The organism is Kribbella sp. NPDC050459 (assembly GCF_040655315.1).
GTDB lineage: Bacteria > Actinomycetota > Actinomycetes > Propionibacteriales > Kribbellaceae > Kribbella.
On the sequence record NZ_JBFAJQ010000015.1, the window covers coordinates 1 to 57,671 of the forward strand.

52 protein-coding genes (1 of these 52 running past the window's edge) are annotated in these 57,671 nt (G+C 67.3%); 26 read left to right on the forward strand and 26 right to left on the reverse strand.

Annotated elements, in window-relative coordinates; translation table 11 throughout:
- Positions 1–75: 75 nt before the first annotated feature.
- From AB0I12_RS34945 to AB0I12_RS34975, 7 genes are all read right to left on the reverse strand, one after another.
- On the reverse strand, positions 76–534 hold the full coding sequence (locus AB0I12_RS34945) for a hypothetical protein (RefSeq protein WP_359938177.1): 459 nt from the start codon (positions 532–534) through the stop codon (positions 76–78).
- Between the two features lie 143 nt (positions 535–677).
- Positions 678–884 carry a hypothetical protein gene (locus tag AB0I12_RS34950; RefSeq protein ID WP_359938180.1) on the reverse strand — a complete coding sequence of 69 codons (207 nt, stop codon included), beginning with the start codon at positions 882–884 and terminating at the stop codon, positions 678–680.
- A 1,063-nt stretch (positions 885–1,947) separates the two neighbouring features.
- Positions 1,948–4,035, reverse strand: coding sequence for a hypothetical protein (locus AB0I12_RS34955; protein WP_359938183.1), 2,088 nt, complete (start codon positions 4,033–4,035; stop codon positions 1,948–1,950).
- Positions 4,036–4,115: 80 nt separating this feature from the next.
- Positions 4,116–6,761, reverse strand: a complete 2,646-nt coding sequence (locus AB0I12_RS34960) for an RICIN domain-containing protein (RefSeq protein ID WP_359938186.1) — start codon at positions 6,759–6,761, stop codon at positions 4,116–4,118.
- Positions 6,762–6,908: 147 nt separating this feature from the next.
- Positions 6,909–7,289: a hypothetical protein gene (locus tag AB0I12_RS34965; protein ID WP_359938189.1), complete on the reverse strand. Its 381-nt coding sequence runs from the start codon at positions 7,287–7,289 to the stop codon at positions 6,909–6,911.
- A 404-nt stretch (positions 7,290–7,693) separates the two neighbouring features.
- Positions 7,694–8,224, reverse strand: coding sequence for a SigE family RNA polymerase sigma factor (locus AB0I12_RS34970; RefSeq protein ID WP_359938192.1), 531 nt, complete (start codon positions 8,222–8,224; stop codon positions 7,694–7,696).
- Between the two features lie 59 nt (positions 8,225–8,283).
- The gene (locus AB0I12_RS34975) at positions 8,284–9,231 is read right to left on the reverse strand and encodes an expansin EXLX1 family cellulose-binding protein (RefSeq protein WP_359938195.1); all 948 of its coding nucleotides are present in this window, start codon (positions 9,229–9,231) and stop codon (positions 8,284–8,286) included.
- Between the two features lie 180 nt (positions 9,232–9,411).
- Here AB0I12_RS34975 and AB0I12_RS34980 point away from each other — a divergent pair, with 180 nt between their 5' ends.
- Positions 9,412–10,356: a glycoside hydrolase family 43 protein gene (locus AB0I12_RS34980; RefSeq protein ID WP_359938198.1), complete on the forward strand. Its 945-nt coding sequence runs from the start codon at positions 9,412–9,414 to the stop codon at positions 10,354–10,356.
- Positions 10,357–10,380: 24 nt separating this feature from the next.
- Here the strand turns inward: AB0I12_RS34980 and AB0I12_RS34985 are convergent, their stop codons facing one another.
- The 5 genes from AB0I12_RS34985 to AB0I12_RS35005 all read right to left on the reverse strand — a co-directional run bounded on the left by AB0I12_RS34985 (position 10,381) and on the right by AB0I12_RS35005 (position 15,787).
- Positions 10,381–11,481 carry a LacI family DNA-binding transcriptional regulator gene (locus tag AB0I12_RS34985; protein ID WP_359938201.1) on the reverse strand — a complete coding sequence of 367 codons (1,101 nt, stop codon included), beginning with the start codon at positions 11,479–11,481 and terminating at the stop codon, positions 10,381–10,383.
- 42 nt (positions 11,482–11,523) lie between these two features.
- Positions 11,524–12,531: a hydroxyacid dehydrogenase gene (locus AB0I12_RS34990; protein WP_359938204.1), complete on the reverse strand. Its 1,008-nt coding sequence runs from the start codon at positions 12,529–12,531 to the stop codon at positions 11,524–11,526.
- Between the two features lie 64 nt (positions 12,532–12,595).
- Positions 12,596–13,492 (reverse strand): carbohydrate ABC transporter permease, encoded by an 897-nt coding sequence (locus AB0I12_RS34995; protein ID WP_359938207.1) that lies wholly within the window; start codon positions 13,490–13,492, stop codon positions 12,596–12,598.
- A complete protein-coding gene (locus AB0I12_RS35000) occupies positions 13,489–14,454 on the reverse strand; it encodes a sugar ABC transporter permease (protein WP_359938210.1) in 966 nt (321 codons plus the stop codon). The genes AB0I12_RS34995 and AB0I12_RS35000 overlap by 4 nt, the downstream gene beginning before the upstream one ends.
- A gap of 28 nt (positions 14,455–14,482) precedes the next feature.
- Positions 14,483–15,787: an extracellular solute-binding protein gene (locus AB0I12_RS35005; protein ID WP_359938213.1), complete on the reverse strand. Its 1,305-nt coding sequence runs from the start codon at positions 15,785–15,787 to the stop codon at positions 14,483–14,485.
- Between the two features lie 249 nt (positions 15,788–16,036).
- On the opposite strand from AB0I12_RS35005, the gene AB0I12_RS35010 reads away from it, so the two are divergent.
- The 3 genes from AB0I12_RS35010 (at position 16,037) to AB0I12_RS35020 (ending at position 20,072) form a co-directional block, all read left to right on the forward strand.
- Positions 16,037–19,480 carry a putative Ig domain-containing protein gene (locus tag AB0I12_RS35010; RefSeq protein WP_359938216.1) on the forward strand — a complete coding sequence of 1,148 codons (3,444 nt, stop codon included), beginning with the start codon at positions 16,037–16,039 and terminating at the stop codon, positions 19,478–19,480.
- A 117-nt stretch (positions 19,481–19,597) separates the two neighbouring features.
- Positions 19,598–19,918, forward strand: a complete 321-nt coding sequence (locus tag AB0I12_RS35015; protein WP_359938219.1) for a hypothetical protein — start codon at positions 19,598–19,600, stop codon at positions 19,916–19,918.
- Between the two features lie 4 nt (positions 19,919–19,922).
- A complete protein-coding gene (locus AB0I12_RS35020) occupies positions 19,923–20,072 on the forward strand; it encodes a hypothetical protein (RefSeq protein WP_359938222.1) in 150 nt (49 codons plus the stop codon).
- On the opposite strand, the gene AB0I12_RS35025 is transcribed toward AB0I12_RS35020, so the two are convergent.
- Entirely contained in the window at positions 20,034–20,471 is a 438-nt protein-coding gene (locus AB0I12_RS35025; protein ID WP_359938225.1) for a MerR family transcriptional regulator, read from the reverse strand. The two genes, AB0I12_RS35020 and AB0I12_RS35025, sit on opposite strands and share 39 nt — an antisense overlap.
- A gap of 131 nt (positions 20,472–20,602) precedes the next feature.
- Here AB0I12_RS35025 and AB0I12_RS35030 point away from each other — a divergent pair, with 131 nt between their 5' ends.
- From AB0I12_RS35030 to araA, 9 genes are all read left to right on the forward strand, one after another.
- Positions 20,603–21,310 (forward strand): SDR family oxidoreductase, encoded by a 708-nt coding sequence (locus AB0I12_RS35030; RefSeq protein ID WP_359938228.1) that lies wholly within the window; start codon positions 20,603–20,605, stop codon positions 21,308–21,310.
- Positions 21,311–22,047: 737 nt separating this feature from the next.
- The gene (gene chvE / locus AB0I12_RS35035) at positions 22,048–23,187 is read left to right on the forward strand and encodes a multiple monosaccharide ABC transporter substrate-binding protein (RefSeq protein ID WP_359938231.1); all 1,140 of its coding nucleotides are present in this window, start codon (positions 22,048–22,050) and stop codon (positions 23,185–23,187) included.
- Between the two features lie 77 nt (positions 23,188–23,264).
- Positions 23,265–24,803 carry a multiple monosaccharide ABC transporter ATP-binding protein gene (gene mmsA / locus AB0I12_RS35040; RefSeq protein ID WP_359938234.1) on the forward strand — a complete coding sequence of 513 codons (1,539 nt, stop codon included), beginning with the start codon at positions 23,265–23,267 and terminating at the stop codon, positions 24,801–24,803.
- Positions 24,800–26,050: a multiple monosaccharide ABC transporter permease gene (gene mmsB / locus AB0I12_RS35045; protein WP_359938237.1), complete on the forward strand. Its 1,251-nt coding sequence runs from the start codon at positions 24,800–24,802 to the stop codon at positions 26,048–26,050. The genes mmsA and mmsB overlap by 4 nt, the downstream gene beginning before the upstream one ends.
- Positions 26,051–26,062: 12 nt before the next feature.
- Positions 26,063–27,130, forward strand: a complete 1,068-nt coding sequence (locus tag AB0I12_RS35050) for a LacI family DNA-binding transcriptional regulator (protein WP_359938240.1) — start codon at positions 26,063–26,065, stop codon at positions 27,128–27,130.
- 64 nt (positions 27,131–27,194) lie between these two features.
- The gene (locus tag AB0I12_RS35055; protein WP_359938243.1) at positions 27,195–28,178 is read left to right on the forward strand and encodes a LacI family DNA-binding transcriptional regulator; all 984 of its coding nucleotides are present in this window, start codon (positions 27,195–27,197) and stop codon (positions 28,176–28,178) included.
- 118 nt (positions 28,179–28,296) lie between these two features.
- Positions 28,297–29,961, forward strand: a complete 1,665-nt coding sequence (gene araB, locus AB0I12_RS35060; RefSeq protein WP_359938246.1) for a ribulokinase — start codon at positions 28,297–28,299, stop codon at positions 29,959–29,961.
- On the forward strand, positions 29,958–30,635 hold the full coding sequence (locus tag AB0I12_RS35065; protein ID WP_359938249.1) for an L-ribulose-5-phosphate 4-epimerase: 678 nt from the start codon (positions 29,958–29,960) through the stop codon (positions 30,633–30,635). The genes araB and AB0I12_RS35065 overlap by 4 nt, the downstream gene beginning before the upstream one ends.
- A gap of 14 nt (positions 30,636–30,649) precedes the next feature.
- The gene (gene araA / locus AB0I12_RS35070; protein ID WP_359938252.1) at positions 30,650–32,167 is read left to right on the forward strand and encodes an L-arabinose isomerase; all 1,518 of its coding nucleotides are present in this window, start codon (positions 30,650–30,652) and stop codon (positions 32,165–32,167) included.
- 221 nt (positions 32,168–32,388) lie between these two features.
- Here araA and AB0I12_RS35075 read toward each other — a convergent pair whose 3' ends face one another.
- From AB0I12_RS35075 to AB0I12_RS35090, 4 genes are all read right to left on the reverse strand, one after another.
- A complete protein-coding gene (locus tag AB0I12_RS35075; RefSeq protein ID WP_359938255.1) occupies positions 32,389–33,078 on the reverse strand; it encodes a hypothetical protein in 690 nt (229 codons plus the stop codon).
- A 215-nt stretch (positions 33,079–33,293) separates the two neighbouring features.
- Positions 33,294–34,151 (reverse strand): hypothetical protein, encoded by an 858-nt coding sequence (locus tag AB0I12_RS35080; RefSeq protein WP_359938258.1) that lies wholly within the window; start codon positions 34,149–34,151, stop codon positions 33,294–33,296.
- 128 nt (positions 34,152–34,279) lie between these two features.
- Entirely contained in the window at positions 34,280–34,627 is a 348-nt protein-coding gene (locus AB0I12_RS35085; protein ID WP_359938261.1) for a nucleotide pyrophosphohydrolase, read from the reverse strand.
- A gap of 140 nt (positions 34,628–34,767) precedes the next feature.
- On the reverse strand, positions 34,768–35,253 hold the full coding sequence (locus AB0I12_RS35090; protein WP_359938264.1) for a hypothetical protein: 486 nt from the start codon (positions 35,251–35,253) through the stop codon (positions 34,768–34,770).
- A gap of 6 nt (positions 35,254–35,259) precedes the next feature.
- Here AB0I12_RS35090 and AB0I12_RS35095 point away from each other — a divergent pair, with 6 nt between their 5' ends.
- Positions 35,260–36,654 carry a DUF2075 domain-containing protein gene (locus AB0I12_RS35095; protein ID WP_359938266.1) on the forward strand — a complete coding sequence of 465 codons (1,395 nt, stop codon included), beginning with the start codon at positions 35,260–35,262 and terminating at the stop codon, positions 36,652–36,654.
- Here the strand turns inward: AB0I12_RS35095 and AB0I12_RS35100 are convergent.
- The 6 genes from AB0I12_RS35100 to AB0I12_RS35125 are packed head-to-tail and all read right to left on the reverse strand — an operon-like array spanning position 36,640 to position 43,219.
- A complete protein-coding gene (locus tag AB0I12_RS35100; protein ID WP_359938269.1) occupies positions 36,640–37,386 on the reverse strand; it encodes an SDR family NAD(P)-dependent oxidoreductase in 747 nt (248 codons plus the stop codon). The two genes, AB0I12_RS35095 and AB0I12_RS35100, sit on opposite strands and share 15 nt — an antisense overlap.
- Complete coding sequence (locus AB0I12_RS35105; RefSeq protein ID WP_359938272.1) at positions 37,383–38,819, reverse strand: ABC transporter substrate-binding protein; 1,437 nt, start codon at positions 38,817–38,819, stop codon at positions 37,383–37,385. The genes AB0I12_RS35100 and AB0I12_RS35105 overlap by 4 nt, the downstream gene beginning before the upstream one ends.
- A gap of 27 nt (positions 38,820–38,846) precedes the next feature.
- Complete coding sequence (locus tag AB0I12_RS35110; RefSeq protein ID WP_359938275.1) at positions 38,847–39,713, reverse strand: carbohydrate ABC transporter permease; 867 nt, start codon at positions 39,711–39,713, stop codon at positions 38,847–38,849.
- Positions 39,710–40,672, reverse strand: coding sequence for a sugar ABC transporter permease (locus tag AB0I12_RS35115; RefSeq protein WP_359938277.1), 963 nt, complete (start codon positions 40,670–40,672; stop codon positions 39,710–39,712). The genes AB0I12_RS35110 and AB0I12_RS35115 overlap by 4 nt, the downstream gene beginning before the upstream one ends.
- Before the next feature lie 7 nt (positions 40,673–40,679).
- Complete coding sequence (locus tag AB0I12_RS35120; RefSeq protein ID WP_359938280.1) at positions 40,680–41,504, reverse strand: aldo/keto reductase; 825 nt, start codon at positions 41,502–41,504, stop codon at positions 40,680–40,682.
- The gene (locus AB0I12_RS35125; protein ID WP_359938282.1) at positions 41,501–43,219 is read right to left on the reverse strand and encodes a glycoside hydrolase; all 1,719 of its coding nucleotides are present in this window, start codon (positions 43,217–43,219) and stop codon (positions 41,501–41,503) included. The genes AB0I12_RS35120 and AB0I12_RS35125 overlap by 4 nt, the downstream gene beginning before the upstream one ends.
- 196 nt (positions 43,220–43,415) lie before the next feature.
- Between AB0I12_RS35125 and AB0I12_RS35130 the strand changes: the two genes are divergently transcribed.
- From AB0I12_RS35130 to AB0I12_RS35150, 5 genes are all read left to right on the forward strand, one after another.
- Positions 43,416–44,111 (forward strand): GntR family transcriptional regulator, encoded by a 696-nt coding sequence (locus tag AB0I12_RS35130; protein ID WP_359938285.1) that lies wholly within the window; start codon positions 43,416–43,418, stop codon positions 44,109–44,111.
- A 59-nt stretch (positions 44,112–44,170) separates the two neighbouring features.
- Positions 44,171–44,575, forward strand: coding sequence for a hypothetical protein (locus AB0I12_RS35135; RefSeq protein ID WP_359938288.1), 405 nt, complete (start codon positions 44,171–44,173; stop codon positions 44,573–44,575).
- A 2-nt stretch (positions 44,576–44,577) separates the two neighbouring features.
- Positions 44,578–47,484: a tetratricopeptide repeat protein gene (locus AB0I12_RS35140; RefSeq protein WP_359938291.1), complete on the forward strand. Its 2,907-nt coding sequence runs from the start codon at positions 44,578–44,580 to the stop codon at positions 47,482–47,484.
- A 51-nt stretch (positions 47,485–47,535) separates the two neighbouring features.
- Positions 47,536–47,799, forward strand: a complete 264-nt coding sequence (locus AB0I12_RS35145; RefSeq protein WP_359938294.1) for a hypothetical protein — start codon at positions 47,536–47,538, stop codon at positions 47,797–47,799.
- A gap of 75 nt (positions 47,800–47,874) precedes the next feature.
- Complete coding sequence (locus tag AB0I12_RS35150; protein WP_355696001.1) at positions 47,875–48,204, forward strand: cupin domain-containing protein; 330 nt, start codon at positions 47,875–47,877, stop codon at positions 48,202–48,204.
- Here the strand turns inward: AB0I12_RS35150 and AB0I12_RS35155 are convergent.
- Positions 48,187–48,648 carry a YdcF family protein gene (locus tag AB0I12_RS35155; RefSeq protein ID WP_359938297.1) on the reverse strand — a complete coding sequence of 154 codons (462 nt, stop codon included), beginning with the start codon at positions 48,646–48,648 and terminating at the stop codon, positions 48,187–48,189. The genes AB0I12_RS35150 and AB0I12_RS35155 overlap by 18 nt on opposite strands.
- A 9-nt stretch (positions 48,649–48,657) precedes the next feature.
- Positions 48,658–49,110, reverse strand: a complete 453-nt coding sequence (locus tag AB0I12_RS35160; protein ID WP_359938300.1) for a hypothetical protein — start codon at positions 49,108–49,110, stop codon at positions 48,658–48,660.
- Positions 49,111–49,213: 103 nt separating this feature from the next.
- Here AB0I12_RS35160 and AB0I12_RS35165 point away from each other — a divergent pair, with 103 nt between their 5' ends.
- The 3 genes from AB0I12_RS35165 (at position 49,214) to AB0I12_RS35175 (ending at position 53,254) form a co-directional block, all read left to right on the forward strand.
- The gene (locus AB0I12_RS35165; protein ID WP_359938303.1) at positions 49,214–50,182 is read left to right on the forward strand and encodes a hypothetical protein; all 969 of its coding nucleotides are present in this window, start codon (positions 49,214–49,216) and stop codon (positions 50,180–50,182) included.
- 110 nt (positions 50,183–50,292) lie between these two features.
- Positions 50,293–52,488, forward strand: a complete 2,196-nt coding sequence (locus AB0I12_RS35170; RefSeq protein ID WP_359938306.1) for a carbohydrate-binding protein — start codon at positions 50,293–50,295, stop codon at positions 52,486–52,488.
- Positions 52,489–52,615: 127 nt separating this feature from the next.
- Positions 52,616–53,254, forward strand: coding sequence for an aspartate/glutamate racemase family protein (locus tag AB0I12_RS35175; RefSeq protein ID WP_359938309.1), 639 nt, complete (start codon positions 52,616–52,618; stop codon positions 53,252–53,254).
- Here AB0I12_RS35175 and AB0I12_RS35180 read toward each other — a convergent pair whose 3' ends face one another.
- Positions 53,255–53,464 carry a hypothetical protein gene (locus AB0I12_RS35180; RefSeq protein WP_359938311.1) on the reverse strand — a complete coding sequence of 70 codons (210 nt, stop codon included), beginning with the start codon at positions 53,462–53,464 and terminating at the stop codon, positions 53,255–53,257.
- A gap of 113 nt (positions 53,465–53,577) precedes the next feature.
- Here AB0I12_RS35180 and AB0I12_RS35185 point away from each other — a divergent pair, with 113 nt between their 5' ends.
- The 4 genes in view from AB0I12_RS35185 to AB0I12_RS35200 are tightly spaced (each overlapping or abutting the next) and all read left to right on the forward strand, a layout consistent with a single transcriptional unit that may run on beyond the window.
- Positions 53,578–55,056, forward strand: coding sequence for a sulfatase-like hydrolase/transferase (locus AB0I12_RS35185; protein WP_359938314.1), 1,479 nt, complete (start codon positions 53,578–53,580; stop codon positions 55,054–55,056).
- On the forward strand, positions 55,043–56,302 hold the full coding sequence (locus AB0I12_RS35190; RefSeq protein ID WP_359938317.1) for an extracellular solute-binding protein: 1,260 nt from the start codon (positions 55,043–55,045) through the stop codon (positions 56,300–56,302). Before AB0I12_RS35185 ends, AB0I12_RS35190 begins: the two co-directional genes overlap by 14 nt.
- Positions 56,299–57,195, forward strand: a complete 897-nt coding sequence (locus AB0I12_RS35195) for a sugar ABC transporter permease (protein ID WP_359938320.1) — start codon at positions 56,299–56,301, stop codon at positions 57,193–57,195. The genes AB0I12_RS35190 and AB0I12_RS35195 overlap by 4 nt, the downstream gene beginning before the upstream one ends.
- Positions 57,192–57,671: the 5' portion of a carbohydrate ABC transporter permease gene (locus AB0I12_RS35200; RefSeq protein WP_359938323.1), read on the forward strand. 339 nt of this gene lie beyond the right edge of the window; only the first 480 of its 819 coding nucleotides appear in the window; it begins with the start codon at positions 57,192–57,194; its stop codon lies beyond the right edge, outside the window. Before AB0I12_RS35195 ends, AB0I12_RS35200 begins: the two co-directional genes overlap by 4 nt.

Sequence of the window (57,671 nt, forward strand, 5' to 3'; positions counted from 1 at the left end):
TCACCGCCCACAACTCATCAGAAATCACACCCGAACGCAGCACCGAACAAGCATCAACCACCCAACCCCGACGATTTAGCAGACACGCCCTAGTCCGATGAACGCGTAGAAGACGCCGGTTCCGCGCGCATTCGCGGACCAGGTGGATCGTGCCGGGCGTGGAAAGGTTCGCCCGCCGGTCTCGTCTGCCGCCGCAAAGATGCGGCGCCGTCCGATGATCACGGCAAGCACAGAGGCCACGGTGATCCCCGGAGCCCACCAGCCGGCGTAGTCCTCGATCATCGATCCCCCCTTGCCCCGGATGATCGCCGAGACTGCTCCTAGGAGGATTGCTGTAGCGACTATCAGGACGAACCACGAGATCAACAGCGCGATTGGCATCGCGACTATCCGCCGGAACGCCGCCGCGACTTGTTCGTTGTGCGTCGACCTGCGAATGGCGGTCATGACATCTCCGAACGACACCTTCGCCAACTCCGCCTCCACCGTTATGCCAAAACCTGTCGATCTGACGCAGAGATCCTGTCCGCTCACGCGGCCAGACGATCCTCGCATGGGCTCGGAGGATGTGGAGAGGATTCGACCTCGGTTCCGCCGACGCCGTGGGCGAGTTGTGCGAGCTGCGCGATGGCTGTCCGGCTGGTGTGACTTGGTCACCTGCGGGCAATCGGTGGTGCTCAGTGGGAGCACAGGCTGGCGCCGTTGGTGTGGTAGGTGAGAGTGCCGAAGTCGGAGGAGAGGGTCGCGGACACCCAGGCGGTGCTCGACGAGTTCGCAAGGCGGACCGTACGGGTCCAGGCGCTGGTCCCGCCGGTGCCGGTGTAGACGTAGTTGGAGGCGCCGGCGGAGCGGCCCTCGGAGGACACGAACTGCTCGACGGTCACGTGCCTCGAGTACCTGCCACCCCACAACACGACGCGGGCCCAGTTACCGAAGCAGCCCGAGGACCAGCGGAGCTGCAGTTCGCCGATCTGCTTGCCTGCAGTGGAGCCGCAGGAGCCGTAGATGGGTGCGGTCTTGACGGTGATGTTATTCGAGCAGGTGGCGGGGTCGCCGTCGCCGCCCCAGTCGGAGGCGTGCGCCGCAGAGCTGGGGTGGTTGCCGGCCAGTCTGGCGGCGATCGGCGACAGCGTAGCGGACGCTTCGCGAAGCAGCTCCCGCAGCGCCGCGATGTTCGTGAGCCCTTCGGCCTTGAGGGTCAGTGGCAGGATCCGGCTGCGCGCAGAGCCTCACGCCAGATATCTGTCGATGCAGTGCCCGCGGGCGAGGCTGTTACGTCGCAGTTGCCGCAGCGCGTTGTCCGCACGCCTAGACCGTCGCTCCGCGCCCCGTGCGAGGTGCTTGTACGACGAGTCGCTCAGGTCTCTGGGCTGTCTGAAAGGTTTGGTCTGCCGCGAACTGTCGCTTTGGTGCCCGTCGCATCAAGACTCACCGTTTTACTCACTGGAATGAACGACAGATGTTGGGTGACAGCACCGTACTGTGGGAACTCTCCGTTGGAGAGTGACCAGGTCAACGCCAACTCTTGCCCATCGACACGAACCGACGAGAAGTCCGGCCCGGTAAAGCGGTGGTTAGGGGTTCGAGTCCCCTCACCGGCTCTCTGACCTGGACATATAACCCGGAAGTGACGAACTTCCGGGGCCCAACTCACTCTTTACTCATACTTTTGCCTCCGGGGACCGCCGAGATCTGCCGTTACATCTCAGGCCCGGCCGAAGCTTCGCGATCCTTCTCATGGATGTGCCTGAGCGCGTCCTCCAGGTGCTGCGCGGCGCCGGGGTTCCGGCGTCGGCGTGCGTTGCGGAGTGCTTTCTGAACGTTGTGGGTGTCTCGGAACCCACCCTTGCTGTCCGGGAAGATCGGCGCATCCAGCGGAGTGCCCGGTGTCCATCTGGCCAGCACGCTGTACGCGGTACCGAAATGACGTGTCGTGCCGGATTGTCCTCAAGAGGTACGACGTCGGCGGCGGAGGACGATCAGGATGAGGGCGAGGAGGGCGACGGCCGCGGCCGCGAGGGTGGCCGAGAGGCGGAGGGAGGAGCCGTTGGCCGCAGTCGTGGTGGTAGCCGGGGGCGCGGTGGGCTGGTTGAGAGATGCCTTCGCCTTGACGCGTTTCAGCGTGACGTCGTTGCCGTCGCCGCCCTTGTAGGTGAGTTGGTAGCCCGTGACCCGGGTGCCTTCGGGGAGGTTGGTGAAGGCGCCGGTGATCGGGTCGGTGCCGTCGTTGGCGATCAGCAGGGTTTCGTTGGTGAGCTTGGTTCGCGGGGTGACGTCGAGCTGTCCGGCCAGCGATACCCGGCCGAACACGCGGACCGGCGTACCGTCCGCTCGGGTGGACAGTCGACCGTCGGGAGTCTGCTCGAAATCGCCCTTGACGGTGAATGCCCCGCCGGCGGTGCCGACATTGACCAGCCGGCTGCCCTGGAAGGTGCCGAAGAGCTTGGACTGACGGCTCAAGGTGAGTACCGCGCGATCGCCGTACCGGACTGTGGAGCCGGAGGCCTGGCTGAGGTTTCGGAGGGTCTGGTTGCCCGCCTTGGTAAGGTCCAGCATGGCGCCGGACTTGGTGAGCGTAACGGCGCTGCTGGCCGCCAGGCTGCCGCCGGTGAGCGCCAGAACTCCGCGCGAGATCGTGGTGGTGCCGGTGTAGGTCAGTGTCCCGGCGAGGCGAGTCGTCGCCGCGCCGGCCTGGGTCAGTGAACCGGTCCCGCTGATCTTCGACAGCGTGATCGCCTTGTCGGCGTTGCGAACCACCAGCGAACCCTCGTTGACGACCCGGAACAACGCGGCCTTCGTCAACAGGCTGCCGTCACCTCCGGGCCGTCCGCTTCCGAGGCGAAGCGTCGCACCCTTTTCGATCGTCGTCGAGCCGTCGTAGTACTGGTCGGCGGCGAACGTCACATCGTTGCCACGGACCCCCTTGATCACGACGTCACCGGCGCCGGGCGATTTCAGTGTGTCGTGAAACACGCCGCCACCGATCGGGGCGCCGAGCGTGACCGGCCCGTCGTAGGCGAAGGTGAGTTTGGAGCGGGATCGCGCGGCCAGCAGGTTGATGTAGACGGTGTCCGCGGTGCCGGGCATGAAGATGTTGTTCGTGCTGCCGTCACCCCACTGCACGTTGGCGCCCTTGATGTTGGTGCCGCGCTTGTTCAGGTTGTGCGGGATCTTCCGCCAGTTGATCGCGGGGTCGCTCAGTGACGGGTTGCTGTCGCCGCCACGGTCGGAGTAGCTGTACTGGCCGGTCAGGATCACTTTGCTGCCGGGGCGGGTCTGGACGTTGATGTCGCTGCCGTACTCGCGTTGGTAGAAGTTCTGCCGAATGGTGACGGTCTGGTCCAGCGGGGTGTCGATCGTCCAGGTGCCTTGGTTGAGGATGGCGCGGGCGTTCGGCAGCGCGACCGTGGTCTCCGGTTTGCCGGCGGACGCCTGGGTACCGTTGTCGATCACGCCCGAGAACGGGTTGGTACCTGCCAGATCGAGGGTGCCCCAGAGGAACCGTGGCTGGCTGATCAGCCCGGAGCCGCTGATCGTGCCGAGGTTGAAGGACCGGGTCAGCGCCAACCGCAGGGTGCCGTTCACCTCGATGTTGTCCTGGTTGAGCTGGTAGCCGGGCGTGCCGTACGGGAATCTGCCGATCAGCCCGGTGCCGCCGCCGTTGCCGTACTGCAGGGTCGCACCCTGGTCCACGACGATCGCCGGCGGGTCGGGGCGCGTGACCACGACGTACGGATGGTTGCCGCCGAGGATCCGGACCACCTGCCGTTGCCTTGCCTTGGGCAACGAGAAGTCGCTGTCCTTGGTGAGGATCAAGGTGCCGCTGCCCGCGATCCGCAGCGTTCCTTCGCCGCCGATCACCCCGTCGTACGTCGTGGTGCCGGCGGGCGTGTTCACCACCGCGTCACCTGTCAAGGTGACGTTTCGGTTCGCCAGGATGTCGGGCGTGATGTCGCCCTTCCCGGCCGCGACCGCCGGCACCGGGCACAGCCCCACAACGACGAGCACCACCAAAGCCCCGATCAGGCGTCCCACATCGTCCTCCTCGAATCCGGCGCCCACCCTAGTGAGCTCCGGGTCAGCCTGCTGGCCGACCCGGAGCTCACGGGGAGGGGTCAGGACGGGTCGCCGTACAGCAGACCGCGTCCGTTGGTGCCGATGTAGACGCGGCCGTAGGCGTCGGGGTCACCGGTGATGACGCCAGGTCCGCCGATGCTGCCCCACTGGTGCGCGTCGTCGTTGATGCGGACCCAGGTGGCGCCCTTGTCGGTGGAGCGGAAGACTCCGGTGACGTTCTGGACAGTGCCGATCAGGTACAGGGCCTGGTACGTCGTGCCTGGCGCGGCCTTGCCGAAGCCGAGGGCGGAGTCGGCGGACTGCACCGAGACGAGCGCGGTGAAGCTGCGGCCCCCGTCGGTGGAGTGCAGCAGGCCCCTGCCGCCGCCGGAGATCCACAGGTCTCCTGCGACGCCGGGAACGGCAGTGAGCCGGCCGGCAGGCAGTTTGCCTGCGCGGGCGGTGAAGGTTGCGCCGCCATCGGTGCTGGCGTAGAGCGTGCCACCCGTGAGTGAGTAGAAGGTGCTGGCCGAGGAGCGGTCGGCGACAACCACGGCGTCAGTGCCCAGGCCGCTGACCTTCGACCAGCTCGCTCCCTTGTCTGTCGAGCGGTACGGCGTTTGGCCGGCCTCGGTCCATACGATGGTGGAGCCGTCCGCCGCGAGCGCGACACGGCCGCTGTTCGCGTTGCCCACCGGCTCTGCCGTGAAGCCGTTCCAGCTGCTGCCGCCGTCGGTGGAGTAGGCGCCGTCCTGCGCGCCGCCAGTGCCGACGCGGACCATCACCGCGGGGGCCGACTGGGCGAAATCGATGTCGGTGCTGCTGCTCATCAGCGGGTTCTTCAGCCGTCCGGCGGGCACCTCGGTCAGGGAGTCGTGGCGGAAGCCGCCTTGGTCGCCCATGGAGGTGATGACGGTGGCGCCGCCGGGAGGGGCGATCGTGTCCGCCAGCGAGGTCTCTTCCAGCCCCCGGGCGCCGGCGATCCAGTGGCTGGTCCCGCCGCTGTCGGAGGCGGTCGCGTCCTTGCTGCGCCAGATACCGTTGCCGGTGCCGTACAGCACATGCCCGGAGTCGAAAGGATCGATGGCCAGCGCGGTCATCCAGTGCCCGATGCCGGTACCGATGTACGGAGCGGCGGAGGCGTCCCGCACCGACTTGTCGGCCAGCGCCTGCCAGGTTGTACCGCCGTCGGTGGTCCGGTAGACCTCGTCCTGCGGCCACCAGCGGTCGAGGGTGGTGACCATCACCGTGGACGGCTTCTGCGGGTCGACGGCCAGACCGGAGAACCCGTAATTGCCCTGGGACGGGGAGATGTTCTTCCATACGCCGCCGGACGGCGTGTACTTCCACACCGAGCCCGCGGTCACGTCGTTGGGGCCGATGTCGTTGCTGTACGTCAGGTACAGCGAGCCGTCACCGGAGACCACACCGTGCTGCGGCATCTGGCCAGTCGGCCGGCCGGAAACGGCCTGCCAGCTGTTGCCGCCGTCGGTGGAGCGGTACAGGGAGGTGGACTTGTCGTTGACCCCGACGTAGACCGTGTTGCTGCCGGCCGCGCCGTACGTCACGAAGGAGATGCCCGCGCCGCTGCCCGCTCCATCCTTGACGGGGAACGAGGAAACCTGACTCCAGGTGACGCCGTAGTCGGTGCTGCGCCACAGGCCGTTCTTGCGGGTGCCCAGCAGCAGGGTGCCGTGGTTCGCGGGGTCGATCACGAGCCGTTCACCCGCCCCGCGGCCGGGCTCGTTGCTGCCCAGCTTGAAGGGCAGATTGGTGCGTTGGAAGCTGCGGCCCCGGTCGGTGGAGCGCAGGATCGCGCCGTTTCCGGCCCAGTCGTTGGTGTAGGTGCCGGCCGCGAGGTAGAGCCGGTCGGGGTCGACGGGGTCGGTGGCCACCGCATCGATGCCCAGCAGGTTCCAGTCCTGCTCGCCGGCCCAGTCGGTCAGCGGGATCCACTGCTCGGCCGCGGTGTCCCAGCGGTAGGCCCCGCCCATGTCGGTGCGCGCGTACAGCAGGCCCTTCTCGCGCGAGTTGAACACCAGCCCGGTGACGTAACCGCCGCCCACGACCTGGGCGTTCTTCCACACGTACGGTCCGGCCGCGGCCGTCGTCGGAGTGCTGCCGGGCCCGGACGGCTGGATCTCGGCCAGCTTCACCAGCTTCCACTGCTGGTTGGTGCTGCCCCTGCTGGGATACTGGATGATCGGCGCACCCGCTGCCGTGGAGCCGCCGGAGACGTCCAGGACCTGGCCGCTCCTGCGGGAGGTGAAAGTGACGACGTCGGAACCGCTCACCTCGTCGATCCGCCACTCCTGGGAAGTGGACGAGCTGTCGGTCTGCTGCTCGGCGGCGGCCGCCTGGGAGGCCGAACTGCCCGCTATGCCAAGCACTTTGCCGCTGTTGCGGTTCACCAGCTCGTAGTAGCCGTCGCCCGTGGGTCTCAACTTCCACTGCTGGTTGGCGGTATTCTGGTCGGTCCACTGCTGGATGCGGGCGCCGTCGGCGGTGGAGAAGCCGTTGACGTCCATCACCTTGCCACTGCGTACGGAAAACAGCCGGTAGTAGGCGTTGCCGTCGATCGTCGCGGCCTGCGAGTCCGACTGAGCGAACAGGAGGCACGGTACGACGATGGCGGGCACGCCGAGCAGCACGCCGGCGGCGGTCCAGCGGCCGCGGTGACGCCCGCGGCGCGTGGGGTTGTCCATGGGGGGATGTACTCCTTGCGTGTCATTCACCGGAGGAAGACGGATCCAGGCAGCGGGGCGGCCTGATCTGCCCCCTAGTGGTCACAGACACGGCAAAGGTTGCCGCCGGCCAGGATCTTTTTCGCTTCCGGCGGTGCGGGACCGTCCTCACCGGGTGGGGGCGAACCCTCCCCAGACGGCGAAGGAACGGCCTGAGCTCTGTGCGTGGACGTGGTAGCCGTCGCGCTTGACCTCGCGGACGCCGGTGGCGTGGTTGTACTGGACGGCGAACTCATGCTGTCCGGCCGGGACCGTGCGGCCCGGCTTGAGGACCCAGCGGTAGAGCAGCTCACCGCCGGACTCCTGAACGGTGACGGTGAAGTCGTCATTCGGCAGGGTCTGCCAGTTGCCGGTGCTTCGCACGCCGCCGGTCTGGGCGATGCGCACTTCCACGCTGAGTGAGGTGAGCGAGTTGATGGTCTGGAGCGTCAGGTTGCTCTGGGCCCAGTAGATGCTGCTGTGCACGTCCAGCGAGCCTTCGGACCACAACGGCCCGTCCTTGACCTGGCTGTCGGCTGGCGGAGTCGGGTGCGCGGTGCCCGACGTGGTGGCGGGGGCCCGACCGGTAGTGGTGGTGTGGGTTGATGGCGTCGGAGCTGACGTGACGGTCGGGGACGGGACTGTCCGGGACGGGACTGTGTGAGTGGGGGCGGTGGCTGGCGGCGTCGGAGTTCCGCCCATGGCGGCGACAGCGACGGCGATACCACCGGTCGCCACAGTGGCGGCGGTGATCAGACCGACGATTGCCGCCCGGGGCCATGACCTCGCGATCGAAGGTGTGCGGTGCCGGACGCTGGGGTCGGCCGCGCCGCGCTCCACGCGCGCCAGAATCCTTGCGCGGTTGGGCTCGTGAGCCTCGGCGGCCTCTCGCAGCCGTCGGCTGATCTCCTCGTTCACCGGTTCCTCCTTCCTGCCGCCAGTTCGCCGACCGCTTCCGCGCCGAGTAACGACTCCAGTTCGGCCATTCCCTTCGAGGTCTGGCTTTTCACCGTACCGACCGAGATGCCCAGCGCAGCGGCGGTTTCCTTCTCCGACAGGTCGAAGGCATGGCGCAGGACCACGCAGGCCCGCTTGCGGAACGGCAGCCGGTTGAGCGCAGCCCGGACGTCTACCACACCCGCAACGTCCGGCCCGTCCACCGGCTCCGTACCGCGGGACCAGAACAGCGCTACCCGCCGCCGCTCGCGGACCCTGCTCCGGATCCATTCCCGTGCCAGATTGGCCACCACGCCGCGGGCGTAAGCGACCGGATGTTGCGCTGCCCGCAGCCGGTCCCAGCGATGCCACAGAGCGGCCAGCGCATCGGCGGCGAGGTCGTCGGCCACCTCCTTCTCGCCGGTCAGGAGGTGGGCGAGACGCGCCAGTTCGGCGTAGTGGCGTTCGAAGAAGTCGTGGAACTCCGCGGACGCGTCGTCGACCAGCATCTCCCGCGGTTACCCTCTCCTTGCAATGTTCGCGTTAACAATCAGGCCGAGCGTAACGGTCAATGCCGGGCGAACTGGACTCGGGTCGGCTGCGCGATGTCCGGTTCGAGGGCGATCCCGTTGATGGTCACCCGCTCACCGTAGATATCGGTGATCCTGATCGCTGTCCCGCATCCGTTGCCCTCGGGTGCGAGGAAGTAGTTGTAGTCGGTGCGGTGCAGCTTTCGCCAGCCTTCGGCGGTCCGGACCTCGAGCACGGCCACCGGGTTGCGGTGGCCGATCACCTGGATGCCGCACCACCACTGACTGGACCCGGTCTTGTACCGGATCGAGAGAGTGCCGGACGCGGCGGGGCTGAGCAGCGTCCAGGTCATCGGGAGCCTGCCCACGGAGAGGTTGGCGAGTCTGGCGAACGCCTGTTGGCTGAGGTCGAGTTGCCCGGGTGCGCAGGGCAAGGGGCACTCGTTGACAATCCGCACCGTGACGGAAGCCCCATTGGCGGCGCGGACCAGCACGTAGGCTCCGCATGCCTTGGCCGACTCATAATCCGTGTGGTTCATCGCCGCGATCATGAGGTCGCCGGACGGGCCGTAGAGGCAGGCACCATTCCCGTCACCCGCCTCGTAGGCGGTCGCGACGCCCCGGTAACGAATGCCGGGCTTGATCCGCCCGGCCAGAGGCGCTGTCGACGCCGCGGATTCGGGGTGCGGGGTGCTGGAAGGCGAGCGCGGGCTGTTGGCAGGCGTGCGCGGCCTGCGGGCGGCCGACGGCGTCGGTGCCATCGTGGCGAGGGCCGCTGCGGTCGGTGAGCCGGAATCGGGCGGGACGCTCGCCGGGGCATCCACAACGGACTCTTTGGCCGTACGCCGGGTATCAGCGCCGCCATCGATGAGGAGCGCCGCGGCCAAGCAGACCACAACGCCGACGGACACCAGAGCCACTGGAATGCCGATAACCCGCCACCGCTGGCGCAACGGCTCCGCCGCGCCATGCCTCGTTGTCCTCATGTCCATCCGTTCGGTAGATCCGGCCCACGTTCCACACCCCAGTTGCCGCCGAACCCCAAAAGGTTGCCAGCCGTATGAGCAGGGGTGCAGGTACTACCGGTCAGATGGCAGCGGCGGCGATGGGGGACCGGCTGGTGAAACGTGGGACCGCCGGGCCGGCGGATCGCCTAGGGTCGGTACATGCCCGAGTACGCTGGCTATCTGTACGCGCACTTCAAGCGCGAGTCCGTCGATGGTGAGCAGATCTATTTCGCCCTCAGCGAGGGTAACGACCCGCTGCGGTTCACGGATCTCAACGCTGGCAAGCCCGTGTTGTACTCCACCAGCGGGGAGTGCGGAGTCCGTGACCCGCACATCGTCCGTTCTCCGCAGGGTGATCGGTTCTACCTGGTCGCGACCGACCTGCGGCTCTATACGAGCCACGACTGGGATCGGCATCAGCGATGGGGCAGTCGCTCGATCATGGTCTGGGAGTCGACGGATCTGGTGAGCTGGGGACAGGGGCGACTCGTCGAGGTGGCCCCGCCGGAGGCGGGCAACACGTGGGCGCCGGAGGCGGTCTGGGATCCCGAGCAGGACGCGTACCTCGTGCACTGGTCCTCAACGCTGTACGACGACGCCGACCACGCAGGCGAGAGCTACAACCGGATCATGTACGCGACCACCCGCGACTTCCGCGAGTTCTCGGCGCCGCGGGTGTGGATCGACCGCGGGTGGCAGACGATCGACACGACGGTCATCGAGCAAGCGGGCGTCTACTACCGCTTCCTCAAGGACGAGCGCAGCCGCGGCGGCGACGCACCGCACGGCAAGTCCGTCTTCTCCGAGACCGCGACGTCGCTCACGGCCGCCGAGTGGAAGCCGTTGGCCGAGGGCATCGGCCTCGGTGCGATCAGCCAGGGTGAGGGACCGTCGGTGTACAAGTCGAACACCGAGGCGAAGTGGTACCTGTGGATCGACGAGTTCCGGCCGGATCGCCGGTACGTCCCGTTCGAAACCACCGACCTGGCCGGCGGCGCCTGGGTGCCCTCGACGGGTCACCGGCTGCCGGAGCACCCTTGTCACGGAGTCGTCCTACCGGTCACCGCCGAGGAGTACGACCGCCTCAGCACCACCTGGCCCTGAGCAGCGTCGCATCGTGCTGCCCTGTCACGACATGGGCGAGCGGGGGCTCCGGGAACGTGTTCTGCTCGGCTTGGGAGGGGGACCGGCGGAGTCGCGGATGACGACGTGGGTGCCGATGATCGTGTGCTGATTCATGGCGTACCGGTCGCGGTTGAGGGCGTGGCGTACGGCGGTTCGGCCGAGGTCCTCGTGGTCCACGTGGACCGTGGTGAGTTGTGGCGTGAGGTCCCTGGCCAGCGGGATGTCGTCGTATCCGACGACGGAAACGTCCTCGGGTACCCGGAGACCGGCTTCTCGCAGCGCGACCAGCACACCGCCGGCCACGACATCGGTCGCGGCGAAGATCGCGGTGAACCTGTGGCCCTGTGCCAGCAGATCGCGAGTCGCTTGGTAGCCGGACTCGCGGTCGAAGGTGATCGCGCGCGTGGGCTGCGCCGGTGTCGGGAGATCGTGTTCCTCGTGAGCGCGCTCGAACCCGCGGAGACGACCGTCGACGGTGCTGTGACCCGGTTGACCGGCGCGAAGGAAGACGATGTCGCGGTGGCCGAGGGAGATGAGGTAACTGGTGACGGCGTAGGCCCCGCCTTCGTTGTCGTACTCGACCACCGTGGCCGGCACGTCCGGGCCTAGCGGCGCGCGGCCGCAGAGCACGAGGCGGGAGCCGGACTTGTCCAGCGCCCGGGCGGTCTGAGTCATCCGCTCGATGTAGCTCCTGCTGTTGCTTCCGCCGCCGACCAGGACCACAGCTTCGGCCTGTTGCTCGCGCATGAGCTCGACGAGCTCGAGTTCACGTTCGGGGTCGCCGTGGGTTGTGCAGACCAGGCAGAGCCGGCCTTCGGCGGTTGCTTGCTGCTCGACGCCTTGACCGACGTACGCGAACGCGGGGCCGACCAGGTCGTGGACGATGAAGGCCACGGTCTTCGTGCCGCCGCCGCCCAGAGCTCGCGCCTGGGCGTTGATGACGTAGTCCAGTTCGCGCACGGCCTTCATGACTCGCGCGCGAGTCGCGGTCGAGACGGGATAGTTGCCGGCGAGCACCCGGGACACCGTGGTGGCGGACACGCCCGACGAAGCGGCGACGTCCTTGACGGTCGGACGGTCACCCGAGGTCGGTTGTCGTGCCACCGCGGCCCCCTTCTTCGAATGCTGGAATGGGTCAACGATAGGTCAGGCGACCCGGTCCAGATCGGTTGCCACGATGGCGTGGGCGAATGGGCGGCCGTCGAGGACGCGTTCGAGTTCGTCGATGATGCAGTCACCCATGCGGGCGAGTTCGTTGCCGTGTGAGCCCGCGATGTGCGGTGTCAGGAACGTGTTCGGGAGGTTCCAGAGCTCCGAGTCGGCCTGCAGCGGCTCAGGATCTGTCACGTCAAGTACGGCGTACAGGCGTCCGGCCTCGAGGTGTTCGATCAGCGCGTGGGTGTCGACGAGGCTGCCGCGCGCGGTGTTGATCAGGGTCGCTCCGTCCCGCATCAGTGCGAGTTGCGCGGCCCCGACGAGTCGGTCGGTTCGCGGGTTCGCGGGGGCGTGCACGGTGACGATGTCGCAGGTACGCAGCAACGTGTCCAGATCGACGAGCCGCACGCCGAGTTCGGCCGCGGCGCCGGCGTCGACGTACGGATCGAAGAGGTACACCTCGATGTCGAACGGGCGGAGAAGTTCGATGACGCGACGGCCGATCCGCGAGGCGCCGATCACTCCGACCCTGCGGCCGTAGTTACCCACTCCCGTCTGCACTTCGGCCAAGGTGAAATGTCTGTCGGAGTGGTAGCGGTCGCGCAGTCTGAAGACGTCCTTGCCCGCGAAGAGGATCGCCGCGAGCGTGTACTCGGCGACAGGTACGGCGTTGGCCGAGGCGGCCGAGGTGACGGCCAGGCCACGCTCCCAGCATTCCGCGGTGAGGAGCGTCTTGACCGAGCCTGCGGTGTGCAGGATCGCCCGCAGCCGTGGCGCCGCGTCGAGGACCGCGGTGGTGATCGGTGGGCATCCCCATCCGGTGATCAGGTACTCGGTCGAGGCCAGGGCGGCTTGGACGTCATCGGTGTCGAACCGCTCGGCGACGACCGTCTCGTCGACCCGGACGAGTCGCTGAAGGCGGTGCATCGAGCGTGGTGGGTACAGCTCGGGCAGATGGTGCGCACCGAGGGCGAAAAGTGCCGCGGGGCGATCAACCACGGCTCCTCCGTTCTAAGGATAGAAATCGTTACCTGTTCTACGTGGGTGGGTCTTCGGAGGAGCGTTATTTCAGGCTGCCCAGGGTGATACCGGAGCGCCAGTACCGCTGCATGGCCAGCATCAGGGCGACGATCGGGATCAGCGAGACGATCGCTCCGACGATGACCAGTCCGGTCAGGTCGACGGACTGGTCCACCTTGATGTTCAGCCAGGAGTAGAGGCCGAGCATGACGGTCCATTTCTGTTCGCCGCGGAGGAAGACCAGAGGTCCGAAGAACGAGTTCCAGGAGCCGACGAACCCGAGCAGGAAGATGGTCGCCGAGCCGGTGGTCATCAGCCGCGCTCCGATGGTCAGGAAGGCGCGGTACTCGCCGGCGCCGTCCACGCGGGCGGCCTCGAGCAGTTCCGGCGGGACGGCGCCTTCTGCGTAGACCTTCGCCAGGTAGACCGAGAACGCGCTGAAGAAGTGCGGCACGATGATCGCCCAGGGGGTGTCGACGATGTGCATCCGGGTGTACAGCAGGAACGACGGGATGGTCAGCAGCGCGCCAGGGATCAGGAAGGACGCGATGATGCAACTCATCAGGATGCCGCGGCCGCGGAACTGGTACATGGCCAGCGCGTATCCGCAGGCGACGCAGATGACGGTCATGCCGACCGTTCCGACGACGCCGTAGAGGAGGGTGTTCGCCATCCAGCGCAAGAAGATGCTGTCGTTGTAGGTGAAGAGGTCCCGGACGTTGTCGAAGAGGTGGAAGTCCGCGAACCAGAGGCCGTTGGTGGTGTAGAGGTCACGCTGGTTCTTCGTCGCGGAGACGATGAGGAACCACACCGGGGCGATGGAGTAGACGAGGAAGAGGATGAGGCCTGTCCAGACCAGGACCCTGGACAGCTTCGACGGATGGTGGCCGGCCGGCAGGTCGTCGTCGTACCGACGGCCGGCGGTAGCAGTGGTTGTCATGCGGGAGCCTTGTTGGTGAGTTTGTAGAAGATCGCCGAGATCAGGCCGACGACGAGTGCGAGGACGATGGACAGGGCCGCTGCGTAGTTGAAGTCGCCGACGGCGAAGGCCTGGTTGTAGATGGTCATGATCGGGGTGAAGTCCTTGTTCACGGTCTCCGGTGTCATCGAGCGGAACAGCAACGGCTCACTGAAGATCTGCAGGGTCCCGATGATGCCGAGAATGCTGACCAGTACCAGGGAGCGGCGTACGTACGGCACTTTGATCGACCAGGCGATGCGCCACTCGGACGCGCCGTCGACCCGGGCGCTGTCGAAGATGTCGCGGGGCACCGCCTGCAGGGCGCCGTACACGATCAGCATGTTGAAGCCGATGCTGCCCCACGCCATCAGGTTGCCGACCGAGACCCAGATCATCTCGCTGCTGTAGAAGTTCGCGTCGATCCCGAACAGCTTGAAGAACGGTGTGAGCGGGCCGACGTCGGGGCTGTAGAGGTAGATCCAGATCAGCGTCGCGACAATGCCCGGGCTCATGTAGGGCACGAGCATCGCGATCCGGAGCTTTCCGGCCGCGCGTCTGCGGACCGAGTCGAGCAGCAGCGCCAGAGTCAGGCTGGTGAGCTGGATCAGCGGGATGACCACGATCGCGAACAATGCGACCCGCCACAGGCTGCCCCAGAACTTCGCGTCGTGCAGTGCGCGGCCGAAGTTCTCGAGGCCGCTGAACGTGACGGTTTTGTCGCCGAAGCCGAGGCCGGAGCTCTTCGAGCTGTAGAGGCTCTTGCTCAGCGCCATCATCACCGGGACGACCGTGAAGACGACGAAACCGGCGAAGAACGGCGCTGTGAACGACGCGCCTTTGAGAGCGACGGTGCGGCGCCAGCGGCCGCGGGAGACACGGACGTCCCCGGCCCGCTGGGCGGGCGGCTCGGTCAGCGGTTTCGGCTTCAGATCCAGGGACATCCGTCCTCCTCGTGCTCGGTCGTCGTGCTCAGTTGGTGACGCTGATGCCCTTGGCCTTCAGGTCGTCGACGGTGAACTTCTGCATGTTCTCGAGGAGTTGGCCGAAGGTGATCTTCTTGGTGACCGCCTGTGCCCACTGGTCCTGCAGTTCCTTGAAGACGCCGGTGTAGTTGGGTCCGACCAGCCAGTTGTCCACACCGGACTCGGAGGCCTTGCTGATCACGGCCTTGGCCTGTGAGCGGTGGCTGCCGAACAGCTTCTGCGGAACGGCGGCGTCGATCCACGGCGACGGATCGGGCATCGCACCCGGCCAGGCGTAGGACCCGGTGGCCTTGTCGTAGGTGGCGTCGATGCCGTCCTTGCTGGTGTTCATCCAGATGCCTACCTCGGTCGCCTCCTTGGGGTGCTGGCATCCCTTCGGGACGAGCATCGCGTTGCCGTGCGCGGGGGTCGCGAACTTGGTGGCGCCGGCGAACTGCGGCAGGTCGATCGGCTCCCAGTTGCCGATGGTCTTCTTGAAGTGGAGTTCGTAATTGGTCAGCTGCCACGTGGAGGTCGGCAGCGAGACCATCTTGCCCTCGTCGAAGTACGCGATCAGGGCGGGCCGGTCCTGGTAGGTCTGGTTGGCGACGAGACCGTTGTCCACCAGTTGCTGGAGAATGTTGGCGGCGGCAACGGACTCGCGCGACAGGAAGTCGACCTTCCAGGAGTCGTTCTGCACCGAGTACCAGGTCCCGCCGGCCTGGGTGATGAGGTTGACCAGTGTGCTCGGGTCTTCTCCGGCCAGGTTCATCACCTGGACGCCGTGCGGCTTGAGTGCCTTGCCGGCGGCGATCACCTCGTCCCAAGTCTTCGGCACCGGTACGCCGTACTTGTCGTAGACGGCGCGGTTGATCACCATGAACGTCGGCCCGGTACCGGTCGGGATGCCGTAGTACTTGCCCTGGACCTGTGCTCCCACCAGTGACGCAGGCTTGAACTTGCTCTCCGCGGGCTTCATGTAGTCGGTCACATCGGAGAGCAGGCCCTCCGACAGTAGAGCCGGTACGTCTCCGAAGTTCTGCATCAGGCAGGGGATCTTGCTGCCGGCCGCGGCAGCGTTGCGCAGACCGGTCGCGGTGGTGGGAAGGTCCGCTTGCTTGACGAACTTGACCTTGATGTCGGTGTGGGTGGCGTTGAACTTGTCCACCACCGGCTGCGCCGGGGCCCAGGCCCAGTACTCGATCTCGACCGGGCCGGAGGCGGGGTTCGTGTCGCTGCTGCAGGCGACCGTGGCGGCGGCCAGGCAGAGGGCGAGGCCGCTCAGCGTGACGCGACGACGGGTTCTGGGCATGCGAGATCTCCAGGGGTTAGAAGTTCTGCGAAGTGGCGGCGAGTCGTCATAGTTAACGATTTCTATGGACCGTAGGAGCAGAATGTGCCTAGCGTCAAGACCTTGCGGGGTTGCTGTCTGGTCTGGAGAGTGCATAGCGTAGAAACCGTTAACTATGACCGGTGCGCGACCACTACCTGCTGCGCGGCGGTTCTGCTCGTCACCGAACTCCTCCCGTGACCCACCGCCTCAGGGAAGAAGGTGCTCTTCGTGAGTCCACATCCGCCTGCCTCAGGCACTGCCCGACGATTGCCTGCGTTCGCCGCGGCACTCCTGCTCATCACCGGACTTCTGGCCACTGCAGCAGCCCGGCCGGCCGCCGCCAGCGATCTCGGTACCTGTGCGGTCACGTTCCAGTCCACCGTCAGCGAGCAGGGTTTCGTCCATCCCGGCGTCGGCCTGACCGAACCGCTCCTGGAGAACACCCGCCGGCAGATCGGCGCAGGCGCCGAACCCTGGACCTCGTCGTTCCATGCCATGCAGAAGTCGTCAGCGGCCGGGACCAGCGTGACGTCGTCCAACCGGAGCAGTGCCGATCCGACCAAGCCCGCGTCCGACGCATTCGACAGCCAAGGCTTCAACGGCCGCTTCATCGCCGATGGTCTGAAGTCCTATACACAGGCTGTGCTGTACGTGCTCACCGGTGAGGAGGTCTACCGCAAGAACGCGCTCGACATCATCCGCATCTGGGAGCAGATGGACCCGGCGAAGTACAAGTACTTCACCGACTCGCACATCCATACCGGCGTCCCACTGAACCGGATGGTCTCCGCCGCCGAGCTGCTGCGCTACACCTCGTGCGCCGACGAGGCTTACCCCTGGACCGACGCCGACACGCAGGCATTCACCGACAACCTGGTTGTCCCGGTCGTCGAGACCTTCCAGAACGACAACAACCACTTCATGAACCAGCACAGCTACCCGCTCATGGGCGCGATGGCCGGGGCGATCTTCATGAACGACACCGACCTCTACAAGCGATCGGTGGAATGGTTCACCGTCAACGCCACCGCGAAAGACCAGGGCTTCAACGGCTCGATCGCGCGGCTGTTCCGCTGGGTCGACCGCAACGACAAGACCGGCAAGCCGATCAAGGACCCGCATGTCCAGCACACCGAGATGGGTCGCGACCAGGCCCACGGCGGCGGCGACCTCACGAATGCCGCAATCATCTCCCGCATGCTTCTGGCCCAGGGGACCAAGGTCGATCCCGCCGCCGGCACTGTCTCCGCCGCCGCGAACGCAGTCGGGCCCTATGAGTTCCTCAACAACCGGATCCTCGCTGCTGCCGACCACTTCTGGCGATTCATGCTCGGCTACGACACCCCGTGGACTCCGATGGCCTACGCGATCTCGCCTGACGGCACGATCCGCGACACCTACAACCACATCGCCGACGGCTATCGCGGCCGGTACGTCACCGCGAGCTTCTGGGAGATCTATTACTACTACAGGTTCACGCTCGGCAAGGACGTCCAGGCGATCGCTCCCTACTTCGCCGAGGCCTACGCCAAACGCCCCGGACCGTTGTATTCCCGCGGCGGTGTGGTCGGCAACTACTGGGACGGCGTCGACGGCGGCGGTGACTCGTGGCTGTTCGCGCCCGCCGCGGCGGCCGGGGAGTCGACCCGGCCGCTGGGTGCCAACCCCAACATCTACGAGGTCGACGACCGCTACACGCACTTGGCAGGGACAGTCGACACCGGCGACGGCTACCTGCGCATGACCAACGGAGCGAAGATCGCCTACCTCAACGGCGCGACCAACCGCCCGAAGCTCGGGTTCCTCGTCCGCACCGAAGGCGACGCCGTGATGCACCTGCACACCGCCAGAAACGGCCGCAGCATGAGGACCGACTACCCCGTGATCGTGCCGGACACCGGCGGCCGATGGCGCTACATCACGACCGACGGACCCATGGACGACATCCTGTTCATCGAGGTCGAGGGCGCGACCGTCGACATCGATCACATCAACATCAACGCCGCAGCCGAACTCACCGGTCCGGTGTTCGCCGAGAACGCGGCTGATCGGATCGTCGGTTGGCTCGGCGCGGAGGTCAGCGCCAACCTCGCGGCGACCGCCGCGGATGGTACGACCTACACCGCGACCGGGCTCCCCAAGGGGGCCGCGGTCGACCCCACCACCGGCACCCTCACCTGGAAGCCGGCCCGGGCCGGCTCCTGGACGGTCACCGTCGCCGCGGACGACGGCACCAACATGGCCGCCCACCGAGTCACCCTGACCGCAGCCGACGACCGCTCGAGCGCCCTGGCACGCGCGAAAGACGGGTACGAGAACCAGATCGTGTACGAGTCGACGACCGCAGCCGCTTACCGCAACGCCGCCGGAGCAGCCGACGACCTGCGCAAGAGCGGATCCGACGCCGAGTACCTGGCCGCGCTGGCGCAAGTAGTCGCGGCCGTCGACGGACTGCGGCCGCTGTCGCCGAAGACCGCCCTGGACGGCAGCCTCGACTACCCGGGGCTCGTCGCCTCCTCCACTACGGGCGATCGCATCGTCAACATGGTCGACGGCGATGAACAGACCGGCACCGTATACCCGCAGGCCGTCAACCTGTCGCATACCTTCGACTTCGGCCCCGACTTCAGAGTCTCCGCCACCAAGTTCGGCTTCCAGAGCAACATCTTCGCCGATCGACTCGCCAACTCGGCTGTCTTCGGCTCCAACGACGGCATCACCTGGATCCGCCTCACGCCCGGAGCAACGGCGTTCACTCAGGACTACAACACCCTGGACGTCGCCAAGGATCTCCAGGACGACCAGTTCCGATACCTCAAGGTCCAGATGATCAAACAGTTGCCGGACGTCCTTTACGGGATCGTGCGAGGTGTGTTCGAGCTGACCGAGTTCCACATCTACGGCGAACGGCACGAGATCGGCAACCTGGTGAAGTCGACCTCGATCACCTCCGCACAGGCCATCGCGGGCAAGATCATGACGGGCGACACCGTCGACGTATCGGTCACCGCGAAGAAGCCGCTCCAACAGGTCACCGTCACCGTCCAAGGCCTGTCGGCGAAGGCGAACTCGGCGGACGGCATCAACTGGACCGCCGCAATCAAACTCGACAACGTGTCACCGGGCAACATCCAGGTCGCGGTCGACTACCTCGACACCGACGGCAAGGGCGGACCGACCATGTACGGAACCACCGACGGATCGAAGCTCTACATCGCCGGCGACCCCGCACACTTCATCGACGTGGCCAAGATGGCTACCGTCACCGCGTCCGACAAACAGTGGCCGGGCAGCGGACTGAGTGCCGACGAAGTCGGTTACCTGCTCTTCGACCGCAACGCCGACACCTACAGCGACCTGAACAGCGGAACAGGCGCGTACTACGTGCTCGACTTCGGCGCGCACACAACCGTCCACCCGGAGGAAGTGCTGTTCCTTCCGCGGGCCAGCCATCCGCAGCGGGCAAACGGCACTGTCGTGCAGGGATCGAACGACGGTCAGGCCTGGACCGACCTCAGCAAGCCTCTGACCGGAGCAGTCGCGAACACCTGGAGCGAGCAGCAGGCCTCCGGCGAGAACCACTACCGGTATCTGCGCATCTACAACGCCACGAACTGGTTCGGCAACTTGTCCGAGGTCGAGCTCTACGGCGACGGCAAGTCCGAGGCCTGACGCGGACCGAGCCCCGGCAGGCATCGCGTCGTGAGCGGAAGCACTGCGAGCGATCAGCCGGTCGGGGCCTCGAGGCCCAGTGCGGCGAGTAGTTCGTTCGGGCGATCGAGGGGGACGATGTGGCCGCAGTCCGCGATCAGGTGGCCGCGCCGGTTCGGCTCGGTAGTCGCGCTGGCGGCACCGCGCGACACCTTGTCGTTCTGGTCCCAGGCGGCCGGGTTCGGACTGGACGGGCCGGTGACCTCGACGGTGATCGGCGAGGTCCTGGACTACTTCAAGGCGGCCGGCTGTACGACGGCCAAGCTGAACATCGCGCCAAGTCTCCTCCCACCGGACTGGGACGAGATCGCGATGTCGTGCGGAATCACCACCGGCCCGACCGACATCCAGGTCGTGCGCCGCGCCGGGCCTGACGGCGTACGCCGCCTGGGACGGTGACACGATGGTCGGCACCGCCTCGCTGCACGTCGTCGACGGCGTCGGCCGGCTGCGCAGCGGCGCGACCCGGCCGGAGTACCGGGGGCGGGGCACCCAGTCCGCGCTGCTCACCCGGTCAGATGGCGGGGGCCCGCTCCGGGATGGGTGCAGCTGAGTCCATGGCGTGGTACGGCGCCCAGGCCGGCTCCCGGAGGGCGGGGCAGTGTTCGGGGGTGGGGTGGATGGCGATGTCGATCATGCGGTCGAGTGCGTCTCGCGCGGCGGCAAGGTCCGTCATCGCGGTGGTGATGCGGTTGCGTTCGGCTGCCATGAGTTCGAAGGCCTCGGGTGATGCGTGGCCGGTCTCGATGCAGGGCATGAGTTGCACGATGGTCCGGCTGGGCAGGCCGGCGGTGAAGAGCTGCTGAATCAGCCGGACACGCTCAACAGCCGCCTGGGGGTAAGTCCGTTGGCCGCTGGGGGTGCGCTCCGAGGTGAGTAGTTCCTGCTCCTCGTAGTACCGCAGTGCTCTGGTGCTGACCCCGGCTCGACGTGCGAGCTCGCCGATGCGCATCGGCGTCCTCCCTCTGACTCTTCTCGCGTCCTGATCTGGATTTGACCTTGACGTCAACGTGAGGTTTTAGCGTAGCCGGTGCCGGGTGCTGCCCAGCGAACCGAGAGACCTACACAAGAAGCAGGGAAGATATGAACCTCACCGACCAGATCGCCCTCGTGACGGGAGCCAACCGCGGCATCGGGCGTCACTTCGTCCTCGAACTGCTCGAACGCGGGGCGAGCAAGGTGTACGCGACCGCTCGCCGTCCCGAGACGCTCGACTTCGACGATTCCCGGGTGGTGCCGCTGCGACTCGACCTGCTCGACCACGAGACCGTCGACGCGGCCGCGGCCGCCGCAAGGGATGTCAGCCTGCTCGTCAACAACGCCGGCATCACGACCGGCGCCACCCTCGTCACCGGCGACCTCGCCGAGATCCGTCGTGAGCTGGACACGCACTTCTGGGGCACGCTCGACGTGATCCGCGCGTTCAGTCCGGTCCTCGCCGCCAACGGCGGAGGTGCGATCGTAAACATCCTCTCGGCCCTGTCGTGGTTCGCCTACCCGGGTGCCGGAGCGTACGCGGCCGCCAAGGCCGCGGAGTGGAACATGACCAACGGCGTACGCCTCGAGCTCGCCGCTCAGGGCACCCTCGTCCAGGGAGTCCTGCTCGGTGCCGCGGACACGGACATGATGGCCGGGTACGACGGGCCGAAGATCGATCCGCGGGAGGTGCCACGTCGCTCGCTCGACGGCCTGGCGGCGGATTCGATCGAGGTCGTCGTCGACGACTGGACGGCAATGGTGAAGGCCGCACTCGCCGGCGACCCGGCCCTGTTCTACGCACAGCTCACCTAACTGCTCGGGTGCTCGGTCTCGGCAGGCGCAGGGCTGAACAGACATGTCGACGCCGGTTTCAATAGCTGCGCTGCGGTGCGAGCCTCTGATGCTCGCGCCGCACGGGGTGTGGACGTGCTCTGGTGGCTGGGGTTGCTGCGAGTTGGGCGGTTGCTGTCCATACCTGCTGGGCGAGGTGCTCGTCGTACGAGATTGGTGATGAGTGGGTCTTGGTGAAGCGGTCGTAATAGCCGGTTGGTGGCTCCGCGCTCGACTGCGAGCTCGACGACCGGCTCGGCGCCTTTGCGGGCCGGTAGGGCGAAGGCGGAGATCGCCGCGACCGTCCACCACAGCCCGAGAACATCATGCAGTTTTACGGAGCCGAGAATCGCGCCCCTGACCTTCCTGCCCATCCCAGGTCTTCGCGACGAAGGGGCATGCGGCGGCCCGGTGAGTATCTTTCAGTTGTTAACGTGTCCATCGACAGTTGAGGACGTGAAACGGTTCTCCTGATGGCGGTCGCAGGGGCCCGGTTGCCATCAACTCCCCGATGGTGCCGTTGGCGGGAATCCCTGTCAGGTAAGGGTTTTCCTCGATGGATCGACCACGGTCCGGCCGGTTGTTGTTACCGAACCGTGACGCCAAGATGTCCTGTCGATGACTTGACCGATCAGATTGTTAGCGCCAACATGTGAGCGCTAACAGCGCGGTTCGGGGGCCCGCTACGTGGGGACACCAATGCCGAAAGGGAAGAGTCTGTGAAGAAGAGGTTTGTCGCCGCTCTGAGTGGCGCCCTGCTTGTGCTCGGCCTCGCGGCGTGCGGGGGACAAGGAGCCGGCGGGACGACCGACACCGCCAGCCAGCAGCCCAAGGATCTGACCATCGGCGTGTCGATGCCGACGCAGACGTCGGAGCGCTGGATCGCCGACGGCAAGGCGGTGAAGGAGAAGCTCGAGGCGAAGGGATACAAGGTCGATCTGCAGTATGCGAACGACGACATCCCGACCCAGTCGCAGCAGGTCGACCAGATGATCACCCGGGGCGCGAACGTGCTGATCATCGCCGCGATCGACGGCACCGCGCTCAGCAGCCAGTTGCAGGCGGCGGCCGACAAGAAGATCCCGGTAGTCGCCTACGACCGGTTGATCCGCGGCAGCCAGAACGTGAACTTCTACGTCAGCTTCGACAACTACAAGGTCGGCGTCGCCCAGGCCAAGGCGCTCCTGCGGGGGCTCGGCCTGGAGAACAAGGACGGCTCGAAGGGCGCCAAGACCGGGCCGTTCAACATCGAGCTCTTCGCCGGCTCGCTGGACGACAACAACACCCACTTCTTCTTCAACGGCGCCATGGACACCCTGAAGCCGTACCTCGACGGCGGCCAACTGGTCGTCAAGTCGAAGCAGACCAAGATGGAGCAGGTCGCGATTCTGCGGTGGCAGCAGGAGGCTGCGCAGAAGCGAATGGACGACCTCCTCACCTCCAGCTACAACGACGGCAGCAAGGTCGACGGCGTGCTCTCGCCGTACGACGGCATCTCGCGCGGCATCATCACCGCGTTGCAGAACGTGGGCTACGGCACGGCGGCCAAGCCGATGCCGGTGATCAGTGGCCAGGATGCGGAGATCGCGTCGGTCAAGCTCATCAACACCGGTGTCCAGAGCTCCACGATCTTCAAGGACACCCGGCTCCTGGCCGACCAGGCCGTCAACGCGTCGGTGGCGTTCCTGGAGAAGAAGGAGCCGGAGGCCAACGACACCAAGTCGTACGACAACGGTGTGAAGGTCGTCCCGGCGTACCTGCTGCCGATCCAGACCGTCTTCAAGGGCGACATCCAGAAGGAACTCGTCGACTCCGGCTACTACACGGCCGCCGAGGTGGCCGCCGGTCAGGCCAAGTGACGGACGGCCGGGCCCGGCGACACGTTCAGCCGGGCCCGGCCGCTCGACTTCCACGGTCTGATCGCGAAGGAGGATGTATGAACGACGTGCTGCTCGAGATGCGCGGAATCACCAAGAGTTTCCCCGGTGTCAAGGCTCTCGAGGACGTCTCGCTCGCAGTACGGCGTGGGGAGATCCACGCGATCTGTGGAGAGAACGGCGCCGGCAAGTCGACTCTGATGAAGGTGCTGTCCGGCGTCTACCCGACCGGGAGCTACGACGGCGAGATCAGGCTCGACGGCAAGGCTGTCCACTTCGCAGGCATCCGGGACAGCGAAGCCGTCGGCGTCGTCATCATCCATCAGGAACTCGCACTGGTGCCGTACCTGTCGATCGCGGAGAACATCTTTCTCGGCAACGAGCGCCGCGGGCGCGGCGGGCTGATCGACTGGAACCGCACCAACGCCGACGCCCGCGAACTGCTGGCCTCGGTCGGATTGGACGAGAACCCGGTCTCGCCGGTGATCCAGCTCGGCGTCGGCAAGCAGCAGTTGGTCGAGATCGCGAAGGCGTTGTCGAAGGACGTCCGGTTGCTGATTCTCGACGAGCCGACTGCCGCACTCAACGACATCGACTCGGCACACCTGCTCGACCTGCTGCGGCGGCTGCGGGACCGCGGGATCACCTGCATCATGATCTCCCACAAGCTGAGCGAGATCACCGCGATCGCCGACTCGACCACGGTGATCCGCGACGGACGGACGGTCGAGACGCTGGACATGGCGTCGGGGGAGGTCACCCAGGAGCGGATCATCCGCGGGATGGTCGGCCGTGACCTGGAGAGCTTCTACCCGGACCGGGTGTCGGAGCCGGGGGCCGAAGTGCTGCGGATCGAGGACTGGACGGTGTGGCATCCGGTCCAGCCGCGGAAGGTCGTCGACGGCGCTTCGCTGAACGTGCGCGCCGGTGAGGTCGTCGGCATCGCCGGCCTGATGGGTGCGGGACGCACCGAACTCGCGATGAGCGTCTTCGGGCGCTCGTACGGACGCAATATCAGCGGCCGGCTGTTCGTCCACGGCAAGCAGGTGCGGGCCCGGACGGTGGCCGAGGCGATCTCCAACGGCATCGCCTACGCCACCGAGGATCGCAAGCGGTACGGCCTGAACCTGATCGCCGACGTCCGCGCCAACGTCTCGGCCGCCGCGCTCGGCAAACTGGCCCGGGCCGGCTGGGTCAACGGCAACGAGGAGATCAAGGTCGCCGAGCAGGGCCGGCGCGACATGAACATCAAGACGCGCACCGTGCTGGACACGGTCGGCACCCTGTCCGGCGGCAACCAGCAGAAGGTCGTGCTGTCGAAGTGGCTCTTCACAGATCCGGACGTGCTGATCCTGGACGAGCCCACGCGCGGTATCGACGTCGGAGCCAAGTTCGAGATCTACACCATCATCAACCGGCTCGTCGCCCAGGGGAAGGCGGTCGTCGTCATCTCCTCCGAACTGCCCGAACTGCTCGGGATGTGCGACCGGATCTACACCTTGTCGGCCGGACAGATCACCGGCGAGTTGCCGGTGGACCAGGCGACCCAGGAAAACCTCATGGCGCTCATGACGAAGGAGAAGGAGCTCGCCGGATGACCAGCACCAAACCGTCCGTGCCAACGGAACAGGCATCAGCAGAGAGCGCCTCCGCCGCCGCGCTGCACGTCGGCACCAACGATCCGCTCACCCTGATCATGCGCAACCTGCGGCAGAGCGGCATCTACATCGCGTTCGTCGTGATCGTGGCGCTGTTCGCCTCCCTGACTGACGGTGTCCTGCTCAGCCCGGGCAACATCACCAACATCGTGCTGCAGTACTCCTACATCCTGGTGCTGGCGATCGGCATGGTGATCCTGATCATCGCCGGCCACATCGACCTGTCGGTCGGGTCGATCGTCGCGTTGACGGGCGCGGTCTCCGCCGTACTGGTCATCCAGCACGGACAGCCGTGGTGGATCGGCATGGTGGCAGCGATGGCGGTAGGCACCGCGGTCGGTGCCTGGCAGGGCTTCTGGGTGGCCTACGTCGGCATGCCGGCGTTCATCGTGACGCTGGCCGGAATGTTGCTGTTCCGTGGCCTGACGTTGCAGGTGCTGGACAACGTCTCGTTGTCGCCGTTCCCGGCCGAGTACCAGAAGGTCGCGAGCGGTTTCCTGAACGGCCTGATCGGCGGGCAGGGCTATGACGCGTTCACGCTGCTGATCGGTGCGGTCGCCGTCGCCGGGTACGCGGTCGGCGTGTTCCGCACCCGGCTGGCCCGGATCCGCTACGAGCAGCCCGTGGAGTCGTTCCCGCTTTTCGTCACCCGCGTGCTGGTCGTCGCCGCGATCGTCATGTACTTCGCCTGGCAGCTTGCCCACGCGCGCGGACTGCCGATCGTCCTGATCATTCTGGCCGTCCTGGTGATCGCCTACGGGCTGATGACGAAGAACACGGTCTTCGGCCGCCAGGTCTACGCGATCGGCGGCAACCTGTCGGCCGCGATGCTGTCCGGTGTGAAGGTCCGCAAGGTCAACTTCTGGATCTTCGTCAACATGGGCTTCCTGGCCGGTGTCGCCGGCGTCATCTACTCGTCCCGGTCCAACGGCGCCCAGCCCGCTGCCGGCAACATGTTCGAACTCGACGCGATCGCGGCGGCGTTCATCGGCGGCGCAGCCGTCGCGGGTGGCGTCGGCACCGTGGTCGGCGCGATGGTCGGCGGCCTGATCATGGCCGTCATGAGCAACGGTATGCAGTTGATGGGTGTCGACCAGTCGACCCAGTCCGTGGTGAAGGGCCTGGTGCTGCTGCTGGCCGTTGCCTTCGACATCTACAACAAGCGCCGCGCCGGCGCCGCACGCTGACGAAGGAGCCCAATGGATCGCCCCGTAGTGGGAGCAGCGGATCTCGGGGCGACCCGCTCCCTCGGTATGTCGGACGTCGCCGCACGCGCCGGCGTGTCGCACCAGACGGTGTCGAGGGTCGTCAACGGTGCGCCGAACGTGGCGGCGGCGACCCGTCAGCGAGTGCTGGAGGCGATTGCCGAGCTCGGCTACCGCCCCAACAGTGCCGCCCGGGCCCTGGTGACCGGGTCGTCCCGCACGATCGGGCTCGCGATCGCCAACATCAGCCAGTACGGACCCGCGCAAACCCTGCTCGGTCTGGAACACGCTGCCCGCGAGGCCGGCTACTTCCTCACTGTCTCGGTGCTCGACGACGACAGCGCCGGCAACCTGATCGAGGCCGTCGAGCGACTGTCGACGCAGTCCGTCGACGCGATCGTTGCGCTGAGCACCTATGAAGGCGCGGTCCGCGCCCTGCCCGACGTGAGTCCAAGGGTGCCGCTGATCACCGTCCAGGCTGAGCGGGGCGGGCAGGACCTCGCGGTCTGGGTCGACCAGGAGATCGGCGCCGCACTCGCTACCAGGCACTTGCTCGACCTCGGCCACCGCACTGTTCATCACGTGCGAGGCCCGGCCAACGCACTCGAGGCGGACGCCCGGGAGCGCCGCTGGCGGATCGAGCTCGAGTCGGCCGGCGCCACTGTTCCCGTTGTGCTGCATGGTGACTGGTGGCCACCGTCCGGTTACCTCGCCGGTCGCGAGCTCATCGCACGCCGACGTGGGGGAGAGGAGGCGACCGCTGTCTTCGTCGCCAACGACCAGATGGCGCTGGGGCTGCTCAGCGCCTTCGACGAAGCCAAGATCCGGGTGCCCGACGACGTCAGCGTGGTCGGATTCGACGACGTCCCCGAGGCGCCGTACTACGCGCCGCCCTTGACGACGATTCGGCAGGACTTCGCCGAGCTGGGCCGCCGCGTCGTCCAGGCCGCCCTCGCCCGCATCAGCGGTACGTCGTTCCGGCCCGCTCCGGTGCCACCGCACCTGCTGGTCCGCAGTACCACCGCTCCGCCTCCCGAATCACACACGTGCCCCCGGATGTAGGGGGTCCGGCACCTAGTATTTCCCTATGGCGAGAGTGAGCGAGGGGCTTGGACGAGCTCCGAGCATGACGGATGTGGCCGCCGCGGCCGGCGTCTCGCATCAGACCGTGTCCCGGGTGCTGAACGGATCGGAGCTGGTTCGGGACGAGACGCGCGCCCGGGTGCTGGCGGCGATCACCGAGTTGGGCTACCGGCGCAACAACGCGGCCCGGCTCCTTGCGACGAACAAGTCGCACCGTATCGGCATGATCTCCGCGTACCTGGTTCTGCACGGTCCGGGCATGATTGCCGTGTCGGTGCAGGACGCCGGCCACAAGGCGGGGTACGACGTCTCTCTTGTCGCCGTCGACGACTTCTCGGTGCAGTCACTCCGCGAGGCGGTCGATCGCCTGCTCGACGAGGCGGTCGAAGCGATCGTCGTGGCCGTCGCCCATCGCGAGGCACTCAAGCAGGTCAGGTCGCTCGACGTTCCCGTCCCCATGATCGTCGTCCAGGGGGTGAGCGAGGGGCAGCGGATGGCGGTCGGAATCGACCAGGAGGCGGGTGCCCGCCTGGCGGTGGAGCATTTGCTCGATCTCGGCCACCGTCATGTCGCCCATGTCGCCGGACCGCTGGAGTGGGTGGAAGCCGGCCAGCGGCGTGCGGGCTGGCAACGTGCGCACGAGCATCGGCATGTTCTGCCGGGACCGGAGGTGTTCGGCGACTGGTCGCCGGGAAGCGGGTACGAGGCTGGTCTGCGGATCGCCGAGGATCCCGACGTGACGGCGGTCTTCGTGGCCAACGACGGTATGGCCATGGGGCTGGTGTACGCCCTGCACGAGAAGGGTCGCGACGTTCCGGGCGAGATCAGTGTTGTCGGGTTCGACAACGTGCCCGAGGCGCCGTACCTCTGGCCGGCCCTGACGACGGTCAACCAGGAGTTCTCCCTGCTCGGGCGGCGCGCTGTCGAGCTGACCTTGCGGGCGCTGGCCGGGGAGGCCGATCCGTCGACGCAGCTGATCCGGCCGACGTTGGTCCTCCGCAACTCCACGGCCGCTCCGCGGCATTGAGAAGTTAGCGCTAACAGTAGCTGTCCACATCCGCCCGGTCGTCCTTGACAACGTAGAATGTTAGCGTTCACACTCTCGTCACCGATGCTGGCCCTGCACATCGAAGAGGAACATCGCAATGAGCCCTGAAGAGCAGTACGTCGTCGGAGTCGACTTCGGCACGCTGTCGGGTCGTGCCGTCGTCGTCCGCGTGTCCGACGGCGCCGAGCTCGGCACGGCCGTTCACGAGTACGCGCACGGCGTGGTCGACGACCGGTTGCCGGCGAGTGGTGCCGGACTGCCGCCGGAGTGGGCGCTCCAGGTTCCCGCCGACTACCGGGACGTGCTGAAGTCCGCTGTTCCGGCGGCGATCGCGGCGTCCGGGGTCGACCCGGCGCGGGTGATCGGAGTCGCGACGGACTTCACCGCGTGCACGATGGTCCCGTGCCTGGCCGGCGGTACGCCGCTGAACGAGGTCGACGGACTCGCGGACCGCCCGCACGCCTACGTGAAGTTGTGGAAGCATCACGCCGCGCAGCCGCAGGCCGACCGGATCAACGAGCTCGCGCGCGAGCGCGGCGAGGACTGGCTGCCCCGCTACGGCGGGCTGATCTCGTCGGAGTGGGAGTTCGCCAAGGCGCTGCAGCTGTTCGAGGAGGATCGTCCGCTCTACGACCGGATGGATCACTGGGTCGAGGCGGCCGACTGGATCGTGTGGCAGTTGTGCGGGCGTTATGTTCGCAACGCGTGCACCGCGGGTTACAAGGGCATTCTGCAGGACGGCCACTACCCGTCGACGGACTTCCTCGAAGGGCTCGCGGCCGGCTTCGGCGGCTTCGTCGCCGACAAACTGGAACATCCGATCGGTCAGCTGGGCTCCGCGGCCGGCACGTTGACAGCCGAGGCAGCGGCGTGGACCGGGCTGCCGGAGGGTATCGCGGTTGCCGTCGGGAACGTTGACGCGCACGTGACCGCACCGGCGGCGCAGGCCGTGGATCCGGGGCAGATGGTCGCCATCATGGGTACGTCGACCTGCCATGTGATGAACGCGGACACGCTTCGTGAGGTGCCCGGTATGTGCGGCGTCGTCGATGGCGGCATCGTCTCTGGCCTCTGGGGGTACGAGGCCGGCCAGAGCGGCGTCGGCGACATCTTCGGCTGGTACGTCGACAACGCCGTACCGCCGTCGTACCACGAAGCCGCGGCCGCCGCGGGCGAGTCGCTGCACGAGCACCTCACGAGGCTCGCGGCCGGTCAGGCAGTGGCCGAGCACGGACTGGTCGCACTCGACTGGCACAGCGGGAACCGGTCGGTGCTCGTCGACCATGAGCTCTCCGGGTCGATCGTGGGCCAGACGCTCGCGACGCGCCCCGAGGACGGCTACCGGGCGTTGCTCGAGGCAACCGCGTTCGGCACCCGCGTCATCGTCGAGACGTTCGCGAGCAGCGGCGTACCGGTGGAGGAGCTGATCATCGCCGGCGGGCTGGCGAAGAACGCGCTGCTGATGCAGATCTACGCCGACGTGACCAGGCTTCCGCTCTCGATCATCGATTCCGAGCAAGGCCCGGCGCTGGGTTCGGCGATCCACGCGGCGGTTGCCGCGGGCGCCTATCCGGATGTTCCGACGGCGGCCAAGAGCATGGGCAAGGTCCGGCGCGGCGTCTACCTCCCGGACGAGGAGCGGGCCAGGGCCTACGACCAGCTGTTCGAGCTGTATCTCGAGTTGCACGAGTACTTCGGGCGTCATACGCGCCTCATGCGGAAACTGAAGTCCATCCGGCGCGCTGCGGTGGAGTCCCGATGAGCGCGGTCGCGGACGTCGCCGCCACAATCACCCGGCTGCGGGCCGAGGTGTGTCAGTTGCACGCGCACCTGCCGGCCTACGGGCTGGTGGTGTGGACGGCGGGCAACGTCTCGGCGCGGGTTCCCGGTCACGACCTGATGGTGATCAAACCGAGCGGCGTCGCGTACGACGAGCTGACGCCCGAGAACATGGTCGTCTGCGACCTCGACGGCAAGGTCGTCGAGGGTGAGCACGCGCCGTCGTCCGACACCGAGGCGCAGGCGTATGTGTACCGGGAGCTGCCGGACGTCGGCGGTGTGGTGCACACGCATTCGCCGTACGCCGTCGCCTGGGCCGCACGCGGTGAGTCGATCCCGTGCGTCACGACGATGTGCGCCGACGAGTTCGGCGGCCCGATCCCGGTCGGGCCGTTCGCGATCATCGGCGACGACTCGATCGGCCGCGGCATCGTCGAGACGCTGCGCGGCTCGCGTTCGCCCGCCGTCCTGATGCAGAGCCACGGGGTGTTCACCATCGGGCCGACCGCCAAGGCGGCCGTCAAGGCGGCCGTGATGTGCGAGGACGTCGCCCGGTCGGTGCACCTCGCCCGGCAGCTCGGTGACCCGATCCCCATCGAGCAGTCGTACGTCGACCAGCTCTTCGACCGCTACCAGAACGTCTACGGACAGCGATGACTTGGAAGGACCACATGTCTGTGAACACCACCGAGACCGCTCGCGAGGTTTGGTTCCTGACCGGCAGCCAAGGCCTGTACGGCCCGGGTACTCTCGAGCAGGTCGCCGATCAGTCTCAGGCGGTGGCCAAGCGTCTCGCGGACGCCGGCCTGCCGGTGCAGATCGTGTGGAAGCCGGTGCTGCTCGACGCCGGAGCGATCCGCACGCAGATGCTCGAGGCGAACAGCGCGCCGGAGTGCGTCGGCGTGATCGCGTGGATGCATACCTTCTCGCCGGCGAAGATGTGGATCGCCGGCCTCGACGCACTCCGCAAGCCGCTGCTGCACCTGCACACGCAGGCCAATATCGCGTTGCCGTGGGCAACGATTGACATGGACTTCATGAACCTCAACCAGGCCGCGCACGGCGACCGGGAGTTCGGCTACATCCAGTCCCGGCTGCGAGTCCCGCGCAAGACCGTCGCCGGGCACGTCGAGTCGGCGGCCGTGCAGGAGCGGGTCGGGCACTGGGCCCGCGCGGCGCTCGGCGTCGCCGAACTCCGGTCGCTCAAGCTCGCGCGTTTCGGCGACAACATGCGCGACGTCGCCGTGACCGAGGGAGACAAGGTCGAGGCGCAGTTGCGGTTCGGCGTCTCGGTCAACACCTACAGCGTCAACGAGCTCGTCGCCGCGGTCGACAGCGTCGGCGACGACGAAGTCTCCGCCCTGGTGCAGGAGTACGCCGACACGTACGCCGTCGTACCCGAACTGCTTCCGGCCGGGGATCGGCACGAGTCGCTGCGCTACGGCGCGCGGATCGAGCTGGGGATGCGGTCGTTCCTGGCCGGCGGCGGGTTCAAGGCGTTCACCTCGAACTTCGAGGACCTGGGCGGGCTCCGCCAGTTGCCGGGTCTGGCCGTGCAGCGGCTGATGGCCGACGGCTACGGCTTCGGCGGCGAAGGCGACTGGAAGACGTCGGTGCTGCTGCGTGCCAGCAAGGCGATGGCCGCGGGGCTTCCGGGCGGTACGTCGTTCATGGAGGACTACACGTACCACCTGGTGCCGGGGGAGGAGAAGATCCTCGGCGCCCACATGCTCGAGGTGTGCCCGTCACTTACGTCGGCCCGCCCGTCGCTGGAAATCCACCCGCTGTCCATCGGCGGCCGCGAAGACCCGGTCCGGCTGCGCTTCACCTCCGACCCCGGGGACGGCATCGTGGTCGGGATCTCGGATCTGGGCGACCGCTTCCGGCTCACGGCCAACGTCGTCCACGTCGTCGAACCGGACGAGGCGTTGCCGCGGCTGCCGGTCGCCTGTGCGGTCTGGAAGCCCGAGCCGTCCCTGGCCACCTCGGCCGAGTCGTGGCTGACGGCGGGCGGACCTCATCACACCGTCCTGTCGACGGCTCTCGACCGCGAGGTCTACGAAGATTTCGCCGACATGCTGTCCGTCGAGCTGGCCGTCATCGACGCATCGACGACCGTACGGGAGTTCCAGCGTGAGCTGCACTGGAACGACGTCTACCACCGGATCAGCACAGCCGGCTCCCGCTGACGTCCCCTGCACGACACAGATTTGCTGCGACACCAAGGTGGAACCAGCACTCCCTGAGCCACCAGGTGGCTCAGGGAGTCCTGGGTGATCTCGTGGATCCGCGGCCGTCGCACGCACACCGCGGAGCAACTGGATTGCCGAAGGGCTGCGCGCGCTCGCGGCGGGCGGTCCTGAGGCGGTCCGGATCGAGGCGCTCGCGCAGGCTCCCACCCACGCCCGGGCTAGCGGAGTCGGCGTTGGCGGGCGCGTTGGCGCCACTCCTCGGTGTGGTCGTGGGCGCCTCGGCCGATGTGTGTGGTGAGGTCGCCGATCAAGGGTTGGGCGGACAGGCGGAAGGTCTCTCTTGTGCCGAAATGTGCCATGAAGGCATGCGGCTCGGTGCGTAGGTGGCTGCACAGGTCGATGACTTGTTTCTCGGCCCTGGCGACCTTGTCGAAGCGCGCCTCGACGACCTGCACGACGCCGGCGCTGAGTCGTAGATGCCCGTCCAGTCGGTCGAGTCCTGGCGCGGTGAGTCCGATCTTGAGGAAGCGGCGGCCGCGGGCCTGGAATCGCAGCAGGTACAGCAGGGCGGGGGCAGCAGGGTCTCGTACGGGCGACCGTCTCCAGGGTTCTCCGCCGCAGTAGTAGCAGAGGGGCGGTGCGCCCTCGCCCGTCTTCGGGTCGGTTCGGCGGAACTGCCAAGCCGGGACGATCGCGCCGCAGTCGTCATGCCGGTACCAGACAGACGACGCGTACTCGGCTCGCCCACCGGTATTGAGTAGGTGGTGGCGTGCGTAGGCGACGTGCTGGAAGCCCGCGGCTGCTTCCTCTGCACGACGCTGAGCCAGCAGGCCGGCCAGGAAGTGGTCGACAGGAATCTCGCGAATGTCGCACTCGAAGCACGGCCGTCGTTGGGCGCGGTGCACCATGACACGATCGCCGCAGACTGTGCAGGTCAGCAGATCGACCGGAAATCCGTCGATCTGGCGGGCTCGGATGCCGCGCGTGCAGTTTCGGCAGTACGACCTGCAGGGATCGATGCGGCGGCAGCAGGCCACGGACGGTACGCCGCGCCCGCAACCGGGGCACGTCGGCAGCTGTCCTTCGGCCACTCTGCTCCTGTCTGACTGCTACGGCTGCGAGGTCATCCTCGTCCGGTTAGTTGCCTTGTCCCTGCCATTGCCTGGGCGAGAGTCTCCGAGCTTTGGAGTTGGTCGAGCAGGACCCACAGTCTGGAGGCTCGATAGGACGCACCGTTCATGATCGGCTCGAACGGCGGGAGCCGCGGGCCGAGCTCGTACACGGCGTGTGGGCGGACGGTGTCTTCGGTCGCTGGGATGTCCGGCCACCGGTCCAGCAGGCTCGGCACGACGTCTGCCTTGACCACACGGTGGATGCGATGAACGGCACCCTGCCACCGGAAGGCCATGAAGTTGGGCGGCTCGGTCGGCCACCCGCCGATGCCGTACGGGTGGAAATACCGCAGATCCTCTGTTACGTACTGGCTGAAGGTGTACCTTCCTCCACCGCCCGGTCTCTCGTTGTTGAGGACGACGCAGTACGTCCAACTGTCCGACACCGATCGCACGTGTATCACTCCGTGGAGATAGGTCGAGAACTGATCGAGCCAGGCTCGGGCCTGCCCGCGCTCGAGGCGGCGACTCTCGTCGACCTTGTCGAGTACGTCGCGCCATGGCAAGTGCAGCACCGGAACGCCATCCACCTGGGCTGGAAGTTGGGTGGCTGCCAGCGCGTGGCTTGCCTGTGAGAGCGTGACGAGCGCGCCGCCTCCCCGTGCCGTGATCCGTGGTGCGTAACTGGCCAGCTGCTCGAACGACGGTAACAGCCAGCCGCGTTTGGCTTCGATGATCACTGCCGCGCCTGGGAACGTCAGTTCGAGGTCCGTGCGGCCCACGTCGCCGCGAACCTCCAGCGCGGCGGCGATCTCGCTCGGGTCCAGGTCGCCGCTCGACGGCCAGACCTGCCCGAGCAGTGCCTTCATCAAGGCCGGCGAACGGGAGAGTGTGAATCCGAGCGCGGCGGTCAGATCGTTCTCGTCGTAGCCGAGGAGATCGAACACCGCCGCGACCGGGGATCCATGCCGAGTCAGCTCAACCATGTGGTGTGCCTTCAGATCTTTTCCGGGGCCTGGCCGTGGAACTGGGTGGTGGGGAAGCGGGTTGAGGAACTGGTCAGTTTGCGGGAGGCGGCGTCGGCGAGGTCGATGTTCAGGACGTCGGCGAGGCGGATGAGGTAGATGAGGACGTCGGCCAGTTCTTCGCCGGCTCGGGTGTGGAGGGGGTCCTCGTGGGCGCGGGTGGCCGCGGTGTCGGCGGGGAGCCACTGGAAGAGTTCGGAGAGTTCGCCAACCTCGCCGACGAGGGCGAGGATCAGGGACTTGGGGTCGTGGAACTTGGCCCAGTCGCGTTCCTCGGTGAAGACGCGGATGCGGTCTCGGAGCTCGATCAGATCGGACACGCCGCGAGCATGACACGGATCGTGGTGCGTCTGCTCAGTAGGTAAAGTCGGGCGCGCGGCCCGACGGGCTTCCGCTGAGCGACAGCGCTCGCAGGACATGCCCCCACCCGCACGACCTTGATTCGTGCTGCCTGGGGACTTCACTCGTGACGCTGTTCCGCCAATCCGGTGCCGGGTTCGTGATGCTTACGCTCGAGCAGCAGTTCGCCTTGAGGATCGCTGAGCAGATGCACTTCCATACCGGTCGCCGGGCGGCGCCGGCAGAGGTCAGGTCGTGGGAGCGGAGTCTGCCGGTGCTGGCTCAGGACCTCGAGCAGGCCGGGCTCAGCAAGGTCGAGGTGCTCGTCGAACACCACCTCCCGCTGACGTCGAAGCGCGCCGATGTCGTGCTTGCGGGCCGCCATCCACGCACAGGCGGACCGTCGTACGTCGTCGTCGAACTCAAGCAGCGGAGTCGGGCGGCCGCCTGGGACGAGGACCGGGAGCTCGTCCTGATCGACGGGTACCCGAACGCGCCGCGTCTGCACCCGGTCGCGCAGGTGCGGGGGTACTGCGAGTACCTGGCCGACTTCGCCAAGTTCCTCGACGGTCAGCCGGACGCTGTCGCGGGTGCGGCGTATCTGCACAACGCGGTGGCCGACGCAGACGTCCGAGACCTCTACGACTACCCACAGGACAGCAAGGGTCAGCTCTTCACCGGCGCACGCCGTGGCGAGTTCATCGAGTTCCTTCGCGATCGGCTCGACCCGGACGTTCCAGGGAGCCCGTACGCCGATCAGCTGATCAACTCCGCGGTCGCACCGTCGAAGCAATTGCTCGCGGTCGCCGCGGAAGAGGTCCAGCGCAGGGAGCAATTCATCCTGGTCGCCGAACAGAAGCTTGCGCACTCGATCGTGCTGCACGAGGTCGAACGCGCGCGGCGCCGTGACAGCAAGTCGGTCGTCATCGTCACGGGCGGGCCGGGGAGCGGCAAGAGCGTGATCGCGTTGTCCCTGCTCGGCGATCTGGCCCGACGCGGACGGAGCGTCCTCCATGCGACCGGCTCACGGTCGTTCACGCAGACGCTCCGTAAGGTCGCCGGTGAACGGCAGCCGCGGGTGCAGAGGATGTTCAAGTACTTCAATCAGTTCATGGAAGCGGAGCCCAACGACCTGGATGTGCTGATCCTCGACGAAGCTCACCGTATCCGGGAGACCTCTGTCGACCGCTACACCAAGGCAGCTCTCCGCACCGGGCGACGGCAGGTCGACGAACTGATCGCGGCCGCGCGGGTTCCGGTGTTCCTGCTCGATCAGAACCAGGTGGTGAAACCCGGCGAACTCGGGACACCTGAGGAGATCACCAGGTACGCCGCCGCGCTGGGCTTCGACGTACATCGGGTCGACCTCGATGCCCAGTTCCGCTGCGGCGGTAGCGAGGAGTACGTGCAATGGGTCCAACGGCTACTCGGTCTCGCGGAGGGTGGACCGGCACAGTGGCCGGGCGATCCCGCGTTCGAGGTCCGAGTTGCCGACAGCCCTCAGGCTATGGAGGCGTTGCTTCAGGACAAGATCGCGGCCGGCTACGGGGCACGTATCTCAGCAGGCTATTGCTGGCCCTGGAGTGACGCGCGTTCCGACAAGACGTTGGTGGAGGACGTCCGGATCGGGGACTGGGCTCGTCCTTGGAACGTCAAGGGTGATCGGAAGGTCGGGGACGCACCGCCCGCGCCGCTCTGGGCCACCGATTCGAACGGCTTCGGTCAGGTCGGCTGTATCTATACGGCTCAAGGGTTCGAGTACGACTGGAGTGGTGTCATTCTCGGGCCGGACCTTGTCTGGCGGGACGGGCGGTTTGCCGCGGTTCGCGATGCCAACAAGGATCCGGCCTTCAAGAATCGGAAGACGACCGATGACGTGACCTTCGATCGCCTCGTTCGCAATACCTACAAGGTTCTTCTCACTCGCGGGATGGCGGGGACGGTGCTCTACTCGCCGGACCCGGAAACCCGTGATGCGCTCCATGAGTTGGTTTCAGTGCATGTATAGGCCGCCGTCGACATTGAGGGTGTGGCCGGAGATGTAGCCGGCGTCGTCTGACATCAGGAACGCGATGGCGGAGGCTACGTCGTGTGGGTCGCCGATTCGGTTGACGAGGAGGTCGGCGGCCATGGTTGTGCGGCGGTCGGGGGTTAGGGGGCCGCCCATGATGTCGGTGTCTATAGGGCCGGGGGCTACCGCGTTCACCGTGATGCCGTATGGGCCTAGTTCTCGGGCCAGGGCTCGGGTTAGGCCTATGACGCCGGCTTTCGCTACTGAGTAGGGGGTTTTGCTGTAGGTGCCGCCGCCTCGTTGGGCTGAGGTGGAGGAGATGCTGACGATGCGGCCGTAGCCGTGGGTCACCATGCTCTCGGCGACTCGGTGGGTGACGTAGTGGACGCCGTTGAGGTTGATGTTGATGACTCGGTGCCACTCGGCGGAGGGGAGTTCGAGGTAGGGGACAGGGGAGCTGACGCCGGCGATGTTGGCGAGGGCGGCCAGGGGTGGGAGGGTGGATTCGAGGTCGTCGATCGCGGTGCGTACGGCGGTCTCGTCGGAGACGTCGGCGGTGGCGGCGAAGGCCTTCACGTTGTGGGTGGCAACGATCTCGGCGGCGAGGTCGTCGCAGGGGTCGATGTCGAGGAGGCCGATGTTCCAGCCCTGGGAGGCGAGCAGCAGGGCGGTGGTGCGGCCGATGCCGCGGGGTGAGGCTGCGCCGGTGACGATCGCGGTGCGGTTCACTTGGCGGCTCCGTAGTCCTGGCCGGCCTTCCAGTCGCTGAAGACGTAGTCGGATTCGGAGACCTTGGCTCCGGCCGCCTTGGCCTTCTGCAGGGCTTGGGCCCGGTCGGCGGTGGTGGCGTCGCTCAGCTTCTTCAGTTCGGCCTTGAGGTCCTTGATCGATCCGCCCAGGTAGCCCTGGACGATGTTGCCGACGTGCGGCGTCACGGGCTTGCGCAGTGCGTCGACACGGGCGATGGCGGGGTTCTTCACGATCGCCTGCGGCATCAGGAACACGTTGTCCTTGCAGAACTCGACGCCCTTCTTGTAGGCGTCGACGGCCTTCGATGACGCGACGAGGTCGAGGTTCAGCGGCGGCTGGTCCATCGCCTCGATCATGCCGGCCTGGTACTCGTCGGACATGAAGGACGCGATCAGTTTCCCGGCCGCGTCGGGGTTCTTGCTGTCCGCGGAGACGAAGTACGTCGAGGACGGCCGGCCCCGGTAGCACCAGGGGTTCATGCCCGACGTCGGCGTCAAAATGCGCCCGGAAGCAAGCTTGTCGACGATCGTCGGCGCCAGCGCCTTCGACCCGCCGGCGCACCAGATCCCGTCGATGAACGTCCCGACCGCGCCGGACGCGTACCGGGTGCGGGCGTCGACGACGCCGAAGTTGTTCGAGCCCGGCATGATCAGCTTGTCGTCGTTCAGCTGCTTCAGGAACTCGATCACGCCCACATAGGTGTCGTGGTGGTAGGCGTACTCGCCGGTGTCGAACCGCAGCCCCTGGTACCCGGGGAAGCCGGCGGCCTGTGCCATGTCGTCCACCTGGTCACGGATGCGGCCGCCGTCCGCGCCGATCGCCAGCGTGAGCGGCTGGATCCCGGCCGACTTCAACTTGCCCAGTGCATCTTTGAACGCCATGTAGTCCGACGGCACGTTGTCCGGGTCGAGCCCGGCCTTGGACCAGTGGTCCTTGTTCGCCCAGACCAGCGTGGAGCTCTGCCGGAAACTGAGCATCGGGAATCCGTACAGCTTGCCGTCCAGCTGGGTGATGCCCTCGGTGAAGGCGTCCTTCGGCAGCTTGGCCTTGATGTCGGCCGGAATCGCCATCTCGTGCACCCACTTGCCGGTGACCAGCGCGGGGAGCGGCAACCCGATCACGTTGGAGTAGACGTCCGGCATCTTGTTGGCCTGATGTGCCAGCTGGAACGCCTGGGTCGCTTTGGACGCGTCGTAGTACGTGTGCGCGACATTGGTCTTCAACGGCGAGGACTGAGACTTGGCCCAGCCGTCGTTGAGATGCTTGAACGAGCTGAAGTGGTCCCACCAGTCCAGGGTTCCGGTGGCGCCGGCGTTCGCGCTTCCGCTCTGGGAGCTCGAGTTGCTGCTGCATCCGGTCGCGGCGCCGGCGACGGCCAGTACCGAGGCGCCGAGCAGGCTGCGACGTGTCATACCAGGCATGTTTCCGCTCCTTACAAGTTACGACTTGACTGCTCCGGAGATTCCCTCGACGAAGTAGCGCTGCAGGAAGATGAAGAGGACCACCACCGGGACGATCGAGATCACGCCGGCCGCGGCCATACCGGACCAGTCGGTGGCGGTCTCGCCGACGAACGCCTGCATGCCGACGCTCACGGTCCGCAGGTCGGGCCGGCTGAATGTGAACACCAGCGGCAGGAAGAAGGCGTTCCAGGTGGTGATGAAGGTGAGCACGGCGACCGTCGCCGTGACCGGCATCGCCAGCGGCAGCATGACCGAGAAGAACGTCCGGACGAAGCCGGCGCCGTCGACGACAGCGGCCTCCTCGAGCTCCCGCGGGATCTGCCGGAAATAGCCGTAGTAGATGAGGATCGCGGACACGTACGCCCCGCCGCTGAGGGCCAGGATCATCCCGCCCAGCGAGTCGATCAGGCCGAGCTGCATCGAGATCTTGACCACCGGGATGATCGTGTACCCGGTCGGTACGAACAGCGTCGCGACCAGGACGCCGAGGAAGATCTTGGACCCGCGGAACTTGTAGCGGGCCAGGACGTACCCGGCCGTCGCGCAGCGGATCGTGACGAGGACGACGGTGATCAGCGTGACCACGACGGTGTTGATCAGGTACCGGCCGAAGTGCGCGTCGTTCCACGCCCGCGCGTAGTTGTCCCAGACGAACTTCGAGGGCCACAGCTTCAGGCCGCCGGTGAACATCTCCATGTTGTCCTTGAGCGACGCCGACAGCATCCACAGGAACGGGAAGATCCACAGCACCGCAATGCCCACCAGGCAGATCGCGGCGGTCCACCACGGCAGCCGGCGCAGCATCCGCCGTTGCCGGTCCGTGCGTTCGACGACAGCGGTCATCGCTGCTCTCCTCTCAGCCGGCGGCCGGCGTACACGCCCCACAGCTGGAGAGCGCCGACGACCGCGACCAGCAGCCCGAAGAACACCGCGGCTGCGGACGCCTGCCCGGGCTGCGGGATCGACGCGCCGAAGGCCCAGCGGTAGATGTAGATCTCGATGATCTCGGTGTGGAAGTACGGCCCGCCGCCGGTCAGCGTGTACATCAGGTCGAAGTTGTGGAACGTCTCCTCGACCGTCAGTACGGTGATGATGATCAGGAACGGCCGCAGCATCGGTACGGTGATGTGCCGGAAGACCTGCCCCGGGCCGGCCCCGTCGATCCGGGCCGCCTCGTACAACTCGTACGGGATGGTCTGCAGCGCGGCCAGCCAGTAGATCATCGTGACGCCGAAGAACTTCCAGATGTACAGGACCGCGGCCGTCGGCAGCGCCAGGTGCTGATTGCCGAGGAAGTCGATGCCGCCGGCGCCCAGCTTGGTCAGGATGGAGTTCACCGGTCCGCTGGACGGATCCAGGACGAAGCGCATCACCACGCCGATGATCGCCGTCGTGGTCACCACCGGGATGAAGAACGCGGACCGCAGTACGCCGATCAGCGGCAGCTTGGGCGAGTTGAGGACGATCGCGATCAGCAGCGTCAGCAGCACCCGGGCCGGCACCACGAGCAGCATGAACAACAACGTGACCTTGAACGAGTTCCAGAACAACGGGTCCGCGAAGACCGTCCGGTAGTTGCTCAGGCCGACGAACTTCTGGTCGGCGTCGAACCCGTTCCACTCGACCAGCGAGTACCAGTAGCTCGCGATGATCGGGTAGATGGTGTAGATCCCGTACAGCACCGTGGTCGGCAGCAGGAAGATCCAGATCCAGGTGGTCTTCTTCCAGCCGAACCGCGGTCGGTCGAGGGCTGCGACGCGGCGGGTCTGCCGCCGGGTGAGTTGGACGGATCTGATCGACATGATCGGCCTACCTGATCTGGCTGATCGCGAACGTGCGCGGGTCACTGCCGAGCCGGTTCCCGTTCTCCAGCGCCGTGACGGAGGCGACCTCGTCGTGGCTCAGTTCGAAGCCGTCGAGCGCGAAGTTGGCCCGGATCCGCTCGGGGTTGACCGACTTGGGGATGACGATGTGTCCGCGCTGCAGGTGCCAGCGGAGGATCGCCTGGGCCGGCGTCACCCCGTGAGCGTCGGCGATCGCCGCCAGCACGGGATGATCGAGGTCGCCGCCCTGGCCGAGCGGCGAGTACGCCGTGACCGCGATCGACCGCTCGGCGCACAGCTCGGTCAGCTCGCGCTGCTGGTACGTCGGATGCAGCTCGATCTGGTTGCCCGCCGGGACGATCTCGGACTCCTTGGCCAACCGGTCCAGGTGCTCGGGAAGGAAGTTGGACACCCCAATGGCTCGCACCCGTCCATCGGCGTAGATCCGCTCCAGCGCACGCCAACTGTCGACATAGCGATCCACGGTCGGGTTGGGCCAGTGCACGAGATACAGGTCGGCGTAGTCCAGGCCGAGTCGCTGCAGGGTTTCGTCGTACGCCGTCAGCGCCGACTCGTACCCGTGCTCGCCGTTGCGGAGCTTCGTCGTGACGAACAGCTCGTCGCGGCGCAGGCCGCTCGCCCGTACGGCGGCGCCCACGCCGGCCTCGTTGTTGTACGCCGCGGCCGTGTCGATGTGCCGGTAGCCGATCTCGAGCGCCTGCTCGACGGCCGCCTGGGTGTCGCCCGGCGGCACCTGGAAGACGCCGAAGCCGCGTTGCGGAATCCGTACGCCGTTGTTGAGCGTGATCACGTCGTCGGCTCCAGGATCAGCAACGATGCCGACGGCAACGGCAGCGCGACCTCCAGGGAGACGTCGCCATCGACGATGAGCGTCCGCTCGCCTTCGAACTCCTCCAGCCCCTGCCGGTTGGTGATCGCGGCCAGCTGGTCGGCGGTCGGGTCCTGAGGGGAGCCGAGCTTTTGCCAGACGGTGAACGCATTGCTGTGATCGGCGTCGACCCGCAGATGCCGCAACCGGTACGACCCGGCCGGCAGATTCCGCACGGTGACGGTCGCGGAGGTCAGGGCCTCGCTGGTCTGCCACTGGTCGTCGATGTGACGCCAGATCAGTACGGCGACGCTTCCGTCCTCCGACCGCGAGGCGAGCGCGTCGACCTCCTCGCGCATGCTGCTGCCGTCGGTGCCCTCGAGTTCGCCGACCTGCCAGGCCGCGTCCGACGTCGCGCGCAGGCGGTCCCGGCCGAGCAGCGAGAGCATTCGGTACGCGTTGAGGAACGGCTTCTCGACGCCGCCCGCGGTGAGGAACGAGCGGGTGCCCTCGAAGTAGCGTTCGGCCTCGAAGTAGAAGCTCCACGAGGTCGCGTAGGCGACCTGCGCCGTCTCCGTGGCGTTCAGGTCGAGGATCTTCTTCATCAGCTTCGCCTGGAAGACCGGGTAGTACTCGGTGTTCTGGAAGCTGTAGTTCCGGTTGTCGTAGCGACCGAAGTGCGCCGGTACGGCGGCGTCGCACTCGTCGACGATCACCGGCAGGTCGGCGTACGTGTCGTACGAGCCGATCAGCCGGTTGAACTCGCGCAGGTCGTACAGCATCTTCGTCGAGGACGGGCTGAGCAGCTCGGCCGGCGCCTCGTCGAACGGCTTGTAGTCGCGGGTCGGGAAGTGGCAGCCCTTGGTGTGGTACGAGATGAAGTCCAGCGGCTCGCCCCGCCGTGACGTGTAGTCCAGGAAGCCCCGCAGGAAGTTGAGTCCGCCGCTGGTCACCGCGGGGCCGCCGACCTTGGCGTCGGGCAGCACGGTCCGGATCGCCTCGACGGTCGCGGTGTACAGCTCGTTGTACTGATCGAGGGTGCCGCGCCAGTAGAAGATGTCCGGCTCGTTCCACAGCTCCCAGAGCCAGGTCTTCACCTCCGCCTCGCCGTACCGGTCGATGCAGTGCCGGACGGTGGCACTGATCAGCCCGCCCCACTTCGCGTAGTCGCTGGGCGGGTATCCCCACGCGCCGGCCTCGTAGCTGGTGTACGCCGTCGGACTCGGTACGACGGTCAGCTCGGCGGCCTCGGGCGGCAGCAGATCCCGCGGCGTGAAGCCGAGCTCCACCAGCAGGTGATGCCCGGCGCCGACGATCGCGTCGTACGCCTGGTCGAGCAGCGTGAAGTCGTAGTACGGATTGCCGTCGGCGTCTTCGTGATAGACGTTGCCCGAGCTCCAGTGCGGGATGCCGAAACCGCTGCCGGAGCAGTACATGTAGTGCGGCCGGACGAAGTACCCGCCGCCGGAGAAGTCGGTGAAGGTCTGCAGCAGCCGCTTGCCGGTGGGCGTGTAGGTCCAGTTGAACTCGTCGTAGCCGAAGCTCTCCCAGACGCGGGCCAGCGGGCCCTGGACCTCGCCGGCGTCAACGTCGATCGCGGCCGCGGTGACGTGCGGCGCCACGGGATCGTGGGGAGCGGCCGGCGGGAACAGGCCGAGTGCGGTGCGTCCGGTGTGAACCACAGTTTCGGTGGTCATCGTCGTCGTGACCTCTCTCTGCCCGGGGGGATCGGGCTGCCTCACGGTCGGCCGACATCGGCGTCGGCGCGGTGCCGCTCTGCCTGGCTGGGAGGTTCCGAGTCTGCGCTTGCACTTGATTTACTGTCAATGACTTACTGTTTACAATCTACAGAGAGACCTCGGTTGGGGTTAAGGTTCGATCCGTGGAAACTGCGTGGAGGAGGTGGTCGGCATGATGCCCGACGACGTCGTGTCGCTGCCGTCGCAGCGCGCGCTCGGTGACCTGGTGACCGACGTGCTCCGGGAGATGATCACCGGCGGCAAGTTCCAGCCCGGTCAGCATCTCAAGGAGACCGAGCTGGCCGAGGCGCTGAAGGTCAGCCGCGGGCCGATCCGGCAGGCGCTGGCCCGGCTCGAGGAAGAGGGGCACGTCGAGCTCCGGCGACACCGCGGCGCGTTCGTCAGCACGCTGACCAAGACCGACGTCGAGGAGGTGCACACGCTGCGCGGCGCGATCGAGAGACTGGCCGCCGGCCGCGCCTGCACGCGGATGCAGGGCGCCGGGTTCGCCGAGATGGACGCCGTGCTGGAGCAGATGAAGAGCGTCGACACGAGGATCGCTCCGGAGGACGCCGTCCGGCTGGACCTCGAGTTCCACGACATCATCTACGCGTACTGCGATCACGGCCGGGTGCAGCGCGTGTGGGAGTCCATCCGCGGGCAGGTCACGGTCTTCCTGCGCGCCCGGAACGCGAGTTTCCCGGATTTCCTCGAGGTCGGCTACAGCGAGCACAAGGAGCTCCGCGACGCCTTGGCCCTCGGCGATCCGCAGGCCGCCCAGGACGGCATCGACAAACACATCATCGGCGCCTACGAGCGCCTGAAGCGCCTCAACCTGCCGGACCGCTGACCCGTGCACCCCACGACGTGCTGAGCTAGGGGTGGGAATCGGGCCGGCGAGAGGGGTCGATGGTGGGTTTGGTCGAGTTGGCAGCCGCCGGCGGGGCCGCGGTGGTGGGCGCGATGGCGACCGATGCCTGGCGTGTCACGCGCGACGGCATCGCCAAGCTGTTCGGCCGGCGCGGCGAGCGGGGCGCCGTCCTCGCGGAGCTCGAGGCGGATGCCAAGCAGCTCGCGGAGGCCGACGAGGACGATCGCGAGCAGGTGCAGCAAGAGCTGATCGAGCGGTGGCGGCTCAGGCTCGACGAGTTGCTCGGCGCGGATCCGTCGGCCGCCGACGACTTGCAGCATGTCCTCGACCAGCCGAAGTACGTGCAGAAAGTCGTTGCGCGTGACGGTGGGCGCGCGTTCGGCGTCCAGGGCGGGGATCTGCACTACCACGAGCACCGGCCGGCGACCGACGACGAGAGCTGATCGTGGATCGCCAGGTCGTCCGCGTCGAGAGCGGCGTCGGGTACGGCGTTGTCGGCGCGGATCTGCACGTGTTCGGCGACGGTGTGCCGTTGTATCTCTTGCTCAGCTGGGAACCGGCTCCAGCGCCGGATCCGGACTGGCTGCGCGAGATGCCGAGCCGGATGCTCAACGCCCGCTTCGCGGTGTCGGAGTTCACCGGCCGAGTCGACGAGCTGGCCGAGCTGCATCGGTGGCGGCAGAGCATCCCTCGGATGGCGGTGCGCTGGTTGCACGGTCCGGCCGGGCAGGGGAAGTCCCGTCTGGCGGCGCGGTTCGCGGACGAGTCGCGTGCGGCAGGCTGGAAGGTTGTCGTCGCCGTACACGGTCCCGGTGCCGTGCTGCCCTCGGGCCGGCAGGAAGACCTGCGGCTCGACGGCGCTGCCGGGCTACTGCTGGTGGTCGATTACGCCGACCGCTGGCCGCTGACCCATCTGACCTGGCTCTTCAGCAACGCCTTGCTGCACAGGCCTGGCGTGCCGGTGCGGGTGCTGCTGCTCGGGCGCACGTTGGACAGCTGGCCGCCGGTGCGGGCGGCGCTGGTCGACTATCATGCGGATACTTCCGCGCAGCTCCTACCGCCGCTGAACGACGGGTCCCGGTCGGAGATGTTCCGGTCCGCGCGTGACGGGTACGCGACCGTCTATGAGATCGACGAGCCGGACTCCGTTGTCCTTCCACCCTTGGGGCACGACGATTTCGGCCTGCCGCTCGCACTGCACATGGCGGCGCTCGTGGCCGTGGACGCGCATGCGGGCGGACAGCGCGCGCCGACCGATGTCGCCGGCCTGACGTGTTACCTGCTGGATCGTGAGCAGCTGCACTGGACGCGGCGGTTCGGCGACCAGGCGCACCGCCTCGGACCGGCCGCATCGAACTACCGAACGCCGCCGGACGTCATGAATCGCACGGTGTTCACGGCCGCGCTCACCGGTTCCGTGCCGCCCGCGACCGGGACCGCGGTGCTGGACAAGCTGGATCTTTCGTTGCCGACGGCACAGATACTTGGCGACCACGCGGTCTGCTATCCGCCGGCGCCGGGAACCGTGCTGGAGCCGTTGTCCCCGGACCGGCTGGCCGAGGATTTCCTGGCTTTGAGCATGGCCGGTCATCAGGCCGACTATCCCGCGCAGGACTGGTCAGGCGACACCGCGGTCGCCGTTCTGGACAACACCTCGGACCCGTCGCGGGCGGTCATCTTCCTCGCGGCGGCCGCCGCGCGCTGGGCGCATGTGGGGCCTGATCACCTCTTCCCGATGCTGCTCGAGCGACCTCATACGGCGGTGCTCGCCGGGAGTGCGGCGCTGTCCGCGATCGCGGCGGTTCCCCAGCTCGGCCTGGAGGTCCTGGAGGCGATCGAACCGCATCTGCCCGCGGAGTCCCAGCCTGATCTCGACGTCGGGATCGCCGATATCGCCGTACGGCTGACGGAATTGCGGCTTGCCGACGCGGCGACTGACGCCGATCGGGTCCTGTTGTTGCTGGGGCTCGGCGCCAGGCTCGACAGCGCAGGGCGACACAGTGAAGCGCTGGATGCAGGCGAGCAAGCTGCTTCGCTGTGCGAACGTGTGGCTGCCGACGACCCCGCGAGCTACGAGTTGTTGCTGGCCGGTGCGCTCGGGAGTCTCACGCGGCCGTTGACGCGGTTGGGGCGTCGTCGCGAGGCGCTGTCGGCGAGCGAGCGTACGGCAGGGTTGTTCCGTCGGCTGGCCGGCACGAGCCCGCACTTCGGTCCGCTGCTCGCCGAAGCGCTGACCAATCTGAGTATGAATCTCGCCGCCGCGGGTGAACGGGAGCGAGCACTCGCGACGGCGCAGGAGGCGGTCGCGCTGCACGAGTCCGTTCCGGAGGATCTTGCGTTCGCGGTGGACAACCTGGGCAGCCGGTTGGCTGATGTCGGCCGGGCGGACGACGCGCTGGCTGCCGCACGCCGCGCTGTCGACCTGAGCGATCCGGCGAGGCATCGGCCTGACCTGGCCAGGCGCTTGGGCAATCTGCATCTTCGTCTCATCGGCGTCGGCCGCTGGGACGAGGCTGCGACGGTCGCCGCGGACGTGGTCACACTGTGGCGAGAGCTCGCCGACGTGAACCCGCTGACGTTCGAACCGGAGCTGGCGAAGAGTCTCAACCATCTCGGCGTCTGCCACCGCCAGCTCGGCGAGCCGGACGAAGCGGTGGTCGTCACGACCGAATGCGTGGCGATCCTGCGGCGTCTCTCCGCGGGCAATCTGTCAGCCCACCAGATCGAGCTGGCCGCGGCACTCGACCACCTCGGCGATCAGCTCGCCCTGGTGGAACGCCCAGACGAAGCTCTCGCCGCCGGGCGGGAGGCCGTCGAAGTGTTCCGGCGGCTCGCCGCGGACAATCCGGCGCGGCACGACGTGGATCTGGCCAAGGCGCTCGACAACCTCGGCATCCGGCTGGCCACGGTCGACCGGCCGTCGGAGGCACTCGGTGAGTGCGAGTCGGCCGTGGAGATCTTCGAGCAACTGGCCGCGAACGATCCGGAGGTTTTCCGCGCAGATCTGGCGAGAGCCCTCTTCAACCTGGCCTTCCGGTACGCCGCTGTCGAGCGGGCGGACGGGGCGCTCGACGCGATCGGCCGGTCGGTGGAGCTGCGGCGGCGTTCTGGGCACGATGCCGATCTCGCGCGCTCGTTGTTCGGGTTCGCGGCGTTGTGCGTGCGGCTCGGTGCGGTGGATCGGTGGAAGGAGGCTCGGCGTGCTGTCGACGAGTCGGTCGTGCGTTACCGCGGTTTGGCCGCGCGGCAGCCGCGGGCGTTCAGCGGTCCGTTGATGGATGCGACGGACCTCAGTCAGGTGATCCGCGCGCTGTCCGGCCGGCGGTCGTTGTTCGAGCGCCGGCGCCGTTGAGGGCGGCAGCGTGTCCCTGCGCGGTCGGCGCGGACAAGAAAGAATTGGCGGATGGGAATGTTCCGCGCAGTGGTACTGACCATCGACCGATCGACCGCCCTTCCGTTGATGTACGAGTACGACGCGACCGGAGCGTGTTTCCGCAGCGTCGGGTTCGTCCGCGTCGGGGGCCGGATGGTGCCGGAGATCAGTCATCCGGCGCCGGACACGCCCGACGGCCGTGATGCTTTCCTGCTCACCGTGCTGATGACCCTGCTCATTCCGGAACGCCAGGCGCGCAAGATCGTCCGGAAGGCCCAGCACGAGCCGACCTGAGCCGTTTCCGACCAGGGTCGGACGCCGGGGTGGGGAGGGCTGGAGTCTTCGTCGGGCCGGTGGGACGATCGGGTGATGGAGGTCTTGCGGGTCGAGGAGTTGGCGGCGGTACACCTGGGGCTGGCGGGCGAGAACGGCAGCGGGCGGAGTGCGACGACGTTGTACGGCCGGGCCGGGGCTCGCTTGCGGCAGACGCTGATCGCGTTGGACGCCGGCCAGACGCTGGGCGAGCATCAGAGTCCGGGCGACGCGTCGTTGATGTGTTTGGAGGGCGACGTGGTGCTTCGGGCGGGTGATGCCGAGGCCGAGTTGCGGACGGGCGATCTGGTAGCGGTCCCGCCGCAGCGCCACGACGTACACGCCCGGACCGCGTCGGTGCTGCTGCTGTCAGTCGCCTTGCACTGAAGCGATTATGGGCTGCGTTCGTCGGCCCGGAGACGCGATCTTGAGCCGATCGACGTCCTCGAGCAGCGGTATCACGTTGGTGACGTTCTCCCAGGTGGTCGCGCTCTTCTCCTCCAGCAGCACGGTGCCGCCGAACGCGGAAACCGTGTGCGCATAGTCGGCCATCAGCTGAGCCTCCGACGCGCCACGAGTTGTCGCGCCTCCGCTGAAGATCACGCAGGCGTCGTGCTCACGGCCGGCGGCGACGGAGCGCATTGCGGCGCGGACCCGCCAGCGGTTGACGAAGTTCGCCGTCGGCTGCGAGTTGCGGAAACCCAGCACGACCACGGCCTCGGTGGCACCTTCGCTGTTGCCTACGAGGGTTCGGGACCAGCGCCAGTTCAGCCACTCACCCCACGCCAGCAGCGCAGCCCCGGCGATCGCCAGTCCCGTCCTCCGCCGCATGCGCCGACTCTAGGCCACCGAGTCGACGCGGTGCTCCGTCCCCGCGAATGTGAACGTGCCGCCCGCGTGCAGGTCCTTGATCGCGGCGTAGAGCGGCGCGCCGGTGGTCATGCCCTCATACGTGACGCCGTCGCAGTCGAACGGGGAGCTGACCACGCCGACGACGTAGTGATCGCCGTCGAGGACGACGATCGCGCCCGGCCGGATCTCGCTGGTGGGCGCGAAGTCGATGGTTTCCGCGTTGGTCACGGTGCTGTGCTGGCGCTCCTCGACCTGCTCGTACAGGACGCCGAGATCGCCGGCCGCGGCCGCCTGTGACTGGTCGTCGACCGAGAACGACGAGTCGGGGTCGAGCCGCGCGGCCGAGTCCTCGCGCCCCACCGCCGTCCCTGTCGCCCGCTGCTGCGCCTCGAGATGCGCCAGCAGAGCGTCCTTGACCCTCAACTTCGCGTCGGCGTCCATCACACGTCCTCTCGTCGAGTACTGCTCAAGTGTCGCGCGGAACGCCGGTTTCCGGCCCTGCTGACAGAATGCGCTCGAAAGATTGCGGGCACGAGGGGAGCCGATGGCCGAGGACGAGTTGTACGCCGGGGCCGAGCCGTTGACCGGTCAGGTCAGAGTCGGAGAGCGTCGGAATTGGCTCGAGGCCGGCCTCGCGGACGCCGCCGTTCTCGAAGCCGATCTCGCGACGCTCGAACTGTCGACCTCGCAGATCAAGGCCATTTTGCGCGAACGTCAGCAGACCCAGGCGCAGTTGGCCGAGATCACCTACGTGCTGGAGCAGGAGCTCTGGGACGACGATGACAACTACGACGAGCCGGCCGACGCCTGGGAATCGCCGTTCGGCAAACGGCGGACGGTGAAGCAGCGGTTCTTCGATCGCCTGGCCGGGCGTCGGTTCGTCTACAGCGACGTGACCGAACACGAGGTCCGGGTTCCGCTCTTCCTGCTCGCGGCTCCGGAGCCGGCCGGGTGCAGTGCCACCTTCTCGCAGGACGTGATGGCCGGCCGCGCACTCGCCTGGAACGTCACCCTGTTCGGCAGCGGGCTGGGCGGCTCGTCGAGTTTCCGGGTCACGTCGACGTGGAAGTTCCAGGCGTCCGCGGGGGACAGCAAGCAGGTGTTCCTGCCGGTGACCGTGACAGTCGCGACCGTGCGCGTCATGGTCGGCGAACGCGTCGTCACGACGACTCGCCAGGTGGTCGCGTCCGACGCGACGCCTGCCAAACAACCTGGGCTGACCTTGCTGAGGCCGGGCGTCCAGGAGCCCGCGGGCGAGGTGATCTGTGAGTATCCGCTGGCCGGTGACACGACCGGGGCGATCGCGACCTACGGGGCGACGTACGCGAGGACCTCGTCCGGCCGGGTGGAACTCGGCGCCGAAGCCTTCGGCGTCGGTGCCACGCTGTCGGCCGATGTCTCGTGCGACCAGGCCATCGCACTGGACCTGGAGTTGCGCGGCGGGCACGACTACAGCCTGCATCGCCTGCGGTCCGGGCAAGGGATGGCATGGTCCGTCGCGCGGGAACGCTGACGGAAAGTTCCGGAACCAGTTCCGGAACCGGCAGGGGGTGTTGGCGGAGGCGTTTCCGAACCTAGAGTCGGCCTGCTTGAAAGGGCTTTCCGGTCGACGTTGGAGGGTTTGTGAGGCGGACTCTTGGGCTCGCGGTGTCGGTAGCGGTGGTGGCGGCGGGGATCGCGGGCGGCGGCGGTTCGGCCGTGGCGCAGCGCGGGCCGGTGGTCAGCGGGACGTACTCGAGCGGCCCGGAGCACGCGTGGCAGGCGCTGCCTCCGGCGTACGTCGGGAACGACACCGGGGCAGCGGACGCCACGGTGGTCGTCGATCCGAGCATCAGCCGGCAGAAGTACACCGGCGTCGGGTTCTCGCTCGACGAGACGAGCGTGTCGAACCTGTGGAAGCTGACGCCGCAGGAGCGCGAGCGGGCGGTCCGGCTGCTGGTGGATCCGCGGACCGGTGCCGGGTTCGACCGGTTCCGGCTGACGATCGGGAGCCCGGACCTGATCGAGCACCTGCCGTTCTGGTCGTACGACGAACTGCCGGCCGGCGTCACCGAGGACCCGGACCTGAAGTACTTCTCGATCAAGCGGGACGTCGACGCGCACATCGTCGACACCGTGAAGCTGATCCAGAAGTACAACCCGCGCGCCACGTTCTTCGCGTCCGCGTGGAGCGCGCCGGCCTGGATGAAGACCAACAACCGGTTCACCGGCGAGGTCGCGCTCAAGCCCGGCAGTACGACGTCGTACTACCAGGTGGGCAAGCTCCGCGACGACCGCATCGACGTGTTCGCCAGGTACTACGTGAAGTACCTGCAGGCGTATGCGAAGTACGGCATCACCGTCGACGCGCTGACGCTGCTCAACGAACCGGGGATCGACGTGGTCTACCCGGCGATGGACATCAGCGTCGAGCAGCAGCAGAAACTCGCCGTCGCGATCAAGCGTGAGGTACGGCGGGCCGGGCTGCGGACCGAGCTGTACGTGCACGACTTCAACTTCTGGGACTGGCGCGACCCGAACAGTACGGAAACGAAGAACTACTACCGGATCTTCAACGACCCGGCCACCCGGCAAGCGGCGGACGCGATCGCGTTCCACCCGTACTGGGGCGACCCGGCGGTGCTGCGGGACGCCTACGAGGAGTTCGGAAAACCCGTGCACATGACGGAAACCAGCGATCTCAACCCGGCCACGGTCCTGAACTATTTCCGGCTCGACGCGTCGTCGTACGTCCTGTGGGCGCAGACCACCGACCAGGACGGCGGCACCCTGCACTGGACGCCGGCCCGGGACAACGACATCGACTGGGCCGAGGTCGGCCGGACGACCAAGTGGCCGAACCGGCTCGTGAAGGTCGACACGACGACGAAAACGTTTTCGGTGCGGTCCGAGCTCTTCGCGATGGGACAGTTCGCGAAGTACCTCGGGCCGGAGCACACCCGCGTCGAGTCGAGCGGTACGGCGAACGGGATCAGCAACGTGGTGTTCAAGGACCGCGGCGACAACTTCGTAGCGATCGTTGGAAACGCCAACGCCACGCCGAGCAAGGTCCGCGTCACGCTCGCTGACAAGTCGTTCGTCGTGACGGTTCCGGCCAACGCGTACGCGACGTACCGCTGGCACGGCGACGTTCCGTCGGCACGGCACAACCACGCGCCGCAATTCCGGGCGGTTCCGGACGTGGTCGCCGACCAGTTCCAGACCACCCAGTTCCAGTTGCGGGCGACCGACGGCGACCAGGACCGCCTCGCGTACTACGCGACGGAGCTGCTGGCCGGCGTCAGTCTCGATGCGAGCACCGGGACGGTCAGCCTGCAACCGACCGTCGCCGGGGAGCAGGACCTCAAGTTCCGCGTCACCGATGGCGCGGCGCACGACGAGGTCACGGTGCACGTGACGGTCCGGCCGCACGGTGCGCCGGTCGGGGTGAAGGTCGAGGCGGAGTCGTACGTCGCCCAGCACGGCTGGACGGACGGCGGCGCGAACTTCATCGAGAGCAACCCGGCGGCGAGCGGCGGCAAGAACGTCGGCTGGACCGCGGCGGGGAACTGGCTCCAGTACCGCGTCGATGTGGCCCAAGGCGCCTACAACCTCGAACTCCGGGTCGCGAACGGCACCGGCGCGCCGGCCCAGGACGCGATCTCGATCCGCGACGCCAACGGCACCGTGCTCGCCAAGGTCACCGTCCCCGACACAGGAGGTTGGGGCAACTACCAGTCGATCAGCGCACCGATCGCTCTCCCCGCCGGAGACCAACAGATCACGGTGTACTGCGAGACCGGCGGCTTCAACCTCGACTACCTCCGCCTGGCCGCCTGAACCCACGCCTGTGCGACACACCTGCGCGGTTGCCGCACACCTTGAAACGTGTCAATCTGATCATCGCGGCGCTGCGACAACGGCCGTCCGGACAGCGTGATCAGGCATTGAAACGTGAGGAGCAGTCGTGGCGCGCATCGCTTTCCTGCACACCGGGGCCGTCGTCATCCCGACGTTCGCGACGCTTGCCGCCGAGCACCTGCCGGGGGTCGAGGTGCAGAACCTGCTCGACGACAAGATCGTGGCCGACCTGGGCCGCGGTGTTGCCTCCGAGCAGGTGGCGCAGCGCCTGGCGGACTTGGGTGACGCCGCCGTCGTGGCCGGAGCCGCAGCGGTGATGTTCACGTGTTCGTCGATCTCGCAGTACGCGGCGCCGCTCGCCGAGCGTCTCGGCGTACCGGTGTATCGCGTCGACGAGGCGATGGCCGACGAGGCGGTGCGCGCGGGTGATCGCGTCAGCGTCATCGCGACGCTGCCCACCACGGTGCGGCCGACGGCCGCGCTGCTCCGGGAGCGCGCCGAGATTCAGGGGCGCAAGGTGCAGATCGACGAGGTCGTCGTGGCCGGCGCGTTCGAGGCTGCTGTCGCGGGCGATCGGGCCCGGCACGACGAGTTGGTGTCAGAAGCGATCAAGGCGGCGAACGGCGATGTGGTCGTCCTCGCGCAAGCGTCGATGGCGTCGGCGGCCGAAGGCCTCGAGCTCGCCGTGCCGATCCTCACCAGCCCGGAGCGCGGCGTTCGCCGGCTGGCCGAGAACCTCAAGTAGTCAGGCGGCCCGGCGCGACCGCTTGCGACCGTCGATCAGCCGGTCGAGCACGCCGTAGCCCGCGAGGCCGAGGACGGCGACGGCCGCCAGGAACAGCACGACAGCGACCGTGATGTTCGCCGGTCGGGCGACGAGTCCGGCGACGGCCAGTACGACGCCGATCGACGCGAAGACAACGACCATGCGGCGGCTCATCGGCTCGTAGATCACGACCGCGAGGCTACCGGGCTCCAAGGTCACCTCTTGACGTGATGTGGCGGTCTGCGGCATGGTTTACAGCGCTGTAGTACAGCGCTGTAAATCCGCCGAGAGAAAGCAGGCCGATGCGTCCCGACATCGTCATCGTGATGACCGACCAGCAGCGGGTGGGGCTGACGCGGCGCAGTGGGTATCCGGTGGACACGATGCCGTTCGTCGACGGCCTGGCGGAGCGCGGAACGGATTTCCGGAACGCGTACACGGCCGCGCCGGCCTGTGTTCCGGCGCGGACCAGCCTGCTCACCGGGCGGTTCCCGAGCGTCCACCAGGTGCGGCAGAACAGCAACGCGCAGTACGCCCGCTACGACCAGGACCTGCTCGACGTCCTGCGGACCGCGGACTACCAGCTGCACTTCGCGGGCAAACCGCACATGCCCCGCGGCGCGCAGGACTTCGACACCTTCGCCGGACCGTACTTCCACACCCAAGGACCGGAACGGAACGCGGCGGAACACGCTTTCGACGACTGGCTCGAGCGCCTCGACCACGGGGTCGCCGACGAGCCGACACCGCACGCCCTGGAAACGCAGCTGCCATACCGGATCACCACCGACGCGCTGCAAGCGGTGCACGACGCGGACCCGGACCGGCCGGGCCTGTTCTGGGTCTCCTACCCCGAGCCCCACAACCCGTACCAGGTCCCGCGACCGTACTTCGACCTGGTGAAACCCGAGGACGTCCCGGACCGCACAACAGGGCCCAAGGCAACCGAGATCAAGGGCGGCAGCTACGCCTGGCTGCGCAAACTCCAGGAAGACAAACGACCCGGGTACGACGACAACTGGCGTCGCTACACCGCCAACTACCTCGGCATGCTCCGTCTGCTCGACGACCAGATCCGCCGCCTGCACGAGGGTCTCGAAACCCGACGGAAACGACCACGACTGACCATCGTGCTCGCCGACCACGGCGACTACGTCGGCGAGTACGGACTGCAGCGCAAGGGCGCCGGCCTGTCGGAGTTCCTGATGCGGATCCCGCTGATCGTCACCGGCGACGGCGTCGAGGTACAGCGACGCGACGAACCGGTGTCGATCGTCGACGTCCTCCCCACCGTCTGCGAAGCCGTCGGCCAACCCATCCCCGACGGCGTCCAGGGCCGCAGCCTGCTCCCGCTCGCGCACGGCGAGGCGGCGCCGGAAACGGAATTCCGGAGCATCGTCGCCGAGCAGGGCTTCGGCGGCCGCGCGTACGACGTGACCGCCCGGCCGCCGCTGCACTTCACCTACGACGGCCCGACGTTCGACGAACTCAACACCGTCACGCAGTCCGGTGCCGCCCGGATGATCCGCAGCGGCCACTGGAAGCTCATCGTGCACGCCGATCTCGAGGGTGAGCTCTACGACCTGGACACCGACCCGGCCGAGCTCACCAACCTCTTCGACGACGACGCACAGCTGGCCGTCCGCGCCGGCCTCCTGCACCAGCTCGCCCGCTGGCAGGCCCGGCTGACCGACGACCTCCCGAACGGCAACTACACCTCGCTCCGCCTGCCCCACAACTGGCGCTGGGCACCCAAGGAGATCCACGATGAACACGTTTAGCCGCCGCACCCTGCTGGGCCTCGGCGCCGCCACCGCCGCCGCGATCACGCTCCCCGGCTGCTCGGGGAAGTCCGGCCCGATGCGCGTTTCCTGGTACGGCCCCGACCCGGTCACCAAGGCCCTGAACAAGGCCCTCGAGGCCTGGAAATCGAGCGGCGGCGCGGAGTACGCCGCGGAGAGCGCTCCGTTCGACGACTACTGGGACAAGCTCGCCACGCAGACGTCCGGCAACAACGCACCCGACGTCCTGCGGATGTCGATGAGCTACTTCAGCGACTACGCGGGCCGCAGCGCGCTGAAGGACCTCGGGTCGCTGGGGATCGACGCGACGGGGCTCGACAAGGACGTCGCGAGCAGCGGTGTCGCCGACGGCAAGAACTACGGCATCGGGCAGAGCTCGATCAGTTACGCGATGTACGTCGACGAGGCCGCGGTCAAGCGCGCCGGCGGCACGGTCCCGGCCCAGGGCTGGACCTGGGACGCCTTCGCCGAGTTCGCCCGGGACTACAGCGGATCGGTCCAGGGCTCCTACGGCTCCACCGACCAGGCCGGAAACTTCCAGCTGTTCGAGGTGTACGCGCGCCAGCACGGCACGGAACTGTTTTCCGACGACGGCGGAAAGCTTGCCGCCAGCAAGGACACGGTCCAGGAGTGGTTCCAGTACTGGGCCGGGCTGCGGGACGCGAAGGCCGCCCCGCCGCAGAACATCAGCGCGGAGACGACCGCGATCGAGAAGTCGCTGGTGGCCAAGGGCAAGGCGCCGCTGCAGTTCGGCTGGGTCCAGCAGGTCACCTTCTACCAGCCGCTGGTGAAGGGCCCGCTGAGCGTGCTCCCGGTCCCGCAGGGCAAGGCCGGAGACCTGTCCGGCCAGTTCGTCAAGGGCCTCGACCTGTGGTGCGTCTCGGCCGCGTGCAAGCATCCCGAGGACGCCGCGAAACTGATCGGGTTCCTGCTCAACGACGAGAAGGCGATCAAGGCGATCGGCATCCTGCTCGGCGTCCCGCCGTCGAAGAAGGCGCGTGACCTGGTGTCCGCGGACGCCGGATCGGCCGGTGCCCGGGCGATCACGTACGTCGAGGGCCTGGAGGGCAAGGTCGGTCCGTCGCCGAAGCCGTGGCCCAAGGGGTACGGCGAACTGCTGACCGGGTTCGGGCGGATCGCGGAGAACATCGGTTTCGGAAAGACCACGCCGGCGGCCGGCGCGCAGGAGTTCGTCGACCTGGCCGGAAAGACCCTCGGGCAGTGATCGCCCGGCTCCGGCAGAGCGTTCCGGCGTACCTGTTCCTGCTGCCCTGGCTGATCGGGCTGCTCGGCCTGACGATCGGCCCGATGCTGCTGTCGCTCTACTACTCGTTCACCGACTACGCGCTGCTCAACACCCCCGAGTGGACCGGGCTGCACAACTACACGACCCTGTTCCAGGACTCGCGGTACCTGCAGTCGCTCAAGGTCACCTTCATCTACGTCGGCGTCTCGGTCCCGCTCGAGATGGCGTTCGCGCTCGCGGTCGCCGTGCTCCTCAACCGAGGGCTCAAGGGCCTGGCCGTCTACCGAGCGCTGTACTACGTGCCGAGCCTGCTCGGGGGCAGCGTCGCGATCGCCCTGCTGTGGCAGCAGATCTTCGGCAGCGACGGCCTGCTCAACGACGTCCTCGGTGTCTTCGGCATCCACGGCCGCAGCTGGATCTCCGAGCCCGGTACGGCGTTGTGGACGCTGATCGTGCTGCGGGTCTGGCAGTTCGGCGCCCCCATGGTGATCTTCCTGGCGGGTCTGCGGCAGATCCCCGATGAGGTGCTCGAGGCCGCCGAGGTCGACGGTGCGGGCCGATGGCAACGATTCTGGCGGGTGACGCTGCCGCTGCTGTCGCCGGTGGTGTTCTTCAATCTGGTGCTGCAGATCATCGGCGCGTTCCAGGCGTTCACGCCGGCGTTCGTGATCAGCGGCGGTAAGGGCGGCCCGTCGGACTCGACGCTGTTCTACACGCTGTACCTCTACCAGCAGGCGTTCGGAAACTTCCGGATGGGGTACGCCGCCGCGATGGCCTGGGTGCTGCTGCTGATCATCGCAGTCTTCACCGGGCTGAACTTCGTCCTGGGCCGCACCTGGGTGTTCTACGGAGACGAAGGGGCACGCCGATGAAACGCCTCCTGGCTCACACCGGGCTGGCGGCGGGGGCACTGGTGATGCTCTACCCGCTGCTCTGGATGATCAGCGCCTCGCTGCGGCCGAACACCGAGATCTTCGAGCACCCCGGGCTGATCCCCGAGCGCCCGACGCTCGGGAACTACGCGCTCGGCTGGTCGTCGACCGGAACCAGTTTCGGCATCTACCTGATGAACTCGCTGATCATCTGCGCCGCGGTCGTGATCGGCAACGTGCTGACCTGCTCGCTGACCGCGTACGCGTTCGCGCGGCTCCGGTTCGTGGGCCGGAAAACGTTGTTCGGGTTGATGCTGGCGACGATCATGCTGCCCGGTCACGTCACACTGATCGCGCAGTACTCGATTTTCCGGAACCTGAACTGGATCGACACGTTCTGGCCGATGATCGTGCCGAGTTTCCTGGCCACCGACGCATTCTTCGTGTTCCTGATGGTGCAGTTCATCCGCTCGATC

Coding starts and splice junctions, on each gene's coding strand:
- AB0I12_RS35155 (WP_359938297.1), bottom strand. CDS start 48,648: ATGCGGCGGAGGACGGGACTGGCGATCGCCGGGGCTGCGCTGCTGGCG.
- AB0I12_RS35165 (WP_359938303.1), top strand. CDS start 49,214: ATGGCCGAGGACGAGTTGTACGCCGGGGCCGAGCCGTTGACCGGTCAG.
- AB0I12_RS35160 (WP_359938300.1), bottom strand. CDS start 49,110: ATGGACGCCGACGCGAAGTTGAGGGTCAAGGACGCTCTGCTGGCGCAT.
- AB0I12_RS35005 (WP_359938213.1), bottom strand. CDS start 15,787: ATGCCCAGAACCCGTCGTCGCGTCACGCTGAGCGGCCTCGCCCTCTGC.
- AB0I12_RS34970 (WP_359938192.1), bottom strand. CDS start 8,224: ATGCTGGTCGACGACGCGTCCGCGGAGTTCCACGACTTCTTCGAACGC.
- AB0I12_RS35030 (WP_359938228.1), top strand. CDS start 20,603: ATGAACCTCACCGACCAGATCGCCCTCGTGACGGGAGCCAACCGCGGC.
- AB0I12_RS35065 (WP_359938249.1), top strand. CDS start 29,958: ATGAGCGCGGTCGCGGACGTCGCCGCCACAATCACCCGGCTGCGGGCC.
- AB0I12_RS35115 (WP_359938277.1), bottom strand. CDS start 40,672: ATGTCGATCAGATCCGTCCAACTCACCCGGCGGCAGACCCGCCGCGTC.
- AB0I12_RS35145 (WP_359938294.1), top strand. CDS start 47,536: ATGGGAATGTTCCGCGCAGTGGTACTGACCATCGACCGATCGACCGCC.
- AB0I12_RS34960 (WP_359938186.1), bottom strand. CDS start 6,761: ATGGACAACCCCACGCGCCGCGGGCGTCACCGCGGCCGCTGGACCGCC.
- AB0I12_RS35020 (WP_359938222.1), top strand. CDS start 19,923: ATGGTCGGCACCGCCTCGCTGCACGTCGTCGACGGCGTCGGCCGGCTG.
- mmsA (WP_359938234.1), top strand. CDS start 23,265: ATGAACGACGTGCTGCTCGAGATGCGCGGAATCACCAAGAGTTTCCCC.
- AB0I12_RS35110 (WP_359938275.1), bottom strand. CDS start 39,713: ATGACCGCTGTCGTCGAACGCACGGACCGGCAACGGCGGATGCTGCGC.
- AB0I12_RS34995 (WP_359938207.1), bottom strand. CDS start 13,492: ATGACAACCACTGCTACCGCCGGCCGTCGGTACGACGACGACCTGCCG.
- AB0I12_RS35185 (WP_359938314.1), top strand. CDS start 53,578: ATGCGTCCCGACATCGTCATCGTGATGACCGACCAGCAGCGGGTGGGG.
- araA (WP_359938252.1), top strand. CDS start 30,650: ATGTCTGTGAACACCACCGAGACCGCTCGCGAGGTTTGGTTCCTGACC.
- AB0I12_RS35075 (WP_359938255.1), bottom strand. CDS start 33,078: ATGGTGCACCGCGCCCAACGACGGCCGTGCTTCGAGTGCGACATTCGC.
- AB0I12_RS34975 (WP_359938195.1), bottom strand. CDS start 9,231: ATGAGGACAACGAGGCATGGCGCGGCGGAGCCGTTGCGCCAGCGGTGG.
- AB0I12_RS35015 (WP_359938219.1), top strand. CDS start 19,598: ATGTGGCCGCAGTCCGCGATCAGGTGGCCGCGCCGGTTCGGCTCGGTA.
- AB0I12_RS34980 (WP_359938198.1), top strand. CDS start 9,412: ATGCCCGAGTACGCTGGCTATCTGTACGCGCACTTCAAGCGCGAGTCC.
- AB0I12_RS35190 (WP_359938317.1), top strand. CDS start 55,043: ATGAACACGTTTAGCCGCCGCACCCTGCTGGGCCTCGGCGCCGCCACC.
- AB0I12_RS35055 (WP_359938243.1), top strand. CDS start 27,195: ATGACGGATGTGGCCGCCGCGGCCGGCGTCTCGCATCAGACCGTGTCC.
- AB0I12_RS35105 (WP_359938272.1), bottom strand. CDS start 38,819: ATGACACGTCGCAGCCTGCTCGGCGCCTCGGTACTGGCCGTCGCCGGC.
- AB0I12_RS35000 (WP_359938210.1), bottom strand. CDS start 14,454: ATGTCCCTGGATCTGAAGCCGAAACCGCTGACCGAGCCGCCCGCCCAG.
- AB0I12_RS35125 (WP_359938282.1), bottom strand. CDS start 43,219: ATGACCACCGAAACTGTGGTTCACACCGGACGCACCGCACTCGGCCTG.
- AB0I12_RS35150 (WP_355696001.1), top strand. CDS start 47,875: ATGGAGGTCTTGCGGGTCGAGGAGTTGGCGGCGGTACACCTGGGGCTG.
- mmsB (WP_359938237.1), top strand. CDS start 24,800: ATGACCAGCACCAAACCGTCCGTGCCAACGGAACAGGCATCAGCAGAG.
- AB0I12_RS35135 (WP_359938288.1), top strand. CDS start 44,171: ATGGTGGGTTTGGTCGAGTTGGCAGCCGCCGGCGGGGCCGCGGTGGTG.
- AB0I12_RS35080 (WP_359938258.1), bottom strand. CDS start 34,151: ATGAAGGCACTGCTCGGGCAGGTCTGGCCGTCGAGCGGCGACCTGGAC.
- AB0I12_RS35025 (WP_359938225.1), bottom strand. CDS start 20,471: ATGCGCATCGGCGAGCTCGCACGTCGAGCCGGGGTCAGCACCAGAGCA.
- AB0I12_RS35050 (WP_359938240.1), top strand. CDS start 26,063: ATGGATCGCCCCGTAGTGGGAGCAGCGGATCTCGGGGCGACCCGCTCC.
- araB (WP_359938246.1), top strand. CDS start 28,297: ATGAGCCCTGAAGAGCAGTACGTCGTCGGAGTCGACTTCGGCACGCTG.